The 44,878-nt window shown below is 63.7% G+C and carries 44 protein-coding genes and 2 pseudogenes (1 of these 46 running past the window's edge); 21 read left to right on the top strand and 25 right to left on the bottom strand.

The window, feature by feature from the left end:
• The 3 genes from ACM14_RS32265 to ACM14_RS13890 form a co-directional block, all read left to right on the top strand.
• A partial coding sequence (locus ACM14_RS32265; protein WP_217491961.1) for a hypothetical protein occupies positions 1 to 335 on the top strand: 335 nt, incomplete at its 5' end.
• A gap of 48 nt (positions 336 to 383) precedes the next feature.
• On the top strand, positions 384 to 1,595 hold the full coding sequence (gene trpB, locus ACM14_RS13895) for a tryptophan synthase subunit beta (protein ID WP_065346454.1): 1,212 nt from the start codon (positions 384 to 386) through the stop codon (positions 1,593 to 1,595).
• Positions 1,596 to 1,737: 142 nt separating this feature from the next.
• A complete protein-coding gene (locus tag ACM14_RS13890) occupies positions 1,738 to 2,283 on the top strand; it encodes a PepSY domain-containing protein (protein WP_016445999.1) in 546 nt (181 codons plus the stop codon).
• Between the two features lie 109 nt (positions 2,284 to 2,392).
• On the opposite strand, the gene ACM14_RS13885 is transcribed toward ACM14_RS13890, so the two are convergent.
• Together ACM14_RS13885 and ACM14_RS30685 are read right to left on the bottom strand one after the other, a co-directional pair.
• Positions 2,393 to 2,770, bottom strand: a complete 378-nt coding sequence (locus ACM14_RS13885; RefSeq protein WP_034367409.1) for a hypothetical protein — start codon at positions 2,768 to 2,770, stop codon at positions 2,393 to 2,395.
• Positions 2,771 to 3,038: 268 nt separating this feature from the next.
• Positions 3,039 to 3,778, bottom strand: a pseudogene (locus ACM14_RS30685) (IS5 family transposase).
• 248 nt (positions 3,779 to 4,026) lie between these two features.
• On the opposite strand from ACM14_RS30685, the gene ACM14_RS31570 reads away from it, so the two are divergent.
• Both ACM14_RS31570 and ACM14_RS30680 read left to right on the top strand, forming a co-directional pair.
• Complete coding sequence (locus ACM14_RS31570) at positions 4,027 to 4,641, top strand: response regulator (RefSeq protein WP_139093427.1); 615 nt, start codon at positions 4,027 to 4,029, stop codon at positions 4,639 to 4,641.
• A complete protein-coding gene (locus ACM14_RS30680; protein ID WP_084027371.1) occupies positions 4,638 to 5,660 on the top strand; it encodes a HAMP domain-containing sensor histidine kinase in 1,023 nt (340 codons plus the stop codon). Before ACM14_RS31570 ends, ACM14_RS30680 begins: the two co-directional genes overlap by 4 nt.
• 85 nt (positions 5,661 to 5,745) lie before the next feature.
• Here ACM14_RS30680 and ACM14_RS30675 read toward each other — a convergent pair.
• Positions 5,746 to 6,280, bottom strand: a pseudogene (locus ACM14_RS30675) (transposase); the annotation flags it as partial.
• 212 nt (positions 6,281 to 6,492) lie between these two features.
• Here ACM14_RS30675 and ACM14_RS30670 point away from each other — a divergent pair.
• A complete protein-coding gene (locus tag ACM14_RS30670) occupies positions 6,493 to 7,761 on the top strand; it encodes a PD-(D/E)XK nuclease family protein (protein ID WP_084027370.1) in 1,269 nt (422 codons plus the stop codon).
• A gap of 612 nt (positions 7,762 to 8,373) precedes the next feature.
• Positions 8,374 to 8,619, top strand: coding sequence for a hypothetical protein (locus ACM14_RS32435; RefSeq protein WP_065346453.1), 246 nt, complete (start codon positions 8,374 to 8,376; stop codon positions 8,617 to 8,619).
• Between the two features lie 228 nt (positions 8,620 to 8,847).
• On the opposite strand, the gene ACM14_RS13855 is transcribed toward ACM14_RS32435, so the two are convergent.
• Both ACM14_RS13855 and ACM14_RS13850 read right to left on the bottom strand, forming a co-directional pair.
• On the bottom strand, positions 8,848 to 10,425 hold the full coding sequence (locus ACM14_RS13855; protein WP_065346452.1) for an esterase-like activity of phytase family protein: 1,578 nt from the start codon (positions 10,423 to 10,425) through the stop codon (positions 8,848 to 8,850).
• A gap of 130 nt (positions 10,426 to 10,555) precedes the next feature.
• Positions 10,556 to 11,656 carry a porin gene (locus ACM14_RS13850; protein ID WP_043824728.1) on the bottom strand — a complete coding sequence of 367 codons (1,101 nt, stop codon included), beginning with the start codon at positions 11,654 to 11,656 and terminating at the stop codon, positions 10,556 to 10,558.
• Between the two features lie 597 nt (positions 11,657 to 12,253).
• Here ACM14_RS13850 and ACM14_RS13845 point away from each other — a divergent pair.
• Positions 12,254 to 14,746, top strand: a complete 2,493-nt coding sequence (locus tag ACM14_RS13845) for a PAS domain-containing sensor histidine kinase (RefSeq protein ID WP_065346451.1) — start codon at positions 12,254 to 12,256, stop codon at positions 14,744 to 14,746.
• A 62-nt stretch (positions 14,747 to 14,808) separates the two neighbouring features.
• On the opposite strand, the gene ACM14_RS13840 is transcribed toward ACM14_RS13845, so the two are convergent.
• The 7 genes from ACM14_RS13840 to ACM14_RS13815 all read right to left on the bottom strand — a co-directional run bounded on the left by ACM14_RS13840 (position 14,809) and on the right by ACM14_RS13815 (position 22,452).
• Positions 14,809 to 16,539: a hypothetical protein gene (locus tag ACM14_RS13840; protein ID WP_139093426.1), complete on the bottom strand. Its 1,731-nt coding sequence runs from the start codon at positions 16,537 to 16,539 to the stop codon at positions 14,809 to 14,811.
• A gap of 184 nt (positions 16,540 to 16,723) precedes the next feature.
• Positions 16,724 to 17,218 (bottom strand): discoidin domain-containing protein, encoded by a 495-nt coding sequence (locus ACM14_RS31560; protein WP_139093425.1) that lies wholly within the window; start codon positions 17,216 to 17,218, stop codon positions 16,724 to 16,726.
• Positions 17,219 to 17,415: 197 nt separating this feature from the next.
• Positions 17,416 to 18,363: a LysR substrate-binding domain-containing protein gene (locus ACM14_RS13835; protein WP_065346449.1), complete on the bottom strand. Its 948-nt coding sequence runs from the start codon at positions 18,361 to 18,363 to the stop codon at positions 17,416 to 17,418.
• Positions 18,364 to 18,530: 167 nt separating this feature from the next.
• A complete protein-coding gene (locus tag ACM14_RS13830) occupies positions 18,531 to 19,694 on the bottom strand; it encodes an acyl-CoA dehydrogenase family protein (protein ID WP_013802491.1) in 1,164 nt (387 codons plus the stop codon).
• Positions 19,695 to 19,751: 57 nt separating this feature from the next.
• Positions 19,752 to 20,147 carry a cupin domain-containing protein gene (locus tag ACM14_RS13825; protein WP_065346448.1) on the bottom strand — a complete coding sequence of 132 codons (396 nt, stop codon included), beginning with the start codon at positions 20,145 to 20,147 and terminating at the stop codon, positions 19,752 to 19,754.
• Complete coding sequence (locus tag ACM14_RS13820) at positions 20,132 to 21,382, bottom strand: CaiB/BaiF CoA-transferase family protein (protein ID WP_065346461.1); 1,251 nt, start codon at positions 21,380 to 21,382, stop codon at positions 20,132 to 20,134. The genes ACM14_RS13825 and ACM14_RS13820 overlap by 16 nt, the downstream gene beginning before the upstream one ends.
• A gap of 86 nt (positions 21,383 to 21,468) precedes the next feature.
• The gene (locus ACM14_RS13815) at positions 21,469 to 22,452 is read right to left on the bottom strand and encodes a tripartite tricarboxylate transporter substrate binding protein (protein WP_065346447.1); all 984 of its coding nucleotides are present in this window, start codon (positions 22,450 to 22,452) and stop codon (positions 21,469 to 21,471) included.
• A 233-nt stretch (positions 22,453 to 22,685) separates the two neighbouring features.
• On the opposite strand from ACM14_RS13815, the gene ACM14_RS13810 reads away from it, so the two are divergent.
• Together ACM14_RS13810 and ACM14_RS13805 are read left to right on the top strand one after the other, a co-directional pair.
• On the top strand, positions 22,686 to 23,138 hold the full coding sequence (locus tag ACM14_RS13810; protein WP_065346446.1) for an SRPBCC family protein: 453 nt from the start codon (positions 22,686 to 22,688) through the stop codon (positions 23,136 to 23,138).
• Positions 23,139 to 23,238: 100 nt separating this feature from the next.
• On the top strand, positions 23,239 to 23,574 hold the full coding sequence (locus tag ACM14_RS13805; RefSeq protein ID WP_063326208.1) for a cupin domain-containing protein: 336 nt from the start codon (positions 23,239 to 23,241) through the stop codon (positions 23,572 to 23,574).
• A gap of 37 nt (positions 23,575 to 23,611) precedes the next feature.
• Here ACM14_RS13805 and ACM14_RS13800 read toward each other — a convergent pair whose 3' ends face one another.
• Positions 23,612 to 24,391, bottom strand: coding sequence for a hypothetical protein (locus ACM14_RS13800; protein WP_043821822.1), 780 nt, complete (start codon positions 24,389 to 24,391; stop codon positions 23,612 to 23,614).
• Positions 24,392 to 24,545: 154 nt separating this feature from the next.
• Complete coding sequence (locus ACM14_RS13795) at positions 24,546 to 26,138, bottom strand: PLP-dependent aminotransferase family protein (RefSeq protein ID WP_084027368.1); 1,593 nt, start codon at positions 26,136 to 26,138, stop codon at positions 24,546 to 24,548.
• A 126-nt stretch (positions 26,139 to 26,264) separates the two neighbouring features.
• Between ACM14_RS13795 and ACM14_RS13790 the strand changes: the two genes are divergently transcribed.
• The gene (locus ACM14_RS13790; protein WP_043821819.1) at positions 26,265 to 26,900 is read left to right on the top strand and encodes a LysE family translocator; all 636 of its coding nucleotides are present in this window, start codon (positions 26,265 to 26,267) and stop codon (positions 26,898 to 26,900) included.
• Positions 26,901 to 26,927: 27 nt separating this feature from the next.
• On the opposite strand, the gene mnmH is transcribed toward ACM14_RS13790, so the two are convergent.
• The 3 genes from mnmH to ACM14_RS13775 all read right to left on the bottom strand — a co-directional run bounded on the left by mnmH (position 26,928) and on the right by ACM14_RS13775 (position 29,976).
• Complete coding sequence (gene mnmH / locus ACM14_RS13785; protein ID WP_065346459.1) at positions 26,928 to 27,992, bottom strand: tRNA 2-selenouridine(34) synthase MnmH; 1,065 nt, start codon at positions 27,990 to 27,992, stop codon at positions 26,928 to 26,930.
• Between the two features lie 240 nt (positions 27,993 to 28,232).
• On the bottom strand, positions 28,233 to 29,357 hold the full coding sequence (locus ACM14_RS13780; RefSeq protein ID WP_065346445.1) for a serine hydrolase: 1,125 nt from the start codon (positions 29,355 to 29,357) through the stop codon (positions 28,233 to 28,235).
• Positions 29,358 to 29,388: 31 nt separating this feature from the next.
• Positions 29,389 to 29,976 (bottom strand): TIGR02281 family clan AA aspartic protease, encoded by a 588-nt coding sequence (locus ACM14_RS13775; RefSeq protein WP_254662053.1) that lies wholly within the window; start codon positions 29,974 to 29,976, stop codon positions 29,389 to 29,391.
• Positions 29,977 to 30,113: 137 nt separating this feature from the next.
• Here ACM14_RS13775 and ACM14_RS13770 point away from each other — a divergent pair, with 137 nt between their 5' ends.
• Positions 30,114 to 30,881 carry a DsbA family protein gene (locus ACM14_RS13770; RefSeq protein WP_065346443.1) on the top strand — a complete coding sequence of 256 codons (768 nt, stop codon included), beginning with the start codon at positions 30,114 to 30,116 and terminating at the stop codon, positions 30,879 to 30,881.
• A gap of 67 nt (positions 30,882 to 30,948) precedes the next feature.
• Here the strand turns inward: ACM14_RS13770 and icd are convergent, their stop codons facing one another.
• A complete protein-coding gene (gene icd, locus ACM14_RS13765) occupies positions 30,949 to 32,211 on the bottom strand; it encodes an NADP-dependent isocitrate dehydrogenase (protein WP_013802507.1) in 1,263 nt (420 codons plus the stop codon).
• Between the two features lie 209 nt (positions 32,212 to 32,420).
• Here icd and ACM14_RS13760 point away from each other — a divergent pair, with 209 nt between their 5' ends.
• The 7 genes from ACM14_RS13760 (at position 32,421) to ACM14_RS13730 (ending at position 38,866) form a co-directional block, all read left to right on the top strand.
• Entirely contained in the window at positions 32,421 to 32,642 is a 222-nt protein-coding gene (locus ACM14_RS13760) for a hypothetical protein (RefSeq protein ID WP_012205488.1), read from the top strand.
• Positions 32,643 to 32,858: 216 nt separating this feature from the next.
• Positions 32,859 to 33,311, top strand: coding sequence for a DUF192 domain-containing protein (locus ACM14_RS13755; protein ID WP_034393348.1), 453 nt, complete (start codon positions 32,859 to 32,861; stop codon positions 33,309 to 33,311).
• A 9-nt stretch (positions 33,312 to 33,320) separates the two neighbouring features.
• A complete protein-coding gene (locus ACM14_RS13750; protein ID WP_065346442.1) occupies positions 33,321 to 33,692 on the top strand; it encodes a DUF2946 family protein in 372 nt (123 codons plus the stop codon).
• Positions 33,693 to 33,814: 122 nt separating this feature from the next.
• Entirely contained in the window at positions 33,815 to 36,022 is a 2,208-nt protein-coding gene (locus ACM14_RS13745; protein WP_065346441.1) for a TonB-dependent siderophore receptor, read from the top strand.
• Between the two features lie 14 nt (positions 36,023 to 36,036).
• Positions 36,037 to 37,569, top strand: coding sequence for a PepSY domain-containing protein (locus tag ACM14_RS13740; RefSeq protein WP_065346440.1), 1,533 nt, complete (start codon positions 36,037 to 36,039; stop codon positions 37,567 to 37,569).
• Positions 37,570 to 37,592: 23 nt separating this feature from the next.
• Positions 37,593 to 38,084 (top strand): MarR family winged helix-turn-helix transcriptional regulator, encoded by a 492-nt coding sequence (locus ACM14_RS13735; RefSeq protein ID WP_012205483.1) that lies wholly within the window; start codon positions 37,593 to 37,595, stop codon positions 38,082 to 38,084.
• Positions 38,081 to 38,866 (top strand): DNA alkylation repair protein, encoded by a 786-nt coding sequence (locus tag ACM14_RS13730; protein ID WP_065346439.1) that lies wholly within the window; start codon positions 38,081 to 38,083, stop codon positions 38,864 to 38,866. The genes ACM14_RS13735 and ACM14_RS13730 overlap by 4 nt, the downstream gene beginning before the upstream one ends.
• Here ACM14_RS13730 and fur read toward each other — a convergent pair.
• The 6 genes from fur to ACM14_RS13700 form a co-directional block, all read right to left on the bottom strand.
• Positions 38,853 to 39,302: a ferric iron uptake transcriptional regulator gene (fur, locus tag ACM14_RS13725; protein WP_065346438.1), complete on the bottom strand. Its 450-nt coding sequence runs from the start codon at positions 39,300 to 39,302 to the stop codon at positions 38,853 to 38,855. The genes ACM14_RS13730 and fur overlap by 14 nt on opposite strands.
• A gap of 182 nt (positions 39,303 to 39,484) precedes the next feature.
• Positions 39,485 to 40,045 carry a carbonate dehydratase gene (locus tag ACM14_RS13720; RefSeq protein ID WP_013802514.1) on the bottom strand — a complete coding sequence of 187 codons (561 nt, stop codon included), beginning with the start codon at positions 40,043 to 40,045 and terminating at the stop codon, positions 39,485 to 39,487.
• Entirely contained in the window at positions 40,042 to 40,191 is a 150-nt protein-coding gene (gene ykgO, locus ACM14_RS13715; RefSeq protein WP_013802515.1) for a type B 50S ribosomal protein L36, read from the bottom strand. The genes ACM14_RS13720 and ykgO overlap by 4 nt, the downstream gene beginning before the upstream one ends.
• Before the next feature lie 44 nt (positions 40,192 to 40,235).
• On the bottom strand, positions 40,236 to 41,126 hold the full coding sequence (folE2, locus tag ACM14_RS13710) for a GTP cyclohydrolase FolE2 (protein WP_065346437.1): 891 nt from the start codon (positions 41,124 to 41,126) through the stop codon (positions 40,236 to 40,238).
• A gap of 46 nt (positions 41,127 to 41,172) precedes the next feature.
• Positions 41,173 to 42,393, bottom strand: a complete 1,221-nt coding sequence (zigA, locus tag ACM14_RS13705) for a zinc metallochaperone GTPase ZigA (protein ID WP_065346436.1) — start codon at positions 42,391 to 42,393, stop codon at positions 41,173 to 41,175.
• Positions 42,394 to 42,459: 66 nt separating this feature from the next.
• A complete protein-coding gene (locus tag ACM14_RS13700) occupies positions 42,460 to 42,858 on the bottom strand; it encodes a Fur family transcriptional regulator (protein ID WP_051940745.1) in 399 nt (132 codons plus the stop codon).
• Between the two features lie 354 nt (positions 42,859 to 43,212).
• On the opposite strand from ACM14_RS13700, the gene ACM14_RS13695 reads away from it, so the two are divergent.
• The gene (locus tag ACM14_RS13695; RefSeq protein ID WP_012205475.1) at positions 43,213 to 43,422 is read left to right on the top strand and encodes a hypothetical protein; all 210 of its coding nucleotides are present in this window, start codon (positions 43,213 to 43,215) and stop codon (positions 43,420 to 43,422) included.
• A gap of 121 nt (positions 43,423 to 43,543) precedes the next feature.
• Positions 43,544 to 43,891: an RNA-binding protein gene (locus ACM14_RS13690; protein WP_065346435.1), complete on the top strand. Its 348-nt coding sequence runs from the start codon at positions 43,544 to 43,546 to the stop codon at positions 43,889 to 43,891.
• Positions 43,892 to 44,045: 154 nt separating this feature from the next.
• Here ACM14_RS13690 and ACM14_RS13685 read toward each other — a convergent pair whose 3' ends face one another.
• Positions 44,046 to 44,878, bottom strand: partial view of an NADP-dependent isocitrate dehydrogenase gene (locus tag ACM14_RS13685; RefSeq protein ID WP_013802520.1) — the final stretch only. The gene runs 1,402 nt beyond the window's last position; 833 of the gene's 2,235 nt are visible here — the last part of the coding sequence; its start codon lies off the right edge, out of view — the gene reads right to left on this strand; it ends in the stop codon at positions 44,046 to 44,048.

Raw genomic sequence — 44,878 nt, 5'->3', positions numbered from 1 at the left:
GGGCCGCCTGCGGGGTTGCAGTCCTGCCGAAGGACAGGACTGCTTCGTCAACCGACTCGCCGCAGTTGTCTGAACGGAGCGCGCAGCGCGCAGTGAGTTCTGCGGCGAACCCCGCAGGCGGCCCGACGCAGGTTGCCCCGCAGCGCAGCGAAGGGGTCGCGGGCATTCGGGCGCGTTTCTTTGCCTACTTTCTTGCCGCGCGGCAAGAAAGTCGGTCGGCCGCCGGGCCGAAACCCGGCCTCGAAAAACAACCACCCGGCAGGGTCAAAAAGCAAGAAACCCCGGTCAATCCAACCGGGGTTTTCTCTCTTCAGACCCATGGCAGCCCTACGTAAGCTGCCACCGCCACCATCAGCCATTCCACAGAACACCCGCCAGCAACCATGACCACTACACCCCCCACCTTCGCCCCCATGCCCACCGAGGAAGGCTACTTCGGCCCCTACGGCGGCCAGTTGGTCCCGCCCCACCTCAAGCAGGCCATGGACGACATCAACACCGCCTACGCCGAAATCACCAAACGCCAAGACTTCCAGCAGGAACTGGCCCAGCTCTTCGCCGACTACGTGGGCCGCCCCAGCCCCATCTTCCACGCGCGGCGCCTGTCGGAGCAGCTCGGCGGCGCACAGATCCACCTCAAGCGCGAAGACCTCAACCACACCGGCGCCCACAAGATCAACCACTGCCTGGGTGAGGCGCTGCTGGCCAAGTTCATGGGCAAGAAGAAGGTCATCGCAGAAACCGGCGCCGGCCAGCACGGCGTGGCCCTGGCCACGGCCTGCGCGCTGGTGGGCATTCCCTGCGAGATCCACATGGGCCAGGTGGACATCGAGAAGGAACACCCCAACGTCACCAAGATGCGCATCCTGGGCTGCAAGCTCGTGCCCGTCACGCGCGGCGCGGCCACGCTCAAGGAAGCCGTGGACAGCGCCTTCGAGGAATACCTCACCAACCCCACGGACTACATCTACGCCATCGGCTCCGTGGTCGGCCCCCACCCGTTCCCGATGATGGTGCGCGACTTCCAGAGCATCATCGGCCGCGAGGCGCGCGAGCAATTCCAGGCCAAACACGGCAAGCTGCCCGACCACGTGGCCGCCTGCGTGGGCGGCGGCTCCAACGCCATGGGCATCTTCACGGCCTTCCTGGGCGATGCCTCGGTCAAGCTCGTCGGCGTGGAGCCCTCGGGCGAAGGCACGGACAAGCCCGGCCGCCACGCAGCCACCCTCAGCATGGGCAAGCCCGGTGAAATCCACGGCATGAAGTGCTACGTGCTGGAAAACGCAGACGGAACGCCCGCTGCCGTGCACAGCATTGCCTCGGGCCTGGACTATCCGGGCGTGGGCCCGCAGCACAGCTACCTCAAGGACTTGGGCCGCGTGCAGTACGAATCCGTCACCGACAAGGAATGCCTGGAGGCCTTCATGCAGCTGTCGCGCGTGGAAGGCATCATCCCCGCGCTGGAAAGCGCCCACGCCGTGGCCTGGGCCATGCGCGTGGCGCCCGGCCTGCCCAAGGACCAGCACATCCTCATCAACCTCTCGGGCCGGGGCGACAAGGACGCCGACTACGTGGCCAAGGTGCTGGGCCTCTGAACGCAGAGCTTGCGCTGAATCAAACCGCAGCACACCGGAGGGGGCAAAGGGCGCCCTCTCCGACAACCGCTCTCCGGGACGGTGGAGACAATGGCCCCGACCGTTGTCTTGTCCAACCCCATTCCCGGAAGGAGCCACACCCATGAAGCCTGCCCCGTTCGCACGCACCGCCGCCCTCTCCATCGCCCTGGCCCTGACCTGCGCCACCGCCGCCCTGCCCGCAGCCGCCAAGTCGGTGGCCGAATGGCAGACCATCACCAGCCAGGCCAAGATCCCGCTGGAGCAGGCCATCACCCGCGCCACCCAGGCCGTGCCCGGCAAGGCCATCGAAGCCCAGCTGGACGACGGCGACGGCATGGGCCCGCGCTACGAAATCGAAGTCATCACCCCGGCCGGCGACAGCGTGGAAGTCTGGGTCAACGCCATCACCGGCCAGGCCGCCCAGCACAAGAACGACGGCGCCGCCAAGCGCAAGGACCGCCAGCGCCTGGAAAAGGCCAAGTCCACCATTGAGCAGGCCATCCAGGCCGCCACCCGCCACACCCCGGGCACGCCCGTCAGCGCGGAACTGGACTCCCACTGGGGTCAGACCAGCTACCAAGTCGAAGTGCTGCAGGCCAACGGCACGCTCATGGAAGTCAAGATCGACGCCGTGGGCGGCGAAGTCATCCGGGCCAAGAAGGACTGACACACCGCCCCAACCCGGCAGCGCGCTTCAACATGAGGCGCGCTTTTTTTCGCCCATTTTTTGCCTCGCTCCCGCCATGTCCGCAGGCCATCCGCGCCTGCAGCACTCCTCAGGCCAACGCTACCGACACCCCCTCATCCGCAAACCGCTTCGCCGCCCTGAGCAGATAGCTCACGGCATAAAGAATGGGGTCGTCGGCCTCATCGCCATTGAGATGCTCCACCACCTCAATGGCATAGCCCAGGTTCACCGCCGTGTCGTGCAGCAGGCCCACCAGTTCCCTGTCTTCCGGCTCCAGCGACTGCGCCTGATCGGCCTTCACGTAGTAGATGCGCAGCAGATCGCGGCACACGCAATTGATGGCCGTGACCTTGTGGCGAGCGTGCAGGTCCAGCACATCCAGCGCGGCGCCCATGTGCAGTACGGCGTCTATGGCGAGGTCTTCGAGTTTGGGTGGGGGTGTGGTGGCGGGAGTGGGCTGGGGCATTGGAGTCCTGTCGAGAGGGTCCCGGTCCCAGAGCCACTGCACGCAGTGGAAGCGAGAGAACCGGACAGCAAAGCTTCCGGCTTTACCAAGTCTCTGTCTGCCACCTGTAGTTGGAATTTTGTAAAGAGGCAGGGAAGACAGAAGCTGATACGAGGCCAAGCCTTCGGTCTGCCTTCAAGCAGTGCAAGATGTTGGGGGTTGCGCCGGGGGATGCGGTAAATGAGGTGGATAGGCGAGTAGAAAGAAGTGAAAGCGGTATTTAGAGTGGCTAACACCACCGATCCACGAAGCGTGCACAGATGATCGCCGCTGCCAGTTTTAGCAGCGCTTCGTGGATATCCAGTCGTCTTTCAAAGCGGATTCGCAACTTGCCAAAGCCTGCAAACCAGCTGTGCGTGCTCTCCACCACCCACCGGTGTTTGCCCAGCCGCTCGTTGCTCTCAATGCCTCGTCTGGCAATCCGGCCAATGATGCACCGCTGCCTCAAGTGGGCTCGGCATCGCTTGAAGTCGTAGTCTTTGTCGGCGTGCATCTTGGCCGGTCTTTTACGTGCCTGTTCACACCGCTGAACAAGATCACCAGAGGAATGCCTCTGGCATCTACAACGATGTGTCGCTTGGAGCCGAGCTTGCCTCTGTCCGTTGGGTTGGGTCCCGTTTCCTGGCCCCTGGGGGCTTGGTACCGAGGAGCCATCAATGCTGGCCCGGCTCCAATCGATTTGGTCATGTCCACGCAAGCGAGTCAGCATGGCTTGGTGCAACTGCTCCCAGACACCAGCAGCATTCCAGTCGCGCAGACGCCGCCAGCAGGTCATGCCGCTGCCGTACCCAAGAAATTGGGGAAGTCTTCCCAGGGAATGCCTGTTTGCAGCACGAACAGGATGCCGTTGAGGGCGGCTTCATCGCTGACTGCGAGTTTGCGCGCACCGCCTTTGGCAGAAGGCACGAAGGCTGGGATCAGGGGTTGTAGCTGTCGCCACAGTTCTTTGCTAACGGGTCGTCTTGCCATGAGGGCAGCGAGCACAACTACTCTGCGGGGGCCTGTGACGAAGTGGTGTTAGCCACTCTAAGTAGCAAATTGCGTGACTGCAGTTTTGAGGTATGCACGGCCGTCCCAGTCAGCTCCTAATGGAGATGCAGCCTCATCAGCTGTATCAAGTGTTACTATGCAACCCGTGACATCTAAAGACAGAAGTGTCATTAGGCAAATTTGCCTATAGCTGGTTATCCTCTATACAATTAACCTTCATTTATCTAATGACCGAATTCTCCCTTGATACCACTGAAAAAATAATTTCCGTTATCGTTGGAATAATTGTTATTGCTGGATTCCTCTTGAAAAATCATATAAATAGCACTAAAGATACGCAGACCAATAACCCAACGAATAGCAACAAAAACAACCAGAGCGTTACGGTGACGATTGGAAGCCAAGATACACAGCACATGTCCGCCAATATGGCACAGAAACCTGCTCTACCAGACGTGGCAGAGCTTAAAAGAACTTCGCAGATTTTATTTATTGATGATGATCGTGGGTTTAAAATTGTAAGCATTTTAAAAAAAATGGGCTGGGACAATACAAAACTTGTCGCTGACATCTCGTCACTTGAACAGCCTCAGCTACTTAATGCAGATGTTATCTTCATAGATATACAGGGCGTTGGAAAAATAATGCAGTACAGTGACGAGGGACTCGGTTTGGCATTTGCAATAAAGCGCAGATATTCAGAAAAAAAGGTAGTAATCTATTCAGCAGAAGAAAAAGGAGCCCGCTTTCATGAAGCACTCCAAGAAGCGGATTATTCGCTGCCTAAAACTGCTGAGCCAATTAGGTTCGAAGATACTATTGTACGGGTTCTTAGAAAATGAAAAACCCAACTCAAGTCACGATGTGGATTAGCAATCGCAATGAACCATTGCTCAGTCAGATTCCTCAGGCAACCCTGCACCATTGCATTGAGAAATTACCGTCAACAGGCACACTAATCACCTTGATAGACGGCAAGAGATGTCGCATTTTTCGAAAAACAGCGGGGGAATATTTGGCAATTGCATTCTCAAATGACATCAATCGAATAAAGAGCAAGAAACTTTTAGAGTCAGATGCAGATGCAATTCTGGCAGTGGCGCCGACTGTAGAGCTATCTATTCAACGCTCCGAGGAGAGAACGCGAAGACTCCTTCATAACCTAAAATCTCTGACAGCAAAGACATCTCAAGAGGTATTCTTGCTTGCACAGCAAGATCGACTACTCGGGAATCCCCGAGAGATAGTTCCATACCTCGCATCAGAGATTCAAGGCAACTTAGAAGGAACCGCACGCGCACTGCTCGAGATACTCAAACACCAAGCTGCACAAAAAGCAGAATATACAGCATTTGATCGCCTTTCAGGAAAATTGGATAAAAGCAGCTCAGAAACGCATGATGTACACCGTGTCTTAATGAATGTTTTTTATCTCTTCTTTGGTGAGTTCATTGCAAAAAAAATTCGCGCAGAAGTGGAGCGCACACATATCCAAGCTCGTTTCGACTACGACTCCATTCACGTCTGCATCTACTACTTAGTCGAGAATGCAGCGAAATACACTCGCTCAAATAGCGATTTCACTGTCTCTGTTTCTCAAAGCTCCGAGGGATTAGTTAAAATCCGCTTTGTTATGGAAAGTCTTTTCATTAAACCAGAGGAGACGGATTTGATCTTTGAAGAAGGCTACTCTGGCTCAAATGCCATCGACGCGAATCTCAACGGGGCAGGCCTCGGCCTTTATCTTGCTCGATCAATGGTACGAATGAATTCTGGGAAATTAACGGTAATTGCAGGGGGCGCTCTTCGTGGATCTCAATATGCTAGAAACACATTTGTACTCACTCTCCCGGCAGGTTAATAATTATGATGAACCATGACTATATCGACTTTTCAATATCTTTCTTCATTTTATTTTTACAAATTAGCTTCGATTATAAGAATAGTTAACACCACCAATCAACGAAGCGCGCGCAGATGATCTCTGCCGCTAATTTCAGCGGCGCCTCATGGATATCCAGCCGTCGTTCAAAGCGGATTCTCAGCTTGCCAAAGCCTGCAAACCATCTGTGCTCCATCGCCGACCGATGCTTGCCCAGCCGCTCACCGCTCTCAATGCCTCATCTGGCGATCCGGCCAATGACGCCCCGCTGCCTCAGGTGGGTTCGGCATCGCTTGAAGTCAGAGTACAGCTTGGCGGGTCTTTTACGGAGACGCTCTATCAATCCTGCAATCGCAGGAATCGCGTCCAGGCACCTCTCGAACATCTTAGAGTCATGCCTGTTCGCACCGCTGACCAAGATCGCCTGAGAAATGTCCAGGCATCTACGACGATGTGTCGTTTGGAGCCGCGCTTACCTCTGTCCGTTGGGTTAATTCCCGTTTCCTGCCCCCCCCCCGGAGGCTTAGTACCGAGGAGCCATCAATGCTGACCCAGCTCCAATCAATCTGCTCATGTTCACGCAAGCGAGTTAGCATGCTTGGTACAACTGTTCCCAGTCGCGCAGGCGCTAGGTCAGCGTTGATGCCGTTAAACGGGGGCCAAAAAAGCGAATTGCAGCGCAATTTGGCAGTTATGCCGACCGTGCTGTGGGCAAGGCCTGCCAAATGTGGTTTTGCAGTACGCACCTAGCAAATCCCCGGCATCTACTGATACAATAGATAATTAATCATAATCCATCTATAATTCATTAATGACCACAAAGGCAGAAATAGACTTTTTTCTAAGCGATCCCAGCTACCTAGCCCTCATCGGCCGGGAGAGAGAGCATAGACTGCTATTCATTACAGACCTGTCCGAGACCCGTGTCTCTGCTTTCTTGGGATGGCTGTTCCGCCCCCAAGAGGGGCATGGAATTGGCGATCAGGCCTTTCGGGAATTGCTCCTCAATGTCTGGCGCACCAATCGGCGCGAAGAGTTGGGCCATAATGTTCTAGCTCCTCGGGATATCTTGGGAAAAACATTCAGTGACCTGTTGGTTCACACCGAATACCGTGTGCACAGCGACAAGTCTATGGGCAGAGGGCGGCCGATCGATTTGCTACTGGTTTCGCGACAGAACAAGCTGGTGGTGGCGATAGAAAACAAGTATGGAAGCGCCGTTCACTCGGACCAGCTGGCCGCCTACAGAAAAGGCATCACTAAATCCTTTCCGAGCTATAACCAGATATTCGTGTACTTGGATTCCAACGAAGGAACCAAGCCGGGTGATGATCATTGGATACCTCTTGGTTACCAATGGCTAATAGATCTGATTTCAACTCATCAAAAATCAGGATTGCTGAGCAATCGCTCTCTGGATGCACTAAACCAGTTTAAAGATTACCTAACAGAAGACTTGGCGCTATCCGGGCAGCGAGAGGAAGAGAAAGACACGCTTATCGAAAAAATTGCAAAGAGCCACATCGCTGTTCTTAATGTTTTTCGCGATTATAGAAAAGAGCGGCTCAGTGCTCTACTGGAAAACCCAACACTCACCATAAATGAGCCTCTTTTGATCGAGTATCACCAACGCCGCGCACTGTGGAACGATGTCTTAGATCAGGCACGCCATGTCAGTGTGGTTCAAACGGCCAAGCGGGCATTTGGTGATCGACTGGAAGTCGTCACAGGCCCTGCTGAGGTGCGATTGCGTCTGAAGTCTTGGGCAAAGTTCGAGGCTGATCCAGAAAGCAACATATGGGTATTGCTTGTGGTTGCTTGGTCCGGACGTGAAGGTCGGGGAAAGTACAACGTATGGTCCTTTGCCAACTTCCGAGGGGTGGATCCCGACTACGAAGAGGTACTTCGGACGGCAGCGATTCAGCTAAGAGGTAGCCATTTGAAAAAGCCTCCCACCGCTGCTCAGTGGATAAGGCTGGAAATGGCTGAAGGTCTCGTTAACGACTCCGCAGGTTCGCAGGTGGTTAATGAACTTAATCGACTAGATAAAATGCTGACAACGCTAAAGGCAGATGCATAAGGTGAGGAGATACTGCCTCAGACCATAACTGGACGGCATCACTATTGCGTTCACGTCATCTAATGACGGGCTGATGCCCGCAGCGTAAACGCGGGTTTGGCCATGAATGACGATACTAGGCTGTGGATTCCGCCGGCCGATGCAACATGCACCGGGAGCAAGGAGTGCTGACCACGAAGCAACGACCTCGGATCCACTGTACCGAAATGCAGAAGGCAGCGATGTGGGATCGGCCACACACCTCCATTCGGAACATCCCGGCTGCGACTGGCGGAACTTAACCGCCCGCGCGCCATTGATCCCGCTTGGTCCTGACCCGCGTTGAGCGTGAGGAGATCTCGCGGGCTCTGGCTGCGGGCGAATCCATCCACTGAGTGCCCAAGCGGCTATTGATCGTATCCATGGCACTCATCAAGCAGCTGCGGTCCAGGGTAAGTCCTCAGGAGTCTTGACCCGACAGCGCTGTTCTGTGTGGATGCCAGAGGAAGCCGCGTCTCTTGGGATCGCCCTCACCAACCAGCCACTCACAGCAATGATCCCCAAACCAAAATCGCCGTCCCCGCCAGCGGCGATCTGACCCCCTCCTCCACCCGAAGCCGCGCTCCATTCCCCATGATCCAGGAGTCTGAAGAGATTGCCCTGCTCCGGGAGGAAAACGCCAGGCTGCGGGCGCAGCTGGCGATTGCCACGGCGGGCCATGCCAGCGCCGTGCAGGGCGCGGGTGCCAGCGATCAGGACCCCTTCGATGCACAGGTGGCAGACCAGAAGACGCTGTTCTCGGATTTCATCGAGCATCTGCCGATAGGTCTGTGCCTGGTGGGCAAGGGCGGCAAGGTGCTGATGTCCAACCCGGCCTAGCGCCATTTCCTGCCGGAAAGCTCTCCACCATCGCTTGTGGCGCCCGAAGAAGACCGGGGGTGCTGGCGCAGTTGGGACCAGGAAGGCAAGCCGATCCCCAGGGACCAGTTTGTGGGCGCCAGGGCTGCACGTGGCGAGCTGGTTCGGCGTGGCGACTACCGAGCTGGAAGAACCGCCCTGGATCGCCGTGGCCCCGTTGTCTTGCCTATGCCATGCAGTCGCAGTCGTTCAGGGAGTGCCGTATTCGCTCAGCTTCTTGCTGAACCCAAAGGTCCACAGTCGCTGCGTGCGATCGTTGACGTCATTGGTGGTAAAGCGCAGGCTCGCCGCGCCCTTGGCGCATTGGCCGTCGTTCACGATCTTGCCTTCTGCGTCCACCATGCATTTGGTGACGTCCGAGCCTTCGATTTCCTTGCCGCTGGCGTCCAGCACGGCCAGCGAAACACCGAAGTCGGTGTCGTTGGTCAGCGCCAGCGTGTAGTCATCGACCAGTGCCAGGCCTTCGGCCTTCTCGGCCACCCAGCCGGTGGCGTTCAGGTTGAAGAGCCGGGTCTTCTTGAGCGTCACGACCTTGGAATAGTCCGAGCCATTGACCGGCTTGCCAGTCAGGCTGCTCTTTTCCAGGTCGGAGCCCAGCGCGGTGATGTCGGTGGCGTTGGCCGGAAACTCGATCAGAACCAGGTCGTTGAAGACTTTCTTGTCCTTGCCAGTGCCTTGCTCGATGGCGATGAACTTCCCCTTGCCCAGTGAGACCACATCACCCAGCTTGGCATTGCCGGTCTTGCCTTGGTTGTACCAGCGGCTGTCCACGGGCAAGGCAAACAGGCGGGTTTTCTCGGTGGTCGGGTCAAACTCCACCCAACGGACAAAGCGAGCGTAGTCGCGCACGTTCTCCGACTTGCCAGTGGCGTCGGCAACGGCAGCGGTGGTGTAGTCGGCCTTGCCGTCGTCCAGAGGGCTTTGCAGGAAACCGTGCAGCTTGCCGCTGGCCGCATCGATGCTCAGCCCCTCCATGCCACGGTTGGCGCGGCGCTTGGCGAGAATGGCAGGCAGATCGGACGCGCCGGTGCCGGGCCCGTATTTCTTCTGGATGATGCCGGTCGCCGGGTCGATCTTCACGATGAAGGGTCCGTATTCGTCGGACACCCACAGCACATTGCGCGCGGCATCCACCACCACGGATTCTGTGTCCAGGCCGAATTCGCTGTAGCCCTTGGCCTTGCCGGGATAGGTGAAGGAGTCGTCCAGGACTTGCTCGCCCGTGTTGCCTGTGATGCCCCGTGGCTGCACGCGGCCGTTGGCGTTCTGTGTGGCGCTGAATCTGAGCGGCAGGGTGGAGACGAACCTGGCTCCGTCCTTTCCGAGGGCGATCACGCCGATGGACGGAGTGAAGTTGGGCGAGGGAAACACCGTGGAACTGGCAAAGCCCGCGGGATTGGAGCCGTCGGTGATCTGCGTGACCGGGCCGGTGGTCGCGTTCGGGCCGCGATCGGTGATGGCGTAGAACTCCAGCGTGCCGTCGGCACGCCTGCCCTTCAAGGCCAGGCCCGAACCGTAGGCTGGCAGAAAGCCCTTGGGGAAATCGGCCTTGGTGGCGGGGTGTTGGCCTTCGTAGGGGAAATAGAACCTGTCGTCGAACTGGACGTCCTGGCGCGTGACGGTGGCGCGGATGCTGCCGACGCCGGTGGTCTGCGCCACCGTCTCGGAGCCGGCGGCCTGGAGCGGGCGGGTGTCGGCGCAGGCACTCAGCAAGGCAGCCGCGGCGGCGATCACTGCCATCAGGCAGGAAGAAGTGGGGGGGCGCATGGCGAGTAGGTCTTGAGAAGAAGAGGCAAGCCTGATAAGCAGATCGGCAGATAGGCAGATCGGCAGGCCCTGCGTGGCAAGGGCCTGCCCAGCCTTGAAGGCTTCGTTTCTGAAAAAGGCGCTGTGCCGCTCAGAACGAGTGGCTGATGCCCAGGTCCACACCGGTCGAGCCGGCGTTGGCCACACCCGCAGGGCCGCCGATCAGGCCGACGCTGGCGCCGTTCTTGTTGTTGACACGCGCCAGCCCTGCGTACAGAGAGGTGCGCTTGGAGAAGTCGTAGACATATCCGATCGAATACTTGTCGGCCTTGCCGCCGCTGCGCGTGAGGGCAGAGGCGTTGCCGCTGAACTTGGCGCTGGCGTACTTGACGCGCAAGCTGCCTTGCCCCATGGGGATGGTCGCGCCCAGGTAGAAACCGTCCACCTTCCCGGAGGTTGCGCCGTTGACGGGCTCCCACTTCAGGCTGTTGTATCCGCCATTGAGCAGGAAACTGCCGAAGTTGTACGAGGCGCCCAGCACCAGGTCTTCCAGATCGCTGGTTGCAGCGATGGCGCTGGGCGAAGCCACGGCCGCGGTGCCGTCGATCCTTCCGTAGCCGATACCCACGTTCAGCGGGCCAGAGCGATAGCCCAGGTTGCCGCCTATGTACCTGCGGGCCTTGCTTGCGCCAGAGCCGGAGGCGTTCTCGTCGCCAAAGGAAACCGAGAACTGGCCATAGACACCGCCCAGGTCGCTCGGCAGGAAGTAGCCCACGGCGTTGCTGATGCGCGTGCGGTCGACCACGCCGCTTTGGCTGGCGGCGTTGTAGGCAGTCTGGCGGATCGTCTGGAACAGATTGGCCTGCACACCGGTGGTGGTGTCGGGGCCCGCGAAAGCGGTGAAGATGTTGTAGCTGGGGGTGTAGTCGCGACCCAGCCGGATTTCACCCCAGGAATTGTTGCTCAGCCCGATCGTGGAGCGGCGCTCGAAGCCAAGGGATCCGCTGCTGCCGCCAGTGCCGACATCGGGGTTGAGGCCGCCTTCAAGCCAGAGCTGAGCTCGGTTGCCGCCGCCGAGGTCCTCCGTGCCGCGCAAGCCAAGCAAGCTGGTCTTGCCTTGGCTGGAGTTCAGTGCATTGAGCCTGTTGCTGCCGGACTTGGCAATGGTGACACCGACGTCCACCACACCAAAAATGGTGACGGAAGATTGTGCCAAGGCCAAGCTGGAAGAAGAGGCGAAGAATGTGCCCATCGCGAGTCCCAGAATGCGCGAGCACGTTTTTTGATTTTTCATTGGCGAGATACGAACTGAACTTATTAATGAGAATGACGGTAGCCTCCTGCCACCGCTGCGGGAACTCTAAGCAACACATAAGTATTCTTCGTGACAGCTGTGCTGTGTGACATGAAAGTCACAGCAGCGGCGGTGCCTGCGGCACCTTTCCTGCAGGGAAGCCCTATCGCCGCCACCCTTCAGCCATGGCCTGCACGACGGGGCAGATCATTCATTGCCAATTTGTTTGATTCATATTCGAGAAATTGGCGGAAATATGCATCCTTTTGCCATTTTCCCAATAAGGTTCTCGACTTCCATATTTTCAATGGCACATTTCGAGCGTTCGTCGACCGATTCATCGGTCATTGGGGACCCAAATTCAGCCCATTGCACGGCCAGTTCAACCCAATAGTCCCTGGGAGGCCGAAAGCCCACAAGAATTGCCGCACCGAGGACTGCAGCCTCAACATCGGTCGCACCAGCAGTCACAGCTATGATCCCCAGGCAGCATCGCCGTCCCCGCCTGCGGCGAGCTGCCCCCTCTCCTCCACCCAACGCCCCGCCCCATCCCCCATGATCCAAGAGTCCGAAGAGATTGCCCTGCTTCGCGAGGAAAACGCCCGGCTGCGGGCGCAGCTGGCGATTGCCACGGCGGGCCATGCCAGCGCCGTGCAGGGCGCGGGCGCCAGCGATCAGGACCCGTTCGATGCACAAGTGGCAGACCAGAAGACGCTGTTCTCGGATTTCATCGAGCATCTGCCGATAGGCCTGTGCCTGGTGGGCAAGGGTGGCAAGGTGCTGATGTCCAACCCCGCCTACCGCCATTTCCTGCCGGACACCCCCATCCCTTCGCTGCTGTCGGCCGAGGAAGACCGGGGCCGCTGGCGCAGTTGGGACAAGGATGGCAAGCCCGTCCCCCGCGACCAGTTTGTGGCCGCCCGCGCGTTCCGCGGGGAGCTGGTGGTGCCGGGTGTTGACTGCGTCTATGACACGCCCCAGGGGCTTGAGGTGTGGACGCGCGTGTTCGGGGTGCCGCTGCGCAATGCGGACAAGGAAGTTGTGGCCACGGCCATCGCCATTCTGGACATCGATGCGGAACGGCGCGCGCTGGACATGTTGCGCCAGAGCGAGGAACGGCTGGATGCGCTGGTGCGGTCCTCGTCGGAAGTGCGCTACTCCATCAGTGCGGACTGGAGCGAGCTGCACCAGCTGGCAGGCGGCGGGTTCATCCCTGACACGCAGGCGTCCAACACGAACTGGCTGGAAGACTACATCCCCCCGGAGGACCGCGACCTGGTGCGCGCGGAGATCGCGCGGGCCATCCGCACGAAGACCGACTATGTGATCGAGCACCGGGTGAACCGGGTCGATGGCAGCGTGGGCTGGGCGTTCTCGCGCGCCGTGCCGCTGTTCGATGCCGCAGGCGCCATCACCGGCTGGCTGGGAGCGGCCTCCGACATCACCGAGCGCAAGCAGGCCCAGGCCGCGCTGGAGCGCTTGAATGCCACGCTGGAGGAACAGGTGGCAGAGCGCACGGCCGACCGCAACGCGCTGTGGCAGCTGTCTTCCGACATCATGATGCGCTGCACGTTCGAGGGCATCATCACTGCGGTCAACCCGGCCTGGACCGAGGTGTTGGGCTGGCGTGAAGACGAGCTGCTGGGCACAACGCTTTTTCATCTCATCCATCCCGAGGATCTGGCGCGCACCATCCAGGACACGCAGGAGCTGGCCACAGGCATGGCGCATGCCCGGTTTGACAACCGGTATCGCCATCGGGACGGGAGCTACCGCTGGATCTCCTGGTCCACGCGTTCGGCGGCAGGCCGCATCAATGCGGTGGGCCGCGACATCACCTCCGAAATGGCCAAGGCCGAAGCGCTGGCCAAGGTGCAGGAGCAACTGCGCCAGTCGCAGAAGATGGAGGCCGTGGGCCAGTTGACGGGCGGTCTTGCGCACGACTTCAACAACCTGCTGGCGGCCGTCATGGGCAATCTGGAGCTGCTGCAGCGGATGCTGGCGCGCGGCCAGGTGGACAACCTCACGCGCTTCATCCATGGAGCGCAGGGGGCGGTGCGGCGCGCCGCCACGCTCACGCAGCGGCTGCTTGCGTTCTCGCGCCGGCAGATCCTGGACTCCAAGCCCACCGATATGGCCGCGCTCCTGGCCGATTGGGAGGACCTGCTGCGCAGGACCGTGGGCGCCAGCGTGGACATCGACATCGTGCCGGCAGCCCATCTGTGGCATGCGCAAATCGATGGAACGCAGCTGGAGAACGCCATCCTGAACCTGTGCATCAACGCCCGCGATGCCATGCCCGAAGGCGGCCGGCTGACCATCATGACAGCCAATATCGAGCTTGAAGAGGCGGCAGCCCGGGAGTGGGATCTTCCGCCGGGCGGCTATGTGTCGCTGTGCGTCACCGATACGGGCACCGGCATGTCGGAGCAGACCATTGCGCGCGCCTTCGAGCCGTTCTACACCACCAAGCCGGTGGGCCATGGAACAGGGTTGGGGCTGTCGATGATCTACGGCTTCGCGCGGCAATCGGGAGGAGCGGTCAGGATCTTCTCCCAGCCGGGCCAGGGCACCACGGTCTGCCTGTATCTGCCCAGGTGCGACGCCGCGCCCGTTGCAGAACGCGCGGTCGATGCGGCAAGGCAGGTAGTCGTTCCTGCCCAAAGGACCTTGCTGGTCGTGGATGACGAAGCCCCGATCCGCCATCTCATCGACGAGGCGCTTGTCGACCTGGGCTACACGGTGCTTGCCGTGGCCGATGCAGCCGCCGCGCTGCAGGTACTGCGTGCCGGAACCCGGGTGGACATGCTGATCACGGACATGCGGCTTCGCGGCGGAATGAACGGCAAGCAGCTTGCCGACGAGGCACGCCTGGCCCGGTCCGACCTGCCGGTGCTCTTCATCACCGGGTTCACCGAGGCATCTCCGCTCAGCCAGGAAAACCTGCACCCCGGTACGCAGCTTCTGACCAAGCCGTTCACATTGGATGCGCTGGCGCTCAAGGTGGCGGAGATTCTGGGCAGTACCGACGCTGTGCAATCGGACTGAAGCTGGCACATGGGCATGTGGGCATGTGGGCATGTGGGCATGTGGGCAGAGTCGATCGCCGACTACAGAGGGGCGCTGTCAAAGCGGGAAGAGCACTCAGTGCCCAGCGCCTGACTGTCAACTTGGTAGATTGCAGAGTAAGGCGAGAAATCGTTTTTCTTTCTCAAGGAAAAGGCATCCGGGCAAACCTCAATCAGTTCGCGCAGATGAGAAGAATAAGGGCCGTAAGTCCATTCTCCCGCATCGAAAATATATTCAGGTTTGAAATTGGCAAGTTCTTCAAGAAAGTCCTTGGGAGTCAACACACTCCTGTGTAGCTCGGGCCGGCCAATGATGGTCCTGTTGAAGAACATGCCATATTGATAGTTGCTGACAACAAAAATTCTTCGCTGATTATCTATGATATCTCGGTACACATCATTTGATTCGTCTCCAAATTGAGATATGAAAATTGCCTTATTCCCATCTTGCAGATTTGAATAATTCCGCTGATATGCAAGATATACGGATGAAGTCAACAGAACTACAGACACCGCCACGCAAATCGTATCCGTTGGAATTCTCTCTTGAAAATTGAAGATCCTTGGTTGTCTTGAAATACCATCAATACATGGATATTTTTGAATCAGCAGATAATTGACAAGAGCCGTGGACACAAACAGAACATGGATTCCATGGCGTTGTTCATAAGCACCTACGGTAAACCAAATAACCAGAAATGGTAGGACACAAATAATCCAGAAAACCCTGCCCCTACCTGAAAACAAGGAGACCAGCATCGCCCCAATGAGAAGCATGCCTATATCCGGGGAATCGACGATGTACTTTTTCAGGGATAGCATGACTGACGCCATCCATCCGCCATTTTTCTTCACGATATCAAGCACCCCTTGATTTCCCGTGAACTCCGGGGCAACAAAGAGGGGCCATATTGCCGCGAGCAGCATCCCTACAATGCACGCGGCCAATGCCGCAGGCCGCCATTTCCAACGCCACACGCCATAGATTATCAGCATGGGAAGCGAGGCAAGGCACCAGACCAATCCGGGTTGTTTGGTGAGAGATGCCAACAAACCGCAGAACAGCGACAGCATCAAGGGACGCAATTTGGCAGGCTTCTCGGAATACTGCAACAAGAGCGTGAAGCTCAATAGAATCAATGCCGTAGCAAGCGGATCGGCATAGGCCCAAAACAGCAGATTTCCAAAACTTGCCAATGCTCCGAAAGTGAGCAGCAATGTCAGCCAGTTGATGAGTTGGCTGGAGCTCCTTGCAACAAGATCGGAAAATGCAATAACGATAACGAGAGCCGGTATTCCACACACAAGCTTCGCAGCGAAATGTGATACGTGATTGCCTTGCGCCAGGAATACGGAGCCAAGTTCATATGCAAAAAACTGAGGATACGGAGCCTGAGTGTAGTAGGTGTCATAGGGCTGACCCAAAAAATGCTGTACACCCCACATTCCCCAGCTATATATTTCGTCGTGCCTGATGAATCCGGTGCTTGTGGACTTCAGTGCAAAGAAACAAACGCCAAATACCAACAGCAAGGCAAATAAAAGCAAAGGCAGGTTTGCGCTAGTCAGTATCCCGGAAATAACACGTGCGAGGGCAAAGATCAAAAATATAAATCCCACAATCCACGGCAATATATACAACAATCTGGGCAGCTCAATATCACCATTATAGAACGCAAGTCCTACCGCCAAGAAAATCCCCGCTAACGCAAATACCGCATACTCAGATGCAGATATATCTGCAGAATTGAATCTTCTCTTAGAAAACAACATCAATATTGCCAAAGATAAGCCAGAAAACTCAAAGAATTAAAAATACAGTGAGCATGCTTTTTCAACGTGGGGAGGTATTTGGCCAATTTTGCATAGCCACAATCAAAAACAGCCTCAATTTTCCCAATAAATTCTCAACAGGAATAAGAATTCAGGAGGCTCAGGCTTTTCCAAGAATCGACATCTATTGATATATCTCAATATCAGCCCATGCCACCCAAGATGGTGATGATATTGTTTCAACATAGACAACTCGCACAGGGTCTGGGCGGCGATTCTGAAATTCCAACCAAAGACCACCACTCGTGTAACTCGTGATTGCGCCGAGGAAGATCATTTTCCCTCCATTGGTTCTTCCCCATATTCGATGATTTGTATCCCCTGCAGGACTTTGCACCGTCAACAAACGAATAAGAGAAAAATTCCTTTCCCACCCAAGATCCAAGGCAATCCACTGGGTTGAAAATCCATTGGAATTCCAATATGTACCGGCATTTCCGTCAATTGCTTTGAGTGAATCCCCATAGTTTCCAGAAGCGCCAAAAATACCGAGCGGAATCTTGGTCCCATAGCTATTCGCAGATACGGTTTTTTCCTCAGAGAGTACTTCTGCACTGGCTGACAAAGCAGTTGCAGAAAGTAAAACGCAAAGAACAGATCCGATGAAATTTTCTCGCATGATTGCATCTCCTTCAATATTGCGCAAAATTGCGCAAAATTGCGCAAAATTGCGCAATGCAAGGCTAGGACGCAATAATGGCCAAGGCAATAAGACCAATCCTATTATTCGATCTACCATATTCAGGAGAGCGATGTATCTGCAGGCGACAACAGAAAACGTTTGGCCAGGGCCTCAAAAGGCGTAACCCATCTGTGTCAAAGCCCATTCGACTCTCTCAATACCAGACGCCGAACATGCTCAATAAACGCCTGCAGCACCGCCGCAGGCTGGTCCGCCCGCCAGGCCATGACGGCGGGCGTCATGGCCTGCTGCGGACCGCGCAGCGGCACGAACACCACGCCGTTCATGCCCACGCGCTGCATGCAGCTGGGCACCAGGGCCACGCCCTGCTCTGCCGAGACCAGGGCCATGACGGTGAGCCACTGGCGCGCCGCGTGGCGTGTGTGGGGGTGGATGCCGGCCTGCTGCAGGCAGGCGATGACGTTGTCGTAGTTGGCCGGAGCCACTTCGCGGGCGAACATGACGAAGGTGTCGCGGGCCAGTTCGCGCAGGTCGATGTCGGACTGCTGCGCCAGCGCATGCGTGGCGGGCAGGCAGCAGACAAAGGGTTCCTCGCCAATCGACAGGGTCTGCAGGCCGTCTGGCGGGGTGGCTATGTTGAGAAAGCCGCAGTCGATCTGGCCGCTGGCAATGGCCTGCAGTTGCTCGCGCGTGGACATTTCATGCAGGCAGACTTCGACCAGGGGGCGTTCTGCGCGGAAGGCGCGGCAGAAGTCGGGCACCTGGCGGTAGACCATGGAGCCGGTGATGCCCACGTCCAGCCGGCCCTGCATGCCTTCGGCCACGCCGCGCACCACGTCGGCCGCATGCTGCAGCTGGGCGAGCACCTTGCGTGCCTCGACCAGGAAAGCCTCGCCCGCAGGGGTGAGGCGCACGTTCTTGGCGTCGCGGTCCATGAGGCTGGCGCCCAGGTCCTGCTCCAGGGTCTTGAGCGCCATGCTCAGCGGCGGCTGGGTGATGCACAGGCGCTGGGCCGCGCGGCCGAAGTGGCGTTCCTCGGCCAGGGCGACGAAATAGCGCAGCAGGTGGGTCTTCATGAGAGGCGGCGGATGAGGAGCAAGCGAGATGGCATCTTGCACCATGGCTACCTCTGAAATACAGATTGATAAATCATGGGACTTCAGATGGTTCGCAGCCACAAAACCCGCGCACCTCAACTTTGAGACACCGAGGAAGGGCCGCCCCGCACCGAGGGTGTCGTCCCCCTCCGCGCAGCGAGAAGGGGGAAGGCGCGAAGCGACTCAGGGGGTCAATACGATTTAGGCAAGCCCAATACCTTTTCGGCGATGAAGCACATGATGAGCTGCGGGCTGACGGGCGCCAGGCGCGGGATCCAGGATTCGCGCATGTAGCGCTCCACGTGGTATTCCTTGGCGTAGCCCATGCCGCCGTGCGTGAAGATGGCGGTCTCGCAGGCCTTGGCGCAGGCTTCCGCCGCCAGGTATTTGGCGGCGTTGGCCTCGGCGCCGCAGGGCAGGCCCCTGTCGTAGAGGAAGGCGGCCTTTTGCACCATGAGGTGGGCCGCCTCAAGCCCCATCCAGGCCTGGGCCAGCGGGTGCTGTATGCCCTGGTTCTGGCCGATGGGGCGGTCGAAGACCACGCGCTCCTTGGCGTACTGGGTGGCACGCGCCAGAGCGGCGCGGCCCAGGCCCACGGCCTCGGCGGCGATGAGGATGCGCTCGGGGTTGAGGCCGTGCAGGATGTACGAGAAGCCCTTGCCCTCTTCGCCGATGCGGTCCTCGGCGGGGATGCGCAGGCCGTCGATGAACAGCTGATTGGTGTCCACGCATTTGCGGCCCAGCTTGTCGATCTCGCGCACCTCGATGCGTTCGCGGTCCAGGTCGGTGTAGAACAGGCTCAGCCCTTCCGTGCCCTTGCACTCTTCCACGGGCTTGGTGCGCACCAGCAGCAGGATCTTGTTGGCGACCTGGGCGGTGGAGATGAAGACTTTCTGGCCATGGACCACGTAGACGTCGCCATCGCGCACGGCGCGGGTCTGCAGCTTGAGGGTGTTGAGGCCGGCATTGGGCTCGGTGACGCCGAAGCAGGCCTTGTCCGTGCCCGCGATCAGCGGGGGCAGCCAGCGGCGCTTTTGCTCGTCCGTGCCGAAGACGACGACGGGGTGCAGGCCGAAGATGTTCATGTGCACGGCCGAGGCGCCCGACAGGCCCGCACCCGTGGCCGAGATGGTGTGCATCATCAGCGCCGCCTCGCTAATGCCCAGGCCCGCGCCGCCAAACTCTTCGGGCATGGCAATGCCCAGCCAGCCCGCGTCGGCCAGGGCCTTGTGGAAGTCGTGCGGGAAGCCGCCTTCGTGGTCCTTGTGCAGCCAGTAGTCAGCGTCAAAGGGGGCGCAGGCGCGCTCGACGGCGTCGCGTATCTGTTCCTGTTCTTCGTTCCACAGAAAGTCCATGGTGTGTTCTCCGTTGCTTGTTGCTGTTCGCTTGTTATGTCTGTGGGGTGACGGGGCTCAGGCTGCCGGCCGGCACACGCGCTCGGGGTTCTCACCGTAGGGCGGGCTGTAGAAGACCAGCAGGCGCACGGGCTCGGCGCTGGTCACGCGGAAGATGTGCATGCAGTCCTCGGGGAAGAAGCAGGTGTCGCCGGGCTGCATGGCAAAGCGTTCCTTGCCGTCCGGGGTGTCGATTTCCACCTCGGCCGTGCCGGCCAGCAGGTAGCAGGCCTGCTCCATGCCGGGGTGGGCATGGGGCAGCGCGCCGCCGCCCTGCTCCAGCGTGCCCAGCACCAGCTCCATGTGGCGCGCGCCCACGTTGGCGGCGCTGACCAGGCGCCGGTTGACGGTGCCGTGGTGGTTGGCGGGGCTGTAGCCGGGCACGTCTTGTTCGCGGATCAGGTAGCGGGGCATGGGCGGTTTCCTTCGGTTTGTGTTTGTGTTTGTGTTTGTGCTTGTGTTTGTGGTGGGGCGTCTTGCAGCGCGGCAGCCTGGCTGCAGGCGCGGCTGGCCTGCAGGGCGGCCAGCTCGGCCTCGGTCAGGCCCGCGTCGCGCAGCACCTGCAGGGTGTGTTCGCCCAGGCGTGGCGCGGGGGCGGCGCGTTCTGCGGGTGGCGTGGCGCTCCAGCGCGTGGGGCTGGCCGTGGTGCGCAGCCGGCCTTCGCTGGGGTGGTCTATCTCGTGCACGAAGCCGGTGGCCTGGTGCTGGGGGTCGGCGATCAAGTCCTCGGGCGAGGCCATGGGCATGTTGGGCACATCGGCCGCGTCCAGCAGTGCGCGCCATTCGGCGGTGGTGCGCCCTGCCATCAGCCGCGAGACTTCGGCATAGACGGCATCGATGTGCAGCGCGCGCTGGCTGTGGGTGGCGAATATGGGCTCGGCCATGCGCTCGGGCTGGCCTATGGCGTTGAAGAAGCTGTGCCAGTGCTTGTCGTTGTAGATGAGAACGCACAGGTGGCCGTCGCTGGTGCGATAGGGCCTGCGGTGGGCCGTGAGCAGGCGCGCATAGCCGGGGCCGCCCAGCTGCGGCTCGAACGACAGGCCCGCCATGTGGTCGCCCAGGATGAACTGGGTCATGGCCTCATACATGGGCACGAGCACGGCCTGGCCCTTGCCGGTCTTCTCGCGCGCATAGAGGGCGGCCGTGACGGCGTAGACCGCGTGCAGGCCGGTGACGCGGTCGCCCAGGGTCATGGGGGCATAGGCCGGCTGGCCACCGCCGTATTGCTGCGCCAGCCAGGGCACACCGGTGGCGCCCTGGATGAGGTCGTCATAGGCGGGCCGGGCCGCGTAGGGGCCGCGCTGGTCGAAGCCGCAGCAGCTCACGTGGATGATGCGCGGGTTGCGCGCCGCCACGTCCTCGTAGGCCAGGCCCAGGCGCGCCATGGCCTGGGGCCGCACGTTGCTGACCAGCACGTCGCAGCCTTCGGCCAGGCGCAGCAGGGCATCGCGCGCGGCGCCCTGCTTGAGGTCCAGCACCACGGAGCGCTTGCCCTGGTTGGCCTGCAGGAAGATGTGGCCCATGGCGGGGTTGCGCATGGGGCCGACGTGGCGCATGTTGTCGCCCTCGGGCGATTCGACCTTGATCACCTCGGCCCCCAGGCCCGCAAGGATCTGGGTGGCAAAGGGGCCCATGACCACCGAGGTCATGTCCAGCACCTTCACCCCGGCAAGAGGGCCTTGCTGTCCCTGCTGCTCCTGCTGTCCCTGCTGCGCTTCTTGCATGCCGGTCTCCCTCACTGCGCCTCGATGCCGGCCTGCTTGACCAGTTGTCCCCAGCGGGCCATCTGGTCCTTCACATAGGTGGCGAACTCCGCAGGCGTGGCCGTGGGCCAGACCTCGAAGCCGACCTGGGCCAGCTGCTCCTGCACGGCCTTGTCCTTGAGGATGGCCTGCAGCTCGGTGTTCAGCCGCTCGGTGATCTCGGCCGGCATGCCGGCCGGGCCGAAGATGCCGTTCCAGGAGGTGATGTCGAAGCCCGGCAGCGTCTTGCCGATGGCCGGCACATTGGGCAGCAGGGTGGAACCCTTGGCCGCCGTCACGGCCAGGGTGCGCACGCGGTCGGTCTTGATCGTGCCCCAGGCGGAGCCCAGGTCGGCCACATAGACCTGGATCTGGTTGCCCATGAGGTCGGTCAGCGCCTGCGGGCTGGACTTGTAGGGCACCGAAGTGATCTGGGTGTGCGTGACGTACTTGAAGGTTTCCGAGGCGACCAGCGAGGTGCTGTTGGGCGTGCCGTAGGACAGGCGGTCGGGATTGGCCTTGGCGTAGTCGATGAGCTCCTGCACGGTCTTGGCCGGAACGGAGGGGTGGACCAGCAGCGCGAACGGCAGCTCGCCCACGCGTGCCACGGGGGTGAAGTCCTTGACGGGGTCGTACTTCAGGCCCTTGACCAGCCAGGGGTTGGCCGAGTGCGAGGTGTTGGTGGTCATGAACAGCGTGTAGCCGTCCGGCTTGGCCTTGGCCACATGGTTGGCGGCAATCTGGGCATTGGCGCCGGCCTTGTTGTCCACGATCACGGGCTGCTTGAGCCGCTCGCCCAGCCGGGTAGCCACCAGGCGCGCCACGGCGTCCGTGCCGCTGCCGGCCGCGAACGGCACGACCAGGGTGATGGGATTGGAGGGGTAACCACCCTGCGCCGACACGGAGGGCGCGGCCACGGCCGCAATGGTGCTGATAGCGCCAAGGGCCAGGGCCCTGCGCAACGGGGAATGCTTCATTTGCTTGTCTCCTGTTTTCTATCCTGTTTCCTATGGAAAGCGGCGCTGTGTATCCAGCGCTCGCCGCCATGGTGCGGGCGTCAATGATTCAAGTCCAATTCTTTAAAACCAAGCAAGAATTCGATTTATGAATCATTGAGTCCTGCGTCAGGCTCCAGCTCCAGCCTCTTGTGCAAGGACTGCATCGGTGCGAGGCTGGCAGCCTTGCACGAAACCACGCCAAGGAGTTCCGCATGTCACACACCGTCCACACCATCCGGCTGCACCGCGTCCTCAAGGCGCCGCCGCGGCGCGTGTACCAGGCCTTCACCACGGCCGCTGCCCTGGCCAAATGGCTGCCGCCCCACGGCTACATCTGCGAGGTGCCCGAGTTCGACGCCCGGGTCGGCGGGCGCTACCGCATGGCCTTCGTCAATCTGTCCACGGGCGGGCGCAGCGGCTTCGGCGGGGAGTTCCTGGACCTGGAGCCCGGCCAGCTGGTTCGCCATACCGACCGCTTCGACGACCCGCAACTGCCTGGCGAGATGATCACCACCATCACGCTGCGCGAGGTGTTCTGCGGCACTGAAATGGATGTGACCCAGGAAGGCGTGCCCGCCGTCATTCCCGCCGAGGCCTGCCACCTGGGCTGGCAGGAATCGCTGCAGTTGCTGACCCTGCTGGTGGAGGCCAGCGTGCCGGGCTGAGACCCTGCACAAGCCCCTGCTGTCACACAGCTGCGGTTGATGGATTGCCGTGCTTCGGAGGACAATGGCAGTATTGCCCGCCAACGCCCGGAGGTCCGCCATGGCCACCCCCTTTGCACTGACCGCTCAAGCCATCGATGTCCTGCCGTTTGGTGCGCGGCTGGCGGGCGCCCGGACCTGCGCCCTGTTCAAGTCCCAGGACATGGAGGTCATCCGCGTGGTGCTGCGCGCCAGCCAGTCGCTGCCGCCGCACAAAGTGCCTGGCAGCGTCAGCCTGCATTGCCTGGAAGGCGAGCTGGAGGTGATGCTCGGCGAAAGCCGCCAGTCCCTGCAGGCCGGCCAGCTGATGCACCTGCCGGCCAACATGGCGCATGCGGTACGCGCCATCGAAGACACCTCCGCTCTGGTCACCATCGTTCTGTGTGACGCGTCCTGACGCTTGCCACTTCAGCGCATTCAGCCCACTGAGCGCTTCAGCGCACCGGCAGGAACTGCATGAACGGCCCCGCCACCAGTCCCTGCCCGTAGCCGATGAAGGAGCGCCTGTAGCGCTCGGTGGTGTAGTTGGCGATCAGGTCCAGCCGGCCGATGATCTTGCCCATCTCGCGCTCGAAGCTGAGGTTGCGCGCGTCGTCGCCCAGGTGGTTGGACAGCAGCAGCGGCCCGCCCGCTGCGTTGCGCCGTGAGTTGAGTATCCAGTTGGCCACTTCCACGTTGCGTGCGGCGTTGTAGATCAGCTGCGGGTCCAGCCCATGGACCAGGGTGAAGCTGGTGCGCCCGCCGTGGGCGGTGATGATGGTGTCGGCCAGCGCATGGACGAAGGCGGCCACGCGGTCGCCCTTGAAGTCGGGCTGCAGCGCCAGCGAGAGCGCGGCCACGTCCTGGGCGCCGCGCAGGTCGGCCCAGGGCTGGCGCTCGGTGATGGCAATGCGCACGTAGGCGGATGCGGCCTCGCGGCTTTCGGCGGTTTTCTTCCACTCGGAGGGGTTGCGCAGGTAGAGCTTGTCCATGATGCGCATCAGGCTGTCCAGGTTCTCCTTCATGGCCAGCGTGGCCATGCGGTTGCTGTCGGACTGCACGATTTCGCTGGGCTCGAACGAGGCACCCTCCACCTTGCCGCGCGGCGCGGGCGTGTCGGCACAGCCCGCTGTCAGCAGAAGCGCCAGCACCGGCGCCAAGCGGCGCGCCGCGCCGCCTCCCGGTCGGGGCCGGCTGTCGTTCACCCCGGCTCTGCGGCCGGCCTCCCCTGGCAAGACAAGCTCAATAGTCATCCCGGAACGATAGCAGCGCACTACCGGGGCGCCGAGGCCCGATGCCCTGTCTTACATGCCCTGGCGCCGGCAGCGTCAACCTCCCGTCAGGCAGCGTTGCTGCACCATCCAGTCATCCAGTCATCCAGTCATCCACTCATCCACCACCGCCCCGGTGCTGCGCCAGCAGGTGGCCGAGGATCTTCCAGGTCTGGGGCTGTTCCACCATGGGCACGGGAATGCGCAGCATGCTGCCTGCGGCCTGCCTGGGCGAAAACAGCAGGCCCGGTGCCAGCAGCAGGCCCTGCGGCGCGGCATGGCGGGCCAGCACCTCCGAATCCACGCCGCAGTCCACCCAGGCGAACATGCCGGCCTGCGGTTCGTGCGGGGCGCGGCAGTCCAGGGCTTCGAGCATGCGCAGGCAGCGGTTGCGCGCGCGGTCCACGCGCTCGCGCAGGCGGTCCACATGCTTGCGGTACTGGCCATCGGCCAGCACGCGGTGCACCACCTGCTCGCCCGGCAGCGCCGTGGTCAGCCCGCCCAGCAGCTTGAGGTCGGTCAGCCGCCGTATCAGGTCGGTGTGCGCCGCCACATAGCCCACGCGCAGGCTGCCGGCCAGGGTCTTGGAGTAGCCGCCCACCAGGAGCACGCGCTGCAGCCGGTCCATGGCGGCCAGGCGCACGGGCACGCCGGGCAGGAAGTCGGAGTAGGTGTCGTCCTCGGCCAGGTAGAAGTCGTGGCGCTCGGCAATGCGCAGCACCTCGTGGGCCACGCCGGCCGACAGGGTCTGGCCCGTGGGGTTGTGCACGGCCGTGTTCAGGATGAAAAGCCGGGGCTGGTGCTGGCGGGCCAGCCGCTCCAGCGCCTCCACATCGGGGCCTCCGGGCAGGCGGGGCACGCCGACCACGTTCACGCCCAGGGCGTTGAGCCGGCCGAAGATGAGGAACCAGCCCGGGTCTTCCACCAGCACCGTATCGCCGGGCCGCACCAGGCTGCGCACGATCAGGTCCAGGCCCTGGGTGACGCCGGCCACGGTCATCAGGTGGGCCTCGGGGTGGGCGGGCACGTCCTGGGCCTGCAGCACAGAGGCGATCTGCTGGCGCAGCGGCAGGTAGCCCTGGGGCACGCCGTAGGTCAGCAGGCTCGGCCCCGTGCTGCGGCCCACGGCGCGCAGGGCCGAGGCCAGCATTTCCTGGTCCAGCCATTCCGGCGGCAGCATGCCCGCGCCACCCGAATGCTCCATGCCCTCGCGGAACATGCTGCGCAGCAAAAAGGCGGTATCGAAGGCCGCGCCCTGCTCCAGCGTAGGCAGGGCATCGCTGGCGCGGGGCGCCGCCTGGGCCGCGCGCCGGGCGCTGACGAAGACGCCCGAGCCGCGCCGCGAATGCACCAGGCCTTGGGCGGCCAGCCGGTCATAGGCCTGCACCACGGTGTCGCGGCTCACGGCCGCCTCTTGCGCCAGGGCCCGCACGGAAGGCAGGCGCGAGCCCGCGCGCAGGCCGTGGTGGCGGATCAGGCCGCCGTAGTGGTCCACCAGCTGGTCCACCAGCGAGAGGTCGGAAGACCGCAGCGGGCGCCAGGGCGCAGCGGCCTGGAACGCCGTATCTGACGATGCGCGCGGTGCCTGTGGTGCCTGTGGTGCCTGTGGTGCCTGTGGTGCCTGTGGTGCCTGCGGTGCCTGCGGTGTCTGCGGTGTCTGCTGTGCCTGCGCTTGCTTCGGCGTGGCTGCGGGATCAAGTGTCAGGGCCATATGGGCAGGCCAGTTGGCAAATTGTTCTGGCAAAGTGTACTGCTACTGTACCGAACACTGACATTAGCATGGCCTGACGGCGCCGCGGCCTGCGGCATGCGCAGACAGGGCGCCGGATTCCCTGTCATGCCTGTTGCCACCATGCCCTTCGATACCGCCCACACCTCGTTCCTGCTGCCGCTGGCCATGTTCTCCTTCGTCAGCTCCGTCACGCCCGGCCCCAACAATGTGATGTTGACGGCCTCGGGCGCCACCTTCGGCTACCGCCGCACGGTGCCCCATATGCTGGGCATCACCCTGGGCGTGGTGGTCATGGTGCTGCTGGTGGGCGCGGGCCTGGGCGCGGTGTTCGAGCGGCTGCCGGTGATCTACACCGCGCTCAAGTACCTGGGCGCGGCCTACCTGGTCTGGCTGGCCTGGAAGATCGCGGGCAGCGGCGGCATCGACGGCGGCAACGCAGGTGCCCGGCCGTTCGGGTTCTGGCAGGCGGCGGCCTTCCAGTGGGTCAACCCCAAGGCCTGGATCATGGCCATCGGCGTGATTGCCACCTACACGCCGCGCGAGGATTTCTTCATCAACCTGGTGCTGGCCGCGCTGGTGCTGGGCATCGTGAACTATCCCAGCGTCAGCGTCTGGACGCTGTTCGGCAGCGCCGTGGGGCGCGCGCTGCGCTCGCCGCAGGCACTGCGCCGCTTCAACTGGGGCATGGCCGCCCTGCTGCTGCTGTCGCTGTACCCGGTGCTGGCAGATTCACACGCCTGATTCAAACGCCTGATCCACGCGGCTGCTTCATGCGGCCGATGCCGCATCCAGCGCCAGTATCTGCTGCGCCAGCGCGGCGATGCCGGCCTCGCTGAGGTCGTCGGCCTGCACCCTGCGGCGCGTGCGCCACTGCGTGAAATGCCGCTCTTGCGAGCGCTCGTAGTGCGGGTCGTAGTGCTGGGCCATGAGCTCGGAGAACAGCGGCGAGAGGCTGCGCTCATGCGCCCAGGCCTGCCAGCGCGAGATGGTCTCCTTGCCCTGCAGCTCCTTGAGCCAGCCCAGCTTGTCGGCCAGCATCTGCGGATCGTCGCCCAGGTAGGCGTAGTCGCGCAACAGGTAGGCCAGGCGCGCCTCGGGCGTGGCATCGAGCGCAATCACGGGCGACTGGCGCATGTGCTCGACCAGCACCAGCGGCAGGGACACGCGGCCGATCTTGGCGCTCTCGCCTTCCACGTACACGGTGCGCGACGGATCGAAACTCTCCAGTTGCTGGGCCAGCAGCGTCTCGAAGTATTTCTGGCTGGGCTGCTCCACCCCGGGCAGGTTGCCCAGCAAGGAGCCCTTGTGACTGGCATAACCCTCCAGGTCCAGCACCTGCTCGCCGGCCTCGGCCAGGGCATGCAGCACGCGGGTCTTGGCGCTGCCGGTGGCGCCGCACAGCACCTGCAGGCGCAGCAGGGGCACCAGGCGGTCGATCAGCTCGATCACATGGCCGCGATAGGACTTGTAGCCGTTGGCCAGTTGCTGGGCATCCCAGCCGACCAGGCGCAGCCAGGTGACCATGGAGCCGCTGCGCAGGCCGCCGCGCCAGCAGTAGACCAGCGGCTTCCAGTTGGCGGGCTTGTCGGCGAAGGTTTCCTGCAGATGGCGCGCCAGATTGGCCGAGACCATGGCCGCACCCAGGCGCTTGGCCTCGAAGGGGCTGACCTGCTTGTAGATGGTGCCGATCCGGGCGCGCTCCTCGTTGTCGAGCACGGGGCAGTTGATGGCGCCGGGAATGTGGTCCTGCGCGAATTCGGCAGGCGAACGGGCGTCGATCAGGGTGTCGAACTGGTGGCGGTCGGCGATGCGGATGGGCTGGCGGTGGGACACGGGCAAACGGTGATCTGGCGATCATGCGGGAGGCAGAAACAACCGGCGCCATGGCCTCAGGGGCTCATGGGCCGGCACCGGAACCAGGAAAGTGGATCGAGCCTCGACACGCACCGGCCCGCCCCGCTTCGCGCCCTGCTTGCGCGAGCCGGGCATGCGGCCGACCTTGGAAGCCGGGATTCTCGCACGCCCGCCGTGCCCGCGCACGGCTGTCAGGGCAAGGCTGTCAACGCCAGGCAGTCAACGCAAGGCAGCGGCGATCAGGCCCTGCACGGCGGCCACGCGCTGCACTTGCTGGGGGCTGTCGTAGTTGCCCATGAAGACGGCATACACCAGCGAATGCTGGGGCACGACCACCAGCCGCTGGCCGCCCAGGCCGATGGCCATGTAGTACGCCAGGCCGGCGCGGGTCTGCCCCACGTACCAGTGGTGGCCGTAGCGCAGGCCGGGCCAGGCGTCCACACGCGGCTGAATGGATTGCACAATCCAATGCCGGGGTACCAGCGCCCGGCCTTGCCTTCCACCCGGCCATTCGCCCTGCTGCAACACCAGCTGGCCAATGCGGGCCAGGTCCCGCGCCCGCAGGCGCAGGCCGGAGGCGGCGGCCGCCTCGCCGTTGGTGCCAGGCGTCCACTCGGCCTTGTCGATGCCTAGCGGAGCAAACAGCTTGTGCCGCGCATAGTCCAGCAGCGGCATGCCGCTGCCCTGCGCGATCAGATGGCCCAGCAGGGCCGTGGCCCCGCCGCTGTAGCACCAGCGTTCGCCAGGCGAGGCGACGATGGGCTGCTCCAGCACGTAGCGGTAGCGGTCGCTGCTGCGCTCCATGGCGATTTCGCTGTTGCGCGGGTCGGAATACGGCAGGTCCTCATCCCATTGCAGGCCCATGGTCATGCCCAGGGCATGGGAGACCAGGATGGCGCGCCGGCCCTCATCGGCCGCCAGATCGCTGTAGGCGGGAAAGGCCTGGACCAGGGGTGTGTCCAGCGCGGGCACCTTGCCTTCGGCCAGGGCCATGCCGTAGAGCAGGCCGACGATGCTCTTGCTGACCGAGCGCACATCGTGCAGGGAGTCGGCGTTGAAGGTCACCTTGCCCAGCGGCTCGCCCCAGCGTTCGTCCTCGCCCTGGAAATAGCGCTCCAGCGCCAGCCGGCCGTGGCGCATCACGACGACGGCGTGCAGGTTCGCCAGTTCTCCGCTCTGCACGCCCTGGTCCAGGCGTTCGCCCAGGTCTTCGGCCAGGCCGGTGCCGGTGGAAGAGGCACCGCCCTGCCCCACGCTGGCACAGGCCGTGCAGCCCAGCGCCGCCAGGGCTGCGCCCGTCTGCAGCCATCTGCGCCTGTCGGTGCGAAAGCCGTTGTTTGTCATGTCCCTCTCCCTTAGTTACCTACTTACGTACTTACTGCTTGGGCGAAGACCCGCTGCCGCGCGGATGGATCAGCATGCGGTCGCCGCGTATTTCCACATCGAACTGGCGCAGGAAGTTCTGGCCCAGCAGCGCATCCCTGTCCGTGCTGCCGGTATAGCCCGTGCCCACGCGCAGGCCGCTCACCACCAGGGAGGCCACGCGCACCTGCTCGGCCACCACCATGCGGCCGTCGCGTTCGCCATTGGCGGTGCGAAAGCGCACGGGCTCGCCGCCGTCCAGGCCTGCTCGCTCGGCCAGCAGCTCGGTCACGCCGACCATGCTGGCTCCCGTGTCCACCAGGAACATGACAGGCTGCCCGTTGACGGCCCCTTCCACGCGGAAATGCCCGTCGCGGTCACGCGCAATGGCCACCGTGCCATCGGCCTGCACCTTGACGCCGGCCGGCTTCAGGTACATCTGCATGGCCCAGTACAGCACGCCCATGACCAGCAGCCAGAACAGCAGAAAACCCAGCATGCCGCGCCGGGCGACGGACTGGACGCTGGGCTCGGCGGCCGGGGCGGAGGCAGCGGACGGATCGGACGGATCGGACGGAGGCGGCGTGGATTTGAGGCGCATGGCAATGCAGACGGGATCGACGATGGCAGCACGGTGGCTGCACGGCGGCAGTCGCCCATTCTGCCTGCGGCCCTGCCCCGTCACGGGCAAGCCAATAGCCGCTACAGTGGGCGCCTTCATCACAGCCCGCTCCTGCCATGCCCACGACCGCGCAGCCGCCCTTTGTCCTTCACTACATCTTCGACCCGCTGTGCGGCTGGTGCTATGCCGCCGCGCCCCTGGTCAAGGCCGCGCGCAGCGTGCCCGGCGTCACCCTTCAGTGGCATGGCGGCGGCATGCTCACTGGCGCGCACACCCGCACCATCACGGCCGACTGGCGCGGCCACGTGATGCCGCACGACCAGCGCATTGCCGAGATGACGGGCCAGCCCTTCGGCACGGCCTACTTCGACGGCCTGCTCAACGACCTGGGCGCCGTGCTGGACTCCGAACCGCCCACCACGGCGCTGCTGGCCGCCGAGGAACTGGCGGGCCGGGGCCTGGACATGCTGGCGCGCCAGCAGCAGGCCCACTACGTGGAAGGCCGGCGCATCAGCGATCCGGCCGTGCTGCTGGAACTGGCCCGTGACCTGGGCCTGGACGTGGCGGCCTTCACCGACGCCTTCCAGCGCCTTTCGGGCGCCGCAACCCAGGCCCATATCGCCCAGTCGCGCGAATGGCTGGAACTGGCACAGGGCCAGGGTTTCCCGACCTTCGCGCTGGAGTTCGACCACCCCGAGGCCGAGCAGCCGGGCCAGCGCGCCATCCAGCGCATCGACATCGGTCCCTGGCTGGGAGATGCACAGGGCTGGGCAACGCAGCTGGGCGAGTGGGTGCAGCAGGTTGCGGCCATCACCGGCGGCGAACACGCGGCGCCCCAAGGCGAGGATTGCGGGCCCGATGGCTGTGCGCTGCCCAAGAGCTGATCCCTCAACGACCAGCAAAGAAAAAACCGCGCCCTGGCGCGGTTTTTTCATGGAGCGCGGGCGCCCGTCAATCCATCTTGGAGATCATCACCTCGCCAAAGCCGGAGCACGACACCTGGGTGGCGCCGTCCATCAGGCGGGCGAAGTCGTAGGTCACCTGCTTGCTCTGGATGGCCTTTTCCAGCGCGCTGATGACCAGGTCGGCCGCCTCGCGCCAGCCCATGTGGCGCAGCATCATCTCGGCCGAGAGGATTTCAGAGCCCGGGTTCACATAGTCCTTGCCCGCGTACTTGGGGGCCGTGCCGTGCGTGGCCTCGAAGCAGGCCACGGAGTCGGACATGTTGGCGCCGGGCGCAATGCCGATGCCGCCGACCTGGGCCGCCAGCGCGTCCGAGATGTAGTCGCCGTTGAGGTTGAGCGTGGCCACCACCGAGTACTCGGCCGGGCGCAGCAGGATCTGCTGCAGGAAGGCGTCGGCAATGGAGTCCTTGATGACGATGTCGCGGCCCGTGCGCGGGTTCTTGAACTTGAGCCAGGGTCCGCCGTCGATGGGCTGGGCGCCGAACTCGCGCGCGGCCAGCGCGTAGCCCCAGTCGCGGAAGCCCCCTTCGGTGAACTTCATGATGTTGCCCTTGTGGACCAGGGTCACGCTGGGCTTGTCATTGTCGATGGCGTACTGGATGGCCTTGCGCACCAGGCGCTCCGTGCCCTCGATGGACACGGGCTTGACGCCGATGCCCGAGGTCTCGGGGAAGCGGATCTTCTTGACGCCCATTTCCTTGACCAGGAAGTCGATGAGCTTCTTGGCGTTGTCGCTGCGCGCCTCGTACTCGATGCCCGCGTAGATGTCCTCGGAGTTCTCGCGGAAGATGACCATGTTGGTCTTCTCGGGCTCCTTCAGCGGCGAGGGCACGCCCTTGAAATACTGCACGGGGCGCAGGCAGACGTAGAGGTCCAGCTCCTGGCGCAGCGCCACGTTCAGCGAGCGGATGCCGCCGCCCACGGGCGTAGTCAGCGGGCCCTTGATGGAGACCACGTACTCGCGCAGGGCCTGCATGGTTTCCTCGGGCAGCCAGACATCGGGGCCGTAGATGCGCGTGGATTTCTCGCCCGCGAAGACCTCCATCCACTGGATCTTGCGCTTGCCGCCATAGGCCTTGGCCACGGCGGCATCCACCACCTTGATCATCACGGGCGTGATGTCCACGCCGGTGCCGTCGCCTTCAATGAAAGGAATGATGGGCTGGTCTGGCACGTTCAACGACATGTCGGCGTTGACAGTGATCTTCTGGCCCTCGGCCGGCACCTGGATGTGCTGGAAGCGGTTCATGGGGACGGGTCTCCGTTGGCTGGTGCACGAGGCAAGAGTGAATGCCCGGATCGGGCACGAATTTGGTGCAGAAAATTCTAACGACAATCGGGCCGCCCTCCTGTCAACGGCGATACAGTAAGCGCGTTGAGCATGTGCGGTGCATCAAGAATTTCGCACCGTTGTCTGATTCAACTTGGCTTCTACCGCTTTTCTAGGAAATGGCATATATGAAAAAACTCCTCGCTGTCCTGATCGCCGGTTCGTTTGCCGCAGGCGCCTTCGCACAGGCCGCCGCAGCACCCGAAGCGCCGATGTCGGCTCCCACGGCCGCTTCCGCAGCTGCTCCCGCTCACACAGCCAAGAAGGCCAAGGTCGCCAAGAGCGGCAAGCACTCCGGCAAGAAGCACGCCAAGCGCTCCACGAAGAAGGCACACAAGGCCGTGGCCTGATCGATGCCGCGGGATGCCAGCCGGCATCCCCTCAAAAAAAAGCCCGCAAGTCAGCAATGCACTGCGGGCTTTTTGCCGCCCGCCCGGCCATGATGGCCCGGCCAGGCCGATTTTTGCGTCCGGCCACGCGCCCCCTGCGACAGAATGTGCAAGATGACGAAGCCTTCGACACCCCTCCACACATCCCTTTCCCGCCGCGCGCTGCAGCGGTTGCTCATGGCCGCCTGCCTGGCTGGCGCCGCCGTATCGGCAGGCGCACAACCCCAGGGCAGCCCCCAGATGAATCTGCGCCGCGTGGAGTTGACGGCCGGGTTCCACCGCATCGATGCCCAGGTGGCCGCCTCGGACCGCGAGCGCGCCATCGGCCTGATGTTCCGCCAGGACATGCCCGCGCAGGAGGGCATGATCTTCGTCTTCGAGGTGCCCGCCGTGCAGTGCTTCTGGATGCGCAACACCTTGCTGCCGCTGACCGCCGCCTTCGTGGCCGATGACGGCACCATCGTGAACCTGGCCGACATGAAGCCCATGACCGAAGACTCGCACTGCTCGGCCAAGCCCGTGCGCTATGTGCTGGAGATGAACCAGGGCTGGTTCGCCAAGCGCGGCCTGAAGGCTGGCGTCAAGCTGGGCGGCAGTCTGTTCACACCGACGCCAGCCCCCAAGCCATAATCACGCCCCATGCAAGCGCTTCGCTCCTCGTTCTGGCTCACCCGGCTGATATTGGCCTGGTTTGCCGTGACGCTGGGCGTTGCCGTGGCCTCACCCCTGGTCCATCCCCAGGGATTCGAGCTGGTCTGCACGGCCAGCGGCGACGTCAAGCTGGTGGCGCTGGGCGACAGCGCAGCCCCAGGCATGGGCCACCACCAGCTCGACTGCCCCATGTGCCTGCCCGCCGGTGCACCGCCGCCGGCCCTGCCGGCGATGGCCGTGCCCCACCAGCAACCGCTGGCCCACGCGCTGCTGCCGCTGGTGGCGGCGCACATTGCCTCCGTCACACGTGCGCCGCTGCCGGCGCGCGGCCCTCCCTCGCTGACTGCCGTGTTCTCTTGAATCGCCGCCGGGCCTGCTGATGAGCGCCCGGCCCGCCTGTGCCGCGCCTGTGGCCCAGGACTGCGCCGCATGCGCGGTGCAAGACCCGGAGTCAGTTCGTGAATTCTTCCCCTTTCCCCGCGATGGCGGCGCCGGTGCGCGCATCCACGCACGCCTTTCGTCTCCATCCCCTGGCCACGGCGCTGTGCTGCGCGCTGGGCGCCGCATGGGCACCTGCCGCGCACGCGCAGGCCCTGGCCGAGGCGGCACTGCCCGCCGTCGAAGTCTCCGACCAGGCCACGGCCGACGCCAACGGCCTGCTGCCGCTGAACAAGACCGTGGGCACGGCCAGCCGCCTGGGCCTGACAGCGCGCGAGACACCGGCCTCGGTGCACATCGTGGACCGCGCCGCCATCGAGGCGCGCGGCGCCCAGGACACGCAGGAGATCCTGCGCTCCATTCCGGGCGTCACGGCCTACAGCCCGCCCGGCAACATCGGCATCAGCTACCGGGGCTTCGGCACGGGTTCGGTCAGCCAGCTGTTCAACGGCATCAACCTGCAGTACTCCATTGCGGCACGGCCCGTGGACAGCTGGATCTACGACCGGGTGGAGGCCATTGGCGGCGCCTCCGGCTTTCTCTACGGCGCAGGCGGCGTGGGCGGCACGCTGAACTACATCACCAAGCTGGCCCAGCGCGACAGCTTCACCGAAGGCCAGCTGCGCCTGGGCAGCTACGGGCTGAAAGAAGCCTCCGTCGGGCTGAACCGCCGCCTGGGCGATGCCACTGACAGCCAGGGCACCACCCATTACCTGCGCCTGGACCTCAACCACCGCGATGCCGGCAGCTGGGTGGGCGGCACGCAGTCGCGCTCCACGCAGCTGGCGGCCTCGCTGCTGTCCGACCTGGGTGGCGGCCTGACGCACACCCTGGCCTACGAAGCCCAGCATGAGCGCGTGGACCGCCCCTACTGGGGAACGCCGCTGCTCAACCCGCTGCGCGGCCAGGCGCGCATTGACGAGGCCACCCTCGGCAAGAACTACAACAGCGCCGACGGCCTGTACGCCCAGCGCGTGCAGTGGCTGCGCTCCATCACCGAATGGCGGGCCAGCGACCGGCTCAAGCTGAGCAACACCTTCTACGCCTATGGCGCGCTGCGCGACTACCGCAACGTGGAGACCTACCGCTTCACGCCCGACAACAGCGCGGTGGTGCGCTCGGCCGCGCTGCTGCAGCGCCATGACCAGCGCATGGTGGGCGACCGCATCGAAGGCAGCTACCTGGGCGAGCTGGCCGGCCGGCGCAGCGAATGGGCCTTTGGCCTGGACGTGAGCGTGAACCGGCAGACGCGCTTTCCGAACAGCCTGTCTGGCACGGTGAGCACGGTCAATCCCTACGATTTCACGACAGAGAACTTCTACGACATCCCAGGCATGGCGCCCGGATTCAGGCCTGACCGCGACAACAAGGTCACCACGACCGCCCTGTACCTGGAAAACCGCACGGCCCTCACTCCTGCCCTGCATCTGCTGACGGCGCTGCGCCATGAACGCATCGATGTGGACCTGACCAACCGGCGCGATGTAACGCCCGCGCTGCCCGCCAGCTACAGCCGCAGCTACAGCCCGACGACCGGGCGCGTGGGCTTGGTCTGGGATGCCACGCCCGAGGCCAATCTCTACGCGCAGTTCTCCACGGCGGCCGATCCGCCGTCGGGCATGCTGATGGGCGCCTCGTTTGCCGACGCCATCAACAACACCGGACTGACCACGGGCCGCCAGGTGGAGGCGGGCAGCAAGCTGTCGTTCTGGCAGGGCAAGGGAACGGCGGCGCTGGCGATCTATCACATCACGCGCCGCAACATCTCCACCCAGGACCCGCAGGACAGTACGCGCACGGTGCTGGTGGGCCAGCAGTCCTCGCGCGGGGTGGAGCTGTCCATGGGCCTGGCGCCCACGCCGCGCTGGTCGGTCCAGGGCAACTGGAGCCATGTGGACGCGCGCTATGACAACTACCAGCAAGGCGGCGTGTCCCTGGCCGGCAAGCGGCCCACGAATACGCCCGCCAGCGTGCTCAACCTCTGGACCAGCTACCGCATCACGCCGGCCCTGGAGGTCAACGCCGGGCTGCGCCGCGTGGGCGGTATCTATGCCGATGCGGCCAATACCCTGTCCTGGCCCGCCTACACGCTGCTGGACCTGGGCCTGAGCTACCGCATCGACCCGCGCATGACCGTGGTTGCACGGCTGCGCAATGCCACCGATCGTGTCTATGCCGCCAGCCTGACCAGCACCATGGCCTACCTGGGGGCGCCGCGCACGGCCGATATCACGCTGCGCGTGGCGTTCTGAGCGAGGGCCGCGCCATGCGCCTTCACCTCAAACGCTGGCTGTTCCTGCTGCACCGCTGGCTGGGCATTGCCGTGTGCCTGTTCTTTGCGCTGTGGTTTGTCTCGGGCATGGTGATGATGTACGTGGGCTACCCCAAGCTCACCGAGGCCGAGCGGCTGCGCCAACTGCCTCCGCTCGATGGCAACGCCGCCCTGCTCGCGCCCACCGAGGCGCTGCGCGCGGCCGGCATCGACGGCCCGCTCAAGGATCTGCGCCTGCATGCCGGCAGCGCCGGCCGTGCCAGCTATCTGGTCACGCCCGAGGGGCGGCGCCAGCCCGTGGCCATTGATGCGGCCAGCGGCCAGGTGCTGCCCGCCACCAGCGAGGCGAAGGCCCTGGCCAGTGCCCGCGCCTTCGCGGGGGACGGCACGGGCCTGCACTACCTGGGCACGGTGGATGAGGATGCCTTCAGCCACTCGCGCGCGCTGGACATCCACCGCCCCCTGCACCGCGTGCAGATGGACGATGTCCAGGGCACGCTGCTCTACATCTCCGGCCGCACGGCCGAGGTGGTGCGCGATGCCACGCGCACCGAGCGCGGCTGGAACTACCTGGGCGCCTGGCTGCACTGGCTGTACATGTTCCGGGGCAATGCCTTTGACGGCGCCTGGGCCGACATCGTCAACGTGCTGTCGCTGGTCGGCATTGCCGTGGCCATCACCGGCACCGTGGTCGGGGTGATGCGCTGGCGGTTCAGGCGGCCCTACCGCAGCGGCCGGCGCACGCCCTACCCGGGCCGCGCCATGCGCTGGCACCATATGGCGGGCCTGCTGTTCGCGCTGACCACGCTGGCCTGGATCTTCAGCGGCCTGATGTCCATGAACCCCTGGCGCCTGTTCGACACGGGCACGCCACCACTGCACATGGCCCGGTGGCAGCAGGGCCCGCTGCGCCTGACCGGGGACGACGCCACGCCGCAGTCGCTGATTGCCGCAGCGGGCGGCCCCGTGCGCGAACTGCGCTGGCTGCGCACCGTAGGCCGCACCGAGGTGCTGGCCCAGCCCGCAGCCGGCACGCCCCTGGTGCTGGACAGCGCCAGCGCCGCGCCCGTGGCCCATTCGCGCGAGGCCCTGCTGAACCGCGCGGCCGTGCTGATCGACGCCCCCGTGCTGCGCAGCGAATGGCTGACCGCGCACGACCTGTACTGGTATGAGCGCGCCGAGCACACCATGATGGGCGGCCATGACAAGCCCCTGCCTGTGTTGCGCGTGGTGTATGGCGATGCTGCGGCCAGCTGGGTGCACATCGACCCGCACACGGGCCAGGTGCTGGGCCGGCTGGACGGCACCCAGCGCCTCAAGCGCTGGCTGTTCGCCATGCTGCACAGCTGGGACTGGCTGCCGCTGCTGCAGCGCCGGCCGCTATGGGATGGGCTGCTGCTGGCCTTCAGCCTGGGCGGCCTGCTGATGAGCGCCACGGGCGTGCTCATAGGCGTGCGCAGGCTGCGCCGCAAGCGCAGCCATCGCGCACAGGCCACTGCTTGCCTGGAGGCGCAGTCACATGGTTAGCCGCCATACTGTATGCTTGCCACATGCAACTCGAACAGAAATACCAGGCCCTGCTGGCCGAGGCCGAGCGCCGCAAGCTGGACGACGTGGACAGCATGCGGCTGTGCTTCCAGACCCTGTCGCTGGCTGCGCGCATCGACCGTGACTGCGCCGCGCTGCTGGCGCCCCATGGCCTGTCCGAAGGGCGCTTCGTGCTGCTGTTCCTGCTGGAATCCGCCAGCGAAGGGCTGGCGCCCAACCACCTGGCCGAGCAGGCCGGCATCACCCGCGCCACCGTGACCGGCCTGCTGGACGGCCTGGAACGCGAGGCCCTGGCCGAGCGCCTGCCCGACCCGGCCGACCGCCGCGCGCTGCGCGTGCAGCTCACCGCCAAGGGCCGCCAGCTGGCGCGCAAGCTGTTTGCCCGGCACAGCCAATGGATCGCAGGCCTGTTTTCCAACCTGTCACCCGCCGAACGCGGCCAGTTGGGAAAGCTGCTGGCCAAGGCCGCCGCAGGCGTGGAGGCCAGCGCATGACGGCGCCCACCCCCCGGCGCAAGGGCGCCAACCGCAAGGTCGATATCACTCCCGAACTGCTGCAGGCCCTGTCCCTGGGCGAGATCGAGACCGCCACGCTGACCGAAAGCCTGGCCGTGGACCAGGCCCGGCTGCTGCAGGCCGTCTTTCCCGACGCGTGGCCGCAACTGGAGGACACGGCGCAGGCGCTGGGCCAGCTTGGCATTCTCAAACGCATGGAGTGCATTGGCGGCCTGCTGTGGCAGGCGCTGGGCCAGGCCGGCTGGCAGCGCTGCCTCACGCACCGCTCTGACACGGTGCGCGGCTGGGCCTGCTTCATGGCCGGTGCGCAGCCGGGCCTGACCCTGAGCCAGCGCCTGGAACTGCTGCAGCCGCTGGCCGATGACTCGCATTTCGGCGTGCGCGAATGGTCGTGGATGGGCGTGCGCCCGCATCTAGCCAGCGATCTGCCGCAGGCTGTGGCCGAGTTGTCCCGGTGGACAAGGCGGCCCTCCGACCGCCTGCGCCGCTTCGCCAGCGAGGCCCTGCGGCCGCGCGGCGTCTGGTGCAGCCATATCGCGGCGCTCAAGCAGCAGCCGGAGATCGCCTTGCCCCTTTTGCAGCGGCTGCGCGCCGATGCCTCGCCCTATGTGCAGGACTCGGTGGCCAACTGGCTCAACGACGCGGCCAAGAGCCGGCCCGACTGGGTGCGCGCCCTGTGCGCGCAATGGCTCGAGGAATCGCCCGTGCCCGCCACGCGCCGCATCTGCGAGCGTGCGCAGCGCAGCCTCAAGGAGAGCTAGCCTCCTGCCGGCCCGCCAGCCGTTCGCAGTCGGGCTTGATGCAGCGCCCGTAAAGGATGTGGGAGTGCTCCACGATGGCAAAGCCATGCGAGCGCGCCAGCAGCTTCTGGCGCTGCTCGATCACCGCATCGTGGAACTCCTGCACCAGGCCGCAGCGCGTGCAGATCAGGTGGTCATGGTGCTCGCCGTCGTCGAGTTCATAGACCGCCTTGCCCGCCGCAAAGCGCTGCTGGCGCAGCATGCCGGCCTGCTCCAGCTGCGCCAGCACGCGGTAGATCGTGGCCAGGCTGGTGCCTCGGCCCTGGTCATGCAGCTGGCGGTAGACCTCCTCCGCCGCCAGATGCCGCTGGTCCCCGTGGCGAAAGATGTCCAGTACCCACAGTCGCGCCAGCGTGGCCTTCAGCCCCAGGTTCTTGAGGTCAGCGGAATCGGACATGCAGCCCTTTCTTGTCTCAGTGATTCACGCCACTGCGCGCTACCAACCGTCCACGGTCCACGAGACTGGCGCACCCCAGCCCAGGGACACCGAGGAAGGGCAGCCCCGCACCGAGGGTGTCGTCCCCCTCCCGCGCAGCGAGAGAGGGGGAAGCGGCGTAGCCGCTCAGGGGGTGCTTTGTTCTAGAACTCATTGTGGATGGCCTTGTAGCCGCGCACCAATTCGTTGTTGGTGCGGACCACGTCCTCGGAGAAATCGCTGGCGTCGGCGGGCACCTGGGCCAGCGTGGACAGGTCGGTCTCCGGGCCTATGCGCGCAGTGGACGGCACATAAAAGCCCGGCGGCAAGTGGCATCCATCGACCACGGCGTTGTAGCGCACCACGCAGCCGTCATCGACCACGCAGTTGAACAGCACGCTGTTGAAGCCGATGAACACGCCATTGCCCACGGTGCAGGGCCCGTGGACGATGGCGCGATGGGCGATCGAGGTGTGCTGCCCCACGCTGACGCGCGCGCCGGACTTGGAGTGGATCACCACCCCGTCCTGGATGTTGGAGTGCGCACCGATCACGATGGGGTCGATGTGGCCGTCCGCATCCATCTCGTCGGCACGGATCACCGCATAGGGGCCGATGAAGACGTTCTCCTCCACGACCACCAGTCCGCACAGGATGGCCGTGGGGTCCACGAAGGCGCTGGCATGGATGCGCGGCAGGTCGCCGCGCGGGTTCTTGCGGATCATCCCTTGCGCCTGTTCTTTGCGCCGCCCTGGCGGGCCTTGAAGCGCGGGTTGCTCTTGCAGATGACGTAGATGCGGCCGCGCCGGCGCACCACCTGGCAGTCTCGATGGCGCAGCTTGGCTTCCTTGAGGGACGAGAGAACTTGCATGGAAAACTCCTTGGGTTGAAGAGAAACGGGTGCCGGCTCGCCGGTCATGCCCAGGCCACGGCATCGTGCGGATGCAGGCTCTCCATGTGGCGCACATGCACGCGCGGCCGGGCGTAGATGCCTTCCAGCGCGGCCTGTATGCGGCGCGCCGCATCCTCGACAAACATCAGGTTGCGGCCGTTGAGCGCGGCAAAGGCCTGCTCGTCGGCGCGCTTGACCGCGGTCTGCACGGGCGTGCCCAGCGCCTGCTCCACGCGGGCGATCAGGGGCAGGATGCCGAGGTCCGGCCCATCACAGGCCAGGTCCACGCTGACCTGGGCCTTGCTGCGCTGGCTGTGTGCCGTGGCCAGCGTGCCATGCCGGCGCAGCCAGGAGGCCACCTGGTCCGGCTCCACCAGTGGCTCGCCCGCAAAGGCCTGCAAAAAGCCATGCTCCAGCAACTGGCGCGACAGTGCCGCCGAGCAGGGGCAGGTCGAGGAATAGCCCACGCCCACCTGCAGCCGCAGCTGGAACACGCCCTGCGCCAGCGTGGCGTCCAGGCGCACGGGATAGGACTTCCAGCCCGACAGATCGTGGGTGACCAGGGCGGGCCGCTGGGCCAGCAGGTCCAGCGACAGGCGCAGGCGGGCGCTGCGGCTTTGGCAGTCGAGGTGGCTGTCGATCATGGCCTGCAGCGCATGGCGCAGCGCCAGGGCAGACAGCGCGGATTCCTCGGCCAGGCTGTCCAGTTGCCGGTACAGCCGGGACATGTGTATGCCCTTGACATGGGCCGCAGGAAGATCGACCTGCACATCGGCACGCGCATGCAGCTCGCGCCAGTAGCCGGGCTCGGCCACGGTCACGGGCAGGTCTATGCCCTGCATGCCCACCCATTGCAGCGGGCTGAGGCTGGGAGCGGGATCGGTCAGGGAAACATCGGGAAGAGGTGCGGGCATTCGGGACTCCAGTGGCCACGCCGACCCAGGCCGGCGCGGTATTCGTTCAATTCCAGTCGGGAAACGGGTTGTCCCATTGCGCCCAGGCCTGCGGGCCCAGGGCCATTTCTGCATCGGTCAGCAGGCACTCGTCCAGGCGCGCGCGCAGCGCGTCCTCGTCCATGCCCATGCCGATCAGCACCAGTTCCTGGCGCGCGTCGCCCACGCCATCGACCCATTTGTCCAGGATGCGCTCCACGCTTTCGGGGTCGCGCGGCCAGCGCTCGGCCTCCACGGCGGCCCACCAGTGGCCGGCCGGCCCATGGCGGGCCACGGCGCCGGCCTGCGACCAGGAACCGGCCATAGCCGGATGGCTGGCCAGCCAGAAAAATCCCTTGGAGCGCACCACTCCCGGCCATTCGCTTTGCACCAGGCCGAAGAAGCGCCGGGGATGAAAGGGGCGACGGGCGCGGTAGACAAAGCTGGCAACGCCATAGGCCTCCGTCTCGGGCTGGTGCGTGCCACGCAACTGCTGCAGCCAGCCCGGCGCCCTGGAGGCCTCCTCGAAATCGAACAGCCCGGTATCGAGCACGCGATCCAGCGGCAACTGGCCGAAGGAGGCGATCTCCAGCCTGGCACGCGGGTTGAGCCCGCGCAGGATGGCCATCAGCCGCGTGCAGTCCTCCTCGGTGACCAGGTCGATCTTGTTGAGCACGATCACATCGCAGAACTCCACCTGCTCGATCAGCAGATCGACCACGGTGCGGCGGTCCTCCTCGCCCAGCGATTCACCGCGCGAGCGCAGGCTGTCACGCGAGCCATAGTCGTGCAGGAAGTTGAAAGCATCGACCACGGTCACCATGGTGTCCAGCCGCGCCACATCGCCCAGGCTGCGTCCGTCCTCGCCCGCGAAGGTGAAGGTCTCGGCCACCGGCAGCGGCTCGGAGATGCCCGTGGACTCGATGACCAGCTGGTCGAAGCGGCCCTCGCCCGCCAGCCGCGCCACCTCCAGCAGCAGGTCCTCGCGCAGCGTGCAGCAGATGCAGCCGTTGCTCATCTCCACCAGCTTTTCGTCGGTGCGCGACAGGCCGGCGCCGCCATCGCGCACCAGGGCCGCGTCGATGTTGACCTCGGACATGTCATTGACGATGACGGCCACGCGCCGCCCTTCGCGGTTGTGCAGGATGTGGTTGAGCAAGGTGGTCTTGCCCGCGCCCAGAAAACCCGACAGCACGGTTACAGGCAATCGGGCATGCGGCGGCTGAACCGGCGCTACGGTATGCATCATGGAATCTCTCGAACAGGGACAGGGATCGCGCGGCGGGCACTGCAGCCGCATGCGCAGGGAGGGGTCTCAGGCGGGGAGCGCGGTGCAGGCGGAGCACTTGCCATGCAGCTCGATGTTCGAATGGGCCAGCGCAAAGGCATTGCCATGCGCCCAGCTGCCCAGGCAGCGGTTGAGCGCGTCGTCCACGAACTCATCGACCTGGCCGCAGCTGTCGCAGATCGCAAAGGCCGAGAAATCATGGCTGCCCTCGTCCGGATGCGAGCAGCAGACATAGGCATTCAGCGACTCCAGGCGATGGACCACGCCCTGCTCGGCCAGCTTGTCCAGCGCGCGGTAGACCTGGGTAGGGGCCGTCAAACCGTGGTCCCGCAACTGGTCGAGCAGCGCGTAGGCCGTCAGCGGCGCGCCGGCCTGGCGCAGCGTGTCGAGCACGCGTTGTTGCTTGGTGGTCAGGGAGTGGGACATGGTGGTTTCCTGGTCAAAAAGGGCGGGCAGCGACCTTGCCCTGCATCAAAACAGTTACGTTATAACATAACAAAATTAGCGGCCACGCACTGTTTTACAATTAAAAAGAATATTAAGTTGCGCTTAAATACACAACAGGATATAGTCAGCTCCGTTGTTGAGGCCAAGCGCTTAAGCCGCCCACTTCCCTTCCCTGCACAACGGCTGTCCGCCGCTCCCCCGCAGGATGTCTCTTGCGACCTTTGTCGCACAGTTGGTCTGTAGAGCTGCAGCCAACCGAGTTCCCAGATGCTCACGCAGGCCTGTTCAAGGCTGCGAACCTGACTGAACCACATTTCAAACACCGGCATTCCCATGGGCAAGTACGTCGTCTCGCCCTCGACACACCCGACCGACTGCGGCCGCTTCCGCGCCTCCTTCGCGGTCCATCGCTCCCAAGGCAACGGCAGCTACTGCCGCGTATTCCGTTTCGACAAGGCGTTCGCCTCCCGCGAAGCAGCACGGCTGTTTGCTGTCACCCAGGGCTGGCTCCAGACCTGCATGCAGCACCCGCCTGCCTGCTGACGGCCTGCCTGCCCGGCTGCCTGTCGCCTTCCCACCCATTCACCGCCGCGGATTGCACAGTCCGCCGCATGCATGCCAACGGTGCGCCCTTTTGCGCACATCCAATCGAAGAGGTTTTCCTATGACCACCAAAATCTACGTGGGCAATCTGCCCTACTCCGTGACCGACTCCAGCCTGGAAAGCAACTTTGCCGAGTTCGGCAACGTGGCCTCCGCCAAGGTCATGATGGACCGCGAAACCGGCCGCTCCAAGGGCTTCGGCTTTGTGGAAATGGCTTCTGCCGAAGTCGCCCAGGCCGCCATCACCGGCCTGCACGGCATGTCCGTGGACGGACGCTCGATCGTCGTGAACCTGGCCCGTCCCCGTGAAGAAGGCCGCAGCTCCGGTGGTTACAGCCCGCAGGGTTACGCCGGCAAGCGTGCGGACGTCGGCTACGGCAATGGCGGCCACGGCGGCGGTCGCTACTGATCACGGCGCAGCTTCCAAAAACCGGCTCTCTGGGCCGGTTTTTTTTCGCCTGCGGTTTTCTTTCCTGCCGTTGCAGGCATGAAAAAACCGGCCGCCCTTGCGGGTCGGCCGGTCATGGCTGAAGCATGCCGGGGCCTGGCCCCGGCACAGTGGCTTACAGCAGCGCGTCGATGGCTGCGTTGAACGTGGCGCTGGGGCGCATCACGGCATCCATCTTGGCCACGTCGGGCATGTAGTAGCCACCGATGTCCACGGCCTTGCCCTGCACGGCGCGCAGCTCTTCGATGATCTTGGACTCGTTGTCGGCCAGTTGCTTGGCCAGCGAAGCGAACTTGGAGGCCAGTTCGGCATCTTCCGTCTGCGCCGCCAGGGCCTGTGCCCAGTACAGGGCGATGTAGAACTGGCTGCCACGGTTGTCCAGCTCGCCGGTGCGGCGCGAAGGCGACTTGTCTTCGTCCAGCAGCTTGCCCGTGGCTTCATCCAGGGTCTTGGCCAGCAACTTGGCGCGGGCGTTGTCGTTCTTGATGCCCAGGTCTTCCAGCGACACGGCCAGTGCCAGGAACTCGCCCAGCGAATCCCAGCGCAGGTGGTTTTCTTCCACCAGCTGCTGCACGTGCTTGGGAGCCGAGCCGCCAGCACCCGTTTCGTACATGCCGCCACCGGCCATCAGGGGCACGATGGACAGCATCTTGGCCGAGGTGCCCAGTTCCATGATGGGGAACAGGTCGGTCAGGTAGTCGCGCAGGATGTTGCCGGTCACCGAGATGGTGTCCAGGCCGCGGGCCACGCGCTCCAGCGTGTAGCGCATGGCGCGGACCTGAGACAGGATGTGGATTTCCAGGCCCGTGGTGTCGTAGTCCTTGAGGTAGGTGTTGACCTTCTTGATCAGCTCGGCCTCGTGCGGACGATAGGGGTCCAGCCAGAACACGGCAGGCATGCCGGAGTTGCGGGCACGCGTGACGGCCAGCTTGACCCAGTCGCGGATGG

This window comes from Delftia sp. JD2, from assembly GCF_001682645.1.
In the GTDB taxonomy this organism is placed as follows: Bacteria; Pseudomonadota; Gammaproteobacteria; order Burkholderiales; family Burkholderiaceae_C; genus Comamonas; species Comamonas acidovorans.
This window is presented reverse-complemented; position numbering and strand designations above follow the sequence as displayed.

Coding starts and splice junctions, on each gene's coding strand:
- trpB (WP_065346454.1), top strand. CDS start 384: ATGACCACTACACCCCCCACCTTCGCCCCCATGCCCACCGAGGAAGGC.
- ACM14_RS13890 (WP_016445999.1), top strand. CDS start 1,738: ATGAAGCCTGCCCCGTTCGCACGCACCGCCGCCCTCTCCATCGCCCTG.
- ACM14_RS13885 (WP_034367409.1), bottom strand. CDS start 2,770: ATGCCCCAGCCCACTCCCGCCACCACACCCCCACCCAAACTCGAAGAC.
- ACM14_RS31570 (WP_139093427.1), top strand. CDS start 4,027: ATGACCGAATTCTCCCTTGATACCACTGAAAAAATAATTTCCGTTATC.
- ACM14_RS30680 (WP_084027371.1), top strand. CDS start 4,638: ATGAAAAACCCAACTCAAGTCACGATGTGGATTAGCAATCGCAATGAA.
- ACM14_RS30670 (WP_084027370.1), top strand. CDS start 6,493: ATGACCACAAAGGCAGAAATAGACTTTTTTCTAAGCGATCCCAGCTAC.
- ACM14_RS32435 (WP_065346453.1), top strand. CDS start 8,374: ATGATCCAGGAGTCTGAAGAGATTGCCCTGCTCCGGGAGGAAAACGCC.
- ACM14_RS13855 (WP_065346452.1), bottom strand. CDS start 10,425: ATGCGCCCCCCCACTTCTTCCTGCCTGATGGCAGTGATCGCCGCCGCG.
- ACM14_RS13850 (WP_043824728.1), bottom strand. CDS start 11,656: ATGGGCACATTCTTCGCCTCTTCTTCCAGCTTGGCCTTGGCACAATCT.
- ACM14_RS13845 (WP_065346451.1), top strand. CDS start 12,254: ATGATCCAAGAGTCCGAAGAGATTGCCCTGCTTCGCGAGGAAAACGCC.
- ACM14_RS13840 (WP_139093426.1), bottom strand. CDS start 16,539: ATGTTGTTTTCTAAGAGAAGATTCAATTCTGCAGATATATCTGCATCT.
- ACM14_RS31560 (WP_139093425.1), bottom strand. CDS start 17,218: ATGCGAGAAAATTTCATCGGATCTGTTCTTTGCGTTTTACTTTCTGCA.
- ACM14_RS13835 (WP_065346449.1), bottom strand. CDS start 18,363: ATGGTGCAAGATGCCATCTCGCTTGCTCCTCATCCGCCGCCTCTCATG.
- ACM14_RS13830 (WP_013802491.1), bottom strand. CDS start 19,694: ATGGACTTTCTGTGGAACGAAGAACAGGAACAGATACGCGACGCCGTC.
- ACM14_RS13825 (WP_065346448.1), bottom strand. CDS start 20,147: ATGCCCCGCTACCTGATCCGCGAACAAGACGTGCCCGGCTACAGCCCC.
- ACM14_RS13820 (WP_065346461.1), bottom strand. CDS start 21,382: ATGACCTCGGTGGTCATGGGCCCCTTTGCCACCCAGATCCTTGCGGGC.
- ACM14_RS13815 (WP_065346447.1), bottom strand. CDS start 22,452: ATGAAGCATTCCCCGTTGCGCAGGGCCCTGGCCCTTGGCGCTATCAGC.
- ACM14_RS13810 (WP_065346446.1), top strand. CDS start 22,686: ATGTCACACACCGTCCACACCATCCGGCTGCACCGCGTCCTCAAGGCG.
- ACM14_RS13805 (WP_063326208.1), top strand. CDS start 23,239: ATGGCCACCCCCTTTGCACTGACCGCTCAAGCCATCGATGTCCTGCCG.
- ACM14_RS13795 (WP_084027368.1), bottom strand. CDS start 26,138: ATGGCCCTGACACTTGATCCCGCAGCCACGCCGAAGCAAGCGCAGGCA.
- ACM14_RS13790 (WP_043821819.1), top strand. CDS start 26,265: ATGCCTGTTGCCACCATGCCCTTCGATACCGCCCACACCTCGTTCCTG.
- ACM14_RS13780 (WP_065346445.1), bottom strand. CDS start 29,357: ATGACAAACAACGGCTTTCGCACCGACAGGCGCAGATGGCTGCAGACG.
- ACM14_RS13775 (WP_254662053.1), bottom strand. CDS start 29,976: ATGCGCCTCAAATCCACGCCGCCTCCGTCCGATCCGTCCGATCCGTCC.
- ACM14_RS13770 (WP_065346443.1), top strand. CDS start 30,114: ATGCCCACGACCGCGCAGCCGCCCTTTGTCCTTCACTACATCTTCGAC.
- icd (WP_013802507.1), bottom strand. CDS start 32,211: ATGAACCGCTTCCAGCACATCCAGGTGCCGGCCGAGGGCCAGAAGATC.
- ACM14_RS13760 (WP_012205488.1), top strand. CDS start 32,421: ATGAAAAAACTCCTCGCTGTCCTGATCGCCGGTTCGTTTGCCGCAGGC.
- ACM14_RS13755 (WP_034393348.1), top strand. CDS start 32,859: ATGGCCGCCTGCCTGGCTGGCGCCGCCGTATCGGCAGGCGCACAACCC.
- ACM14_RS13750 (WP_065346442.1), top strand. CDS start 33,321: ATGCAAGCGCTTCGCTCCTCGTTCTGGCTCACCCGGCTGATATTGGCC.
- ACM14_RS13745 (WP_065346441.1), top strand. CDS start 33,815: ATGGCGGCGCCGGTGCGCGCATCCACGCACGCCTTTCGTCTCCATCCC.
- ACM14_RS13740 (WP_065346440.1), top strand. CDS start 36,037: ATGCGCCTTCACCTCAAACGCTGGCTGTTCCTGCTGCACCGCTGGCTG.
- ACM14_RS13735 (WP_012205483.1), top strand. CDS start 37,593: ATGCAACTCGAACAGAAATACCAGGCCCTGCTGGCCGAGGCCGAGCGC.
- ACM14_RS13730 (WP_065346439.1), top strand. CDS start 38,081: ATGACGGCGCCCACCCCCCGGCGCAAGGGCGCCAACCGCAAGGTCGAT.
- fur (WP_065346438.1), bottom strand. CDS start 39,302: ATGTCCGATTCCGCTGACCTCAAGAACCTGGGGCTGAAGGCCACGCTG.
- ACM14_RS13720 (WP_013802514.1), bottom strand. CDS start 40,045: ATGATCCGCAAGAACCCGCGCGGCGACCTGCCGCGCATCCATGCCAGC.
- ykgO (WP_013802515.1), bottom strand. CDS start 40,191: ATGCAAGTTCTCTCGTCCCTCAAGGAAGCCAAGCTGCGCCATCGAGAC.
- folE2 (WP_065346437.1), bottom strand. CDS start 41,126: ATGCCCGCACCTCTTCCCGATGTTTCCCTGACCGATCCCGCTCCCAGC.
- zigA (WP_065346436.1), bottom strand. CDS start 42,393: ATGATGCATACCGTAGCGCCGGTTCAGCCGCCGCATGCCCGATTGCCT.
- ACM14_RS13700 (WP_051940745.1), bottom strand. CDS start 42,858: ATGTCCCACTCCCTGACCACCAAGCAACAACGCGTGCTCGACACGCTG.
- ACM14_RS13695 (WP_012205475.1), top strand. CDS start 43,213: ATGGGCAAGTACGTCGTCTCGCCCTCGACACACCCGACCGACTGCGGC.
- ACM14_RS13690 (WP_065346435.1), top strand. CDS start 43,544: ATGACCACCAAAATCTACGTGGGCAATCTGCCCTACTCCGTGACCGAC.